General features: G+C 58.4%; 54 protein-coding genes and 1 tRNA gene. 20 read left to right on the top strand and 35 right to left on the bottom strand.

Annotated elements, in window-relative coordinates:
- Window positions 1-333: 333 nt before the first annotated feature.
- Complete coding sequence (gene folK / locus Q7L05_RS03665) at window positions 334-864, bottom strand: 2-amino-4-hydroxy-6-hydroxymethyldihydropteridine diphosphokinase (protein ID WP_303902101.1); 531 nt, start codon at window positions 862-864, stop codon at window positions 334-336.
- Window positions 865-1,161: 297 nt separating this feature from the next.
- Window positions 1,162-2,520, bottom strand: a complete 1,359-nt coding sequence (gene pcnB, locus Q7L05_RS03660; protein ID WP_411293311.1) for a polynucleotide adenylyltransferase PcnB — start codon at window positions 2,518-2,520, stop codon at window positions 1,162-1,164.
- A gap of 57 nt (window positions 2,521-2,577) precedes the next feature.
- Here pcnB and Q7L05_RS03655 point away from each other — a divergent pair.
- The 6 genes from Q7L05_RS03655 to folE2 all read left to right on the top strand — a co-directional run bounded on the left by Q7L05_RS03655 (window position 2,578) and on the right by folE2 (window position 7,115).
- A tRNA-Glu gene (locus Q7L05_RS03655) sits at window positions 2,578-2,653 on the top strand.
- Window positions 2,654-2,766: 113 nt separating this feature from the next.
- A complete protein-coding gene (locus Q7L05_RS03650) occupies window positions 2,767-3,009 on the top strand; it encodes an exodeoxyribonuclease VII small subunit (protein ID WP_303902095.1) in 243 nt (80 codons plus the stop codon).
- A gap of 6 nt (window positions 3,010-3,015) precedes the next feature.
- Entirely contained in the window at window positions 3,016-3,900 is an 885-nt protein-coding gene (ispA, locus tag Q7L05_RS03645) for a (2E,6E)-farnesyl diphosphate synthase (RefSeq protein ID WP_303902092.1), read from the top strand.
- A gap of 102 nt (window positions 3,901-4,002) precedes the next feature.
- Window positions 4,003-5,901 carry a 1-deoxy-D-xylulose-5-phosphate synthase gene (dxs, locus tag Q7L05_RS03640; protein WP_303902090.1) on the top strand — a complete coding sequence of 633 codons (1,899 nt, stop codon included), beginning with the start codon at window positions 4,003-4,005 and terminating at the stop codon, window positions 5,899-5,901.
- Window positions 5,902-5,925: 24 nt separating this feature from the next.
- Window positions 5,926-6,309 carry a 6-carboxytetrahydropterin synthase QueD gene (queD, locus tag Q7L05_RS03635; protein WP_303902087.1) on the top strand — a complete coding sequence of 128 codons (384 nt, stop codon included), beginning with the start codon at window positions 5,926-5,928 and terminating at the stop codon, window positions 6,307-6,309.
- Window positions 6,310-6,311: 2 nt separating this feature from the next.
- On the top strand, window positions 6,312-7,115 hold the full coding sequence (gene folE2, locus Q7L05_RS03630; protein WP_303902084.1) for a GTP cyclohydrolase FolE2: 804 nt from the start codon (window positions 6,312-6,314) through the stop codon (window positions 7,113-7,115).
- 94 nt (window positions 7,116-7,209) lie between these two features.
- Here the strand turns inward: folE2 and Q7L05_RS03625 are convergent, their stop codons facing one another.
- The 15 genes from Q7L05_RS03625 to Q7L05_RS03555 form a co-directional block, all read right to left on the bottom strand.
- Window positions 7,210-7,875: a TIGR02281 family clan AA aspartic protease gene (locus tag Q7L05_RS03625; protein ID WP_303902082.1), complete on the bottom strand. Its 666-nt coding sequence runs from the start codon at window positions 7,873-7,875 to the stop codon at window positions 7,210-7,212.
- Between the two features lie 659 nt (window positions 7,876-8,534).
- Window positions 8,535-9,041, bottom strand: coding sequence for a phosphatidylglycerophosphatase A family protein (locus tag Q7L05_RS03620; protein WP_303902079.1), 507 nt, complete (start codon window positions 9,039-9,041; stop codon window positions 8,535-8,537).
- A gap of 3 nt (window positions 9,042-9,044) precedes the next feature.
- Window positions 9,045-10,079: a thiamine-phosphate kinase gene (gene thiL, locus Q7L05_RS03615; RefSeq protein WP_303902076.1), complete on the bottom strand. Its 1,035-nt coding sequence runs from the start codon at window positions 10,077-10,079 to the stop codon at window positions 9,045-9,047.
- 117 nt (window positions 10,080-10,196) lie between these two features.
- Window positions 10,197-10,637 (bottom strand): transcription antitermination factor NusB, encoded by a 441-nt coding sequence (gene nusB / locus Q7L05_RS03610; protein WP_303902073.1) that lies wholly within the window; start codon window positions 10,635-10,637, stop codon window positions 10,197-10,199.
- Window positions 10,638-10,654: 17 nt separating this feature from the next.
- On the bottom strand, window positions 10,655-11,131 hold the full coding sequence (ribH, locus tag Q7L05_RS03605; RefSeq protein ID WP_303902070.1) for a 6,7-dimethyl-8-ribityllumazine synthase: 477 nt from the start codon (window positions 11,129-11,131) through the stop codon (window positions 10,655-10,657).
- Between the two features lie 160 nt (window positions 11,132-11,291).
- Window positions 11,292-12,401: a bifunctional 3,4-dihydroxy-2-butanone-4-phosphate synthase/GTP cyclohydrolase II gene (gene ribBA, locus Q7L05_RS03600; RefSeq protein ID WP_303902067.1), complete on the bottom strand. Its 1,110-nt coding sequence runs from the start codon at window positions 12,399-12,401 to the stop codon at window positions 11,292-11,294.
- 12 nt (window positions 12,402-12,413) lie between these two features.
- Window positions 12,414-13,076 (bottom strand): riboflavin synthase, encoded by a 663-nt coding sequence (locus tag Q7L05_RS03595; RefSeq protein ID WP_303902063.1) that lies wholly within the window; start codon window positions 13,074-13,076, stop codon window positions 12,414-12,416.
- Between the two features lie 254 nt (window positions 13,077-13,330).
- The gene (ribD, locus tag Q7L05_RS03590; RefSeq protein ID WP_303902060.1) at window positions 13,331-14,434 is read right to left on the bottom strand and encodes a bifunctional diaminohydroxyphosphoribosylaminopyrimidine deaminase/5-amino-6-(5-phosphoribosylamino)uracil reductase RibD; all 1,104 of its coding nucleotides are present in this window, start codon (window positions 14,432-14,434) and stop codon (window positions 13,331-13,333) included.
- A complete protein-coding gene (gene nrdR / locus Q7L05_RS03585; protein ID WP_303902057.1) occupies window positions 14,434-14,952 on the bottom strand; it encodes a transcriptional regulator NrdR in 519 nt (172 codons plus the stop codon). Before nrdR ends, ribD begins: the two co-directional genes overlap by 1 nt.
- Window positions 14,953-14,998: 46 nt before the next feature.
- Window positions 14,999-16,255 carry a serine hydroxymethyltransferase gene (gene glyA / locus Q7L05_RS03580; protein ID WP_303902053.1) on the bottom strand — a complete coding sequence of 419 codons (1,257 nt, stop codon included), beginning with the start codon at window positions 16,253-16,255 and terminating at the stop codon, window positions 14,999-15,001.
- Between the two features lie 790 nt (window positions 16,256-17,045).
- Window positions 17,046-17,963 carry a hypothetical protein gene (locus tag Q7L05_RS03575; RefSeq protein WP_303902050.1) on the bottom strand — a complete coding sequence of 306 codons (918 nt, stop codon included), beginning with the start codon at window positions 17,961-17,963 and terminating at the stop codon, window positions 17,046-17,048.
- 100 nt (window positions 17,964-18,063) lie between these two features.
- Entirely contained in the window at window positions 18,064-19,410 is a 1,347-nt protein-coding gene (locus Q7L05_RS03570) for an OmpP1/FadL family transporter (RefSeq protein ID WP_303902047.1), read from the bottom strand.
- Window positions 19,411-19,897: 487 nt separating this feature from the next.
- Complete coding sequence (gene dsrE2 / locus Q7L05_RS03565; protein ID WP_303902043.1) at window positions 19,898-20,368, bottom strand: sulfur carrier protein DsrE2; 471 nt, start codon at window positions 20,366-20,368, stop codon at window positions 19,898-19,900.
- 168 nt (window positions 20,369-20,536) lie between these two features.
- Window positions 20,537-20,767, bottom strand: a complete 231-nt coding sequence (locus tag Q7L05_RS03560; RefSeq protein WP_303902040.1) for a sulfurtransferase TusA family protein — start codon at window positions 20,765-20,767, stop codon at window positions 20,537-20,539.
- A 310-nt stretch (window positions 20,768-21,077) separates the two neighbouring features.
- Window positions 21,078-21,398: a rhodanese-like domain-containing protein gene (locus Q7L05_RS03555; RefSeq protein WP_303902038.1), complete on the bottom strand. Its 321-nt coding sequence runs from the start codon at window positions 21,396-21,398 to the stop codon at window positions 21,078-21,080.
- A gap of 383 nt (window positions 21,399-21,781) precedes the next feature.
- On the opposite strand from Q7L05_RS03555, the gene Q7L05_RS03550 reads away from it, so the two are divergent.
- From Q7L05_RS03550 to Q7L05_RS03500, 11 genes are all read left to right on the top strand, one after another.
- On the top strand, window positions 21,782-23,254 hold the full coding sequence (locus Q7L05_RS03550) for a M48 family metalloprotease (protein WP_303902034.1): 1,473 nt from the start codon (window positions 21,782-21,784) through the stop codon (window positions 23,252-23,254).
- A 315-nt stretch (window positions 23,255-23,569) separates the two neighbouring features.
- On the top strand, window positions 23,570-23,941 hold the full coding sequence (soxX, locus tag Q7L05_RS03545) for a sulfur oxidation c-type cytochrome SoxX (RefSeq protein WP_303902032.1): 372 nt from the start codon (window positions 23,570-23,572) through the stop codon (window positions 23,939-23,941).
- 36 nt (window positions 23,942-23,977) lie between these two features.
- Complete coding sequence (gene soxY / locus Q7L05_RS03540) at window positions 23,978-24,442, top strand: thiosulfate oxidation carrier protein SoxY (protein WP_303902029.1); 465 nt, start codon at window positions 23,978-23,980, stop codon at window positions 24,440-24,442.
- Window positions 24,443-24,480: 38 nt separating this feature from the next.
- Complete coding sequence (gene soxZ / locus Q7L05_RS03535) at window positions 24,481-24,795, top strand: thiosulfate oxidation carrier complex protein SoxZ (RefSeq protein ID WP_303902026.1); 315 nt, start codon at window positions 24,481-24,483, stop codon at window positions 24,793-24,795.
- Between the two features lie 71 nt (window positions 24,796-24,866).
- Window positions 24,867-25,730, top strand: a complete 864-nt coding sequence (gene soxA / locus Q7L05_RS03530; RefSeq protein ID WP_303902023.1) for a sulfur oxidation c-type cytochrome SoxA — start codon at window positions 24,867-24,869, stop codon at window positions 25,728-25,730.
- 237 nt (window positions 25,731-25,967) lie between these two features.
- On the top strand, window positions 25,968-27,758 hold the full coding sequence (locus Q7L05_RS03525; RefSeq protein WP_303902021.1) for a SulP family inorganic anion transporter: 1,791 nt from the start codon (window positions 25,968-25,970) through the stop codon (window positions 27,756-27,758).
- A 71-nt stretch (window positions 27,759-27,829) separates the two neighbouring features.
- A complete protein-coding gene (locus Q7L05_RS03520; RefSeq protein ID WP_303902018.1) occupies window positions 27,830-29,419 on the top strand; it encodes an adenylate/guanylate cyclase domain-containing protein in 1,590 nt (529 codons plus the stop codon).
- Window positions 29,416-30,549 (top strand): hypothetical protein, encoded by a 1,134-nt coding sequence (locus Q7L05_RS03515; protein ID WP_303902016.1) that lies wholly within the window; start codon window positions 29,416-29,418, stop codon window positions 30,547-30,549. Before Q7L05_RS03520 ends, Q7L05_RS03515 begins: the two co-directional genes overlap by 4 nt.
- Before the next feature lie 131 nt (window positions 30,550-30,680).
- Entirely contained in the window at window positions 30,681-32,054 is a 1,374-nt protein-coding gene (locus tag Q7L05_RS03510) for a glycoside hydrolase 100 family protein (RefSeq protein ID WP_303902013.1), read from the top strand.
- Window positions 32,055-32,563: 509 nt separating this feature from the next.
- Window positions 32,564-32,899, top strand: coding sequence for a S8 family serine peptidase (locus Q7L05_RS03505; RefSeq protein WP_303902010.1), 336 nt, complete (start codon window positions 32,564-32,566; stop codon window positions 32,897-32,899).
- A 17-nt stretch (window positions 32,900-32,916) separates the two neighbouring features.
- Complete coding sequence (locus tag Q7L05_RS03500) at window positions 32,917-35,016, top strand: S8 family serine peptidase (protein WP_303902008.1); 2,100 nt, start codon at window positions 32,917-32,919, stop codon at window positions 35,014-35,016.
- A gap of 14 nt (window positions 35,017-35,030) precedes the next feature.
- Here Q7L05_RS03500 and Q7L05_RS03495 read toward each other — a convergent pair whose 3' ends face one another.
- The 11 genes from Q7L05_RS03495 to Q7L05_RS03445 all read right to left on the bottom strand — a co-directional run bounded on the left by Q7L05_RS03495 (window position 35,031) and on the right by Q7L05_RS03445 (window position 45,298).
- Window positions 35,031-35,381, bottom strand: a complete 351-nt coding sequence (locus tag Q7L05_RS03495) for a hypothetical protein (RefSeq protein WP_303902005.1) — start codon at window positions 35,379-35,381, stop codon at window positions 35,031-35,033.
- Window positions 35,382-35,707: 326 nt separating this feature from the next.
- On the bottom strand, window positions 35,708-37,963 hold the full coding sequence (parC, locus tag Q7L05_RS03490; protein ID WP_303902002.1) for a DNA topoisomerase IV subunit A: 2,256 nt from the start codon (window positions 37,961-37,963) through the stop codon (window positions 35,708-35,710).
- 375 nt (window positions 37,964-38,338) lie between these two features.
- Window positions 38,339-39,235: a sulfur oxidation c-type cytochrome SoxA gene (gene soxA / locus Q7L05_RS03485; protein WP_303901999.1), complete on the bottom strand. Its 897-nt coding sequence runs from the start codon at window positions 39,233-39,235 to the stop codon at window positions 38,339-38,341.
- A 7-nt stretch (window positions 39,236-39,242) separates the two neighbouring features.
- Window positions 39,243-39,710 carry a sulfur oxidation c-type cytochrome SoxX gene (soxX, locus tag Q7L05_RS03480; protein WP_303901996.1) on the bottom strand — a complete coding sequence of 156 codons (468 nt, stop codon included), beginning with the start codon at window positions 39,708-39,710 and terminating at the stop codon, window positions 39,243-39,245.
- 391 nt (window positions 39,711-40,101) lie between these two features.
- A complete protein-coding gene (gene soxZ, locus Q7L05_RS03475; protein ID WP_303901993.1) occupies window positions 40,102-40,416 on the bottom strand; it encodes a thiosulfate oxidation carrier complex protein SoxZ in 315 nt (104 codons plus the stop codon).
- 41 nt (window positions 40,417-40,457) lie between these two features.
- Window positions 40,458-40,934: a thiosulfate oxidation carrier protein SoxY gene (gene soxY, locus Q7L05_RS03470; RefSeq protein ID WP_303901990.1), complete on the bottom strand. Its 477-nt coding sequence runs from the start codon at window positions 40,932-40,934 to the stop codon at window positions 40,458-40,460.
- A 65-nt stretch (window positions 40,935-40,999) separates the two neighbouring features.
- Window positions 41,000-41,491 carry a hypothetical protein gene (locus Q7L05_RS03465; protein ID WP_303901986.1) on the bottom strand — a complete coding sequence of 164 codons (492 nt, stop codon included), beginning with the start codon at window positions 41,489-41,491 and terminating at the stop codon, window positions 41,000-41,002.
- Window positions 41,492-41,859: 368 nt separating this feature from the next.
- Entirely contained in the window at window positions 41,860-43,302 is a 1,443-nt protein-coding gene (locus Q7L05_RS03460; protein ID WP_303901983.1) for a hypothetical protein, read from the bottom strand.
- 458 nt (window positions 43,303-43,760) lie between these two features.
- Window positions 43,761-44,243: a periplasmic heavy metal sensor gene (locus Q7L05_RS03455; RefSeq protein ID WP_303901980.1), complete on the bottom strand. Its 483-nt coding sequence runs from the start codon at window positions 44,241-44,243 to the stop codon at window positions 43,761-43,763.
- Complete coding sequence (locus tag Q7L05_RS03450) at window positions 44,240-44,683, bottom strand: anti-sigma factor family protein (protein ID WP_303901977.1); 444 nt, start codon at window positions 44,681-44,683, stop codon at window positions 44,240-44,242. The genes Q7L05_RS03455 and Q7L05_RS03450 overlap by 4 nt, the downstream gene beginning before the upstream one ends.
- 3 nt (window positions 44,684-44,686) lie before the next feature.
- Window positions 44,687-45,298: an RNA polymerase sigma factor gene (locus tag Q7L05_RS03445; protein ID WP_303901974.1), complete on the bottom strand. Its 612-nt coding sequence runs from the start codon at window positions 45,296-45,298 to the stop codon at window positions 44,687-44,689.
- Window positions 45,299-46,033: 735 nt separating this feature from the next.
- On the opposite strand from Q7L05_RS03445, the gene minC reads away from it, so the two are divergent.
- The 3 genes from minC (at window position 46,034) to minE (ending at window position 47,930) form a co-directional block, all read left to right on the top strand.
- Window positions 46,034-46,714 (top strand): septum site-determining protein MinC, encoded by a 681-nt coding sequence (gene minC / locus Q7L05_RS03440; RefSeq protein ID WP_303901971.1) that lies wholly within the window; start codon window positions 46,034-46,036, stop codon window positions 46,712-46,714.
- A 140-nt stretch (window positions 46,715-46,854) separates the two neighbouring features.
- Window positions 46,855-47,664 (top strand): septum site-determining protein MinD, encoded by an 810-nt coding sequence (gene minD, locus Q7L05_RS03435; RefSeq protein WP_303901968.1) that lies wholly within the window; start codon window positions 46,855-46,857, stop codon window positions 47,662-47,664.
- A gap of 8 nt (window positions 47,665-47,672) precedes the next feature.
- Complete coding sequence (gene minE / locus Q7L05_RS03430; protein ID WP_303901965.1) at window positions 47,673-47,930, top strand: cell division topological specificity factor MinE; 258 nt, start codon at window positions 47,673-47,675, stop codon at window positions 47,928-47,930.
- 49 nt (window positions 47,931-47,979) lie between these two features.
- Here minE and Q7L05_RS03425 read toward each other — a convergent pair whose 3' ends face one another.
- The 7 genes from Q7L05_RS03425 to dapA form a co-directional block, all read right to left on the bottom strand.
- The gene (locus Q7L05_RS03425; RefSeq protein WP_303901962.1) at window positions 47,980-49,809 is read right to left on the bottom strand and encodes an asparagine synthase-related protein; all 1,830 of its coding nucleotides are present in this window, start codon (window positions 49,807-49,809) and stop codon (window positions 47,980-47,982) included.
- Between the two features lie 192 nt (window positions 49,810-50,001).
- Window positions 50,002-50,133: a DUF3096 domain-containing protein gene (locus Q7L05_RS03420; protein ID WP_303901959.1), complete on the bottom strand. Its 132-nt coding sequence runs from the start codon at window positions 50,131-50,133 to the stop codon at window positions 50,002-50,004.
- A 389-nt stretch (window positions 50,134-50,522) separates the two neighbouring features.
- A complete protein-coding gene (gene parE, locus Q7L05_RS03415; protein WP_303901956.1) occupies window positions 50,523-52,415 on the bottom strand; it encodes a DNA topoisomerase IV subunit B in 1,893 nt (630 codons plus the stop codon).
- Between the two features lie 169 nt (window positions 52,416-52,584).
- Window positions 52,585-53,298 carry a phosphoribosylaminoimidazolesuccinocarboxamide synthase gene (purC, locus tag Q7L05_RS03410; RefSeq protein WP_303901954.1) on the bottom strand — a complete coding sequence of 238 codons (714 nt, stop codon included), beginning with the start codon at window positions 53,296-53,298 and terminating at the stop codon, window positions 52,585-52,587.
- Between the two features lie 68 nt (window positions 53,299-53,366).
- On the bottom strand, window positions 53,367-54,128 hold the full coding sequence (locus tag Q7L05_RS03405) for an MBL fold metallo-hydrolase (RefSeq protein WP_317623086.1): 762 nt from the start codon (window positions 54,126-54,128) through the stop codon (window positions 53,367-53,369).
- Between the two features lie 4 nt (window positions 54,129-54,132).
- Window positions 54,133-55,227, bottom strand: a complete 1,095-nt coding sequence (gene bamC, locus Q7L05_RS03400) for an outer membrane protein assembly factor BamC (protein ID WP_303901951.1) — start codon at window positions 55,225-55,227, stop codon at window positions 54,133-54,135.
- A gap of 43 nt (window positions 55,228-55,270) precedes the next feature.
- Window positions 55,271-56,146 carry a 4-hydroxy-tetrahydrodipicolinate synthase gene (dapA, locus tag Q7L05_RS03395; RefSeq protein ID WP_303901948.1) on the bottom strand — a complete coding sequence of 292 codons (876 nt, stop codon included), beginning with the start codon at window positions 56,144-56,146 and terminating at the stop codon, window positions 55,271-55,273.
- Between the last annotated feature and the right edge of the window lie 547 nt (window positions 56,147-56,693).

Here is a 56,693-nt window from a genome sequence, read left to right as displayed (position 1 = left end):
CATTTGGCCAGGGTGAACACCGACTTAGATTCCGAAAGGGGGAAAGCGATGCAAGTCCTTGAAAGCGGGTACAGCGTGAATACACCCCTGTAGGCCCGATTGCCGCTTCCATGCGGCAAACGACCCGCTTTCAAGGACTTACATTGCTCCAGAACCGTATGCGGTTGCCCCGGCCCTATCTGCAATGGGAAGCCGCTGCAGCGAAACAGCAGTACACCGTCAGAGAGAATGCCCGCACGGCAGTACCCATCGCGCCCGGGGGCGGACCGCCTACGCAGGCGGAGAGATATTGCCGTATGCGGCATCTGCTGCCAAACAGCAAAACGCGCCATCCTACTTACGGGTGTTGCTGCACGGGTCCGCCGTGTGTTTACGGCGGTCCAGCCGCTGGATGCCCTCCGATGGGCATTGCCGCAGCAGTTGCACGAGTGGCGTGCCGCCCGGAAGGCGCAGCTCGGGGGCGATATCGGTCAGCGGGTAGAGCACGAAGGCGCGCTCGGGCAGTCCCGGATGGGGAACGCTCAGGCGTTCGGTGGCGACTGTCTCATCGCCATAGAGCAGCAGATCCAAATCGAGCGTTCTCGGACCCCAACGGACGGTACGCACCCGTTGGTGTCGTTGTTCGATGGCCTGCAGGGCGTCGAGCAGCGCCTCGGGCTCCAGTCTCGTCTCCAGTGCGGCGACGGCATTGATATAGTCCGGTTGTCCGGTCGGCCCCATCGGGGCACTGCGGTAGAGCGGCGATACCGCTACCAGGCGTGCACCTTCGATACCATCGAGGCCGGCAAAAGCACGTTCAACCTGGTCCGCCGGCTCGCCGAGATTGCTGCCTAGCCCCACGTAGGCGATAACGGTTCGAGACATCGCTTCAAATCCGGATGATTCACCGATGCAGTAAACGGCAACAGCTGGCCGGGCCCGGGGCCATTTGCCGTACATTTGTTTAGCCCAGATTATTCACCGCAAAGACGCAAAGGACGCAAAGCTTTGAATACGATGCATCTTGCATTATTGCCGCGGTTCTGTCGTTTCCGTTGTTTTCGGTTATGTATGCCGATAAGCGATTGAATTCTTTGCGCTCTTCGCGTCTTTGCGGTGAATTCGTGAATTCTCCGGGCTAGATGAACCCGAAACCGTTCCATGAAGCGCCGTGGTGAACAATCAGGACTGTTGCTGCTGGGTCTGTTTTGGCTTGCCGCGCCGCCGACGACGCCGCTTGCCCTTGGTGCGGAACGCCCGGGTCATCTCCCCGCGCTCCTCTTCATCGGCTTCCTGAAAGCGGGTCCACCAATCGGCGAGCTCTTCCACATCCTCGCCGCTTTGGGCCCTCAGCAGCAGGAAGTCGTAGGCAGCCCGAAAACGGGGATGCCCGAGCAGGCGGAACGGCGCACCGCCCCCACGCTTGGTCAGGCGCTCCTGCATGGCCCAGATCTCTCGCGACTGGAGCGAAAAGCGCTTGGGAAACGCTACCCGCTCGACCTGATGGGCAACGGCCGCATCCCCGGCCATCTGTATCGCCTCGATAGGCGAACGTCCCTCTTCCCGCAGATGCGCCGCGCGTTCGCTGGCAGTATCCCAAAGCAGGGCGGCAAACAGAAAGGCGGGTGTCACCGGCCGGCCGGCAGCGATGCGCTCATCGGTATTGGTGAGGGCGCGCGCGATCAGGGTGTGTGGGAAGTATTCCTGCTCGTGGGCAAGTGCGCCTTCGGTGTCGGGAAACAATTCGCCAAACAGCCGGTAGTGGCGCAGAAGTTCGTAGGTCTCTACCCCGTAGCCGCTCATGAAGAGCTTCAGCACCTCATCGAACAGGCGCGCCGGCGGAACGTCCCGCAAGGCCGCACCGAGCGCGATGATCGCCGCTTCGCTCGCTTCGTCGATACGGAAGCCCAGCTTTGCGGCAAAGCGCACGGCCCGCAGCATGCGTACCGGGTCCTCCCGATAGCGCTCCATCGGGTCGCCGATGATCCGCAGGCGGCCGGCCCTCAGATCCGCCATGCCACCGGTGTAATCCACCACCGAGAAATCAGCGATATCATAATAAAGAGCATTTATCGTGAAGTCGCGCCGCCAGGCATCATCCTCGACACTCCCATAGACGTTGTCGCGGACGATCATGCCGCCCTCGCTCCGCCCCTCCTTGGCCGAGCCGTCATGGGAAGTACGGAAGGTGGCCACCTCGATGATTTCGCGCCCGAAATGGACGTGCGCCAGACGGAAACGGCGTCCAATAAGCCGGCAGTTTCGGAACAGGTCCTTCACTTCCTCCGGGTGGGCATCCGTGGCGATGTCGAAATCCTTGGGCTCCCGGCCCAACAGCAGATCGCGCACGCCCCCTCCTACCAGAAAGCTCTGATAGCCGGCCTTGCGCAGGCGGTAGAGCACCTTCAGAGCATTCTCGCTGATATTCGAGCGGGAGATGATGTGCCCGGAACGCGGAATGACTACCGGTTGCGGATCCTCGGTCACTGTTGCGGTAGGGACCGTGAGTTTTTGAATAGAACGCTTGAGCCAAGAAAACATGCGCGTATAATAGCACGCTCTTCGGGGACGACAGTAAGGGGTCGTCACGCGAAATTTGCTCCCATCGTCTAGCGGTCCAGGACGCCGGCCTCTCACGTCGGTAACAGGGGTTCGATTCCCCTTGGGAGCACCAAATCCGAGCCGCCGGCCCCGTCCGGCGGCTTTTTGTTGGTGCGGTTGGAACTGCCGGCCGCGCCCCGCCCGTGAGATAATCGACTGCACACGATTCCCACCAGGAGCAGCCCTGTGGCAAAGACCAACAGTGATCGGTTCGATTTCGAGAAGTCGCTCGAGGAGCTGGAGCAGCTGGTCGAGCGGATGGAGCACGGCGACCTCACCCTGGAGGATTCTCTAAGAGACTTCGAGCGAGGCATTGAACTGACCCGGGCCTGCCAGAAGGCGCTTCAGGACGCGGAACAGAAGGTGCAGCAACTGGTCGAGAAGAACGATGGTGAACCGCTGGAGCCTTTCGAAGGCAGTGACGAGTAGCCGCTGATGGTTATTGAACAGCTTCTTGGGGATTATCGGGAGCGGACCGAGGCAGTTCTGGAAAGGTCATTGCCGTCTCCGGATGACCTCCCGGGATATCTTCACGAAGCGATGCGTTATGCGGCCCTCGGCGGCGGCAAACGGGTACGAGCGGTACTCGTGTATGCCGCCGGACAGGTCGTGGGGACGCCGCCGTCGGAACTCGATGCCCCCGCGGCCGCTGTCGAACTGATCCACGCCTACTCTCTTGTTCACGATGACCTGCCGGCCATGGATGACGACGACCTTCGCCGGGGGAAGCCCACCTGTCACAAGGCGTTCGGCGAGGCCACGGCCATACTGGCGGGCGATGCTCTGCAGTCGCTGGCCTTTGAAGTTCTCGCGGAGTGCACCGCCGGGAATGCGGCCGTGCGTATGGCGATGGTTCGGGAACTGGCCTTCGCTGCCGGATCCCGCGGGATGTGCGGCGGGCAGGCCATCGATATGGAAGCGGTGGGTCAACAGCTCACGCTGGAGCAGCTGGAGACCATGCATGCCTATAAGACCGGAGCCCTGATCCGGGCCGGCGTCCGGCTGGGCGTTCTGAGCCAGTCGACGGTGGTGCCGAAAACCCTGGAGCGGCTTGACGATTACGCCCGGGCCATCGGGCTTGCGTTTCAGATCCGTGACGATATCCTCGATGTGGTGGCGGACACCGAGACGTTAGGCAAACCCCAGGGCTCCGACGCCGCACGCCGGAAACCGACCTACACGGCACTGTTGGGCCTGGAGGGTGCCAGGGAAAAGACCCGGGCCCTGCATCGGCGAGCCCTTGATGACCTGAAACCATTCGGGCCTTCGGCTGATCCATTGAGAGCTCTGGCCGACTATATTGTCAAACGGGCCAACTGAACCGATGTCTGGTTCCAACACGCCGGGCGTCTGGAGTATCCCGACTTGCAACCCCGCCCGGGCCGTACCATCATTAATGGTTTTCCGCACTAGTACCCTCTAATGCCCGATCACAATGCCGCTTCCCTTCTCGATCAGATTGACTACCCCGATCAGCTGAAGGAGTTATCTCCCCCGCAGCTCAAGCAGTTGGCGGAGGAGTTGCGTAACTTCATGATCGGCTCGATCGGCCGCACCGGCGGCCACTTGTCGGCAGGATTGGGGGCGGTTGAGCTCACGATTGCCCTGCACTACGTCTTCGATACTCCCGACGATCGCATCGTCTGGGATGTCGGCCACCAGAGCTACCCTCACAAGATCCTGACAGGACGCCGCAAGCAGATGTCGACTTTGCGACAGCTGAACGGTCTCGCCGGCTTCCCCAAGCGCGAAGAGAGCCCCTACGACACGTTTGGTGTGGGGCACTCCAGCACCTCTGTCAGTGCAGCCCTCGGGATGGCGCTCGCTGCGCGACAGCAGCATACCGACCGGCGGGTGGTTGCAGTTATTGGCGACGGGGCCATGACCGCCGGCATGGCTTTTGAGGCGCTGAACCATGCGGGTGACCTCGATGCCAATCTGCTGGTAGTACTCAACGACAACGAGATGTCGATTTCGCCCAATGTCGGCGGTCTCTCCAACTACCTGGCACGGATGCTCTCCGGCAAGTTCTACTCTACGATGCGCGAGGGTTCCAAAAAGGTCCTGCAGACCATGCCCTCACCCATGTGGGAGCTGGCCCGTCGCGTCGAGGAACACGCCAAGGGTATGGTGGTTCCGGGGACGCTGTTCGAGGAGCTCGGCTTCAACTATATCGGCCCGGTAGACGGGCACGATGTCGAGAACCTGGTGAAAACCCTCGGCAATCTGAAATCACTGACCGGACCTCAATTCCTTCACGTGGTCACCCGCAAGGGCAAAGGCTTCGCACCGGCCGAGGAGAACCCGTGTGCCTATCACGGGGTCTCAGCTTTTGATACGGAAACGGGCGAGATGCTGGGGAGCGGAAGAGGCCCCACCTACACCCGGGTGTTCGGCGACTGGCTGTGCGATATGGCCGCCAGAGACGACAGCCTGGTCGGCATCACGCCAGCCATGCGGGAAGGGTCGGGGCTGGTGAAGTTCTCCGAGGAATTTCCGGAGCGATATATCGATGTGGGCATCGCCGAGCAGCACGCGGTCACATTGGCGGCGGGTTTGGCCTGCGATGGCATCAAGCCGGTGGTGGCTATCTATTCGACATTCCTGCAACGCGCCTATGACCAGGTAATCCACGATGTCGCCCTGCAGAACCTGCCGGTGCTGTTCGCCATCGATCGGGGCGGCCTGGTGGGTGCGGACGGTCCGACGCACTCCGGGAATTATGATCTCAGCTTTCTGCGCTGTATCCCAAATCTGGTCATCATGGCAGCCAGCGACGAAAACGAATGCCGGCAGATGCTCTATACCGGGTTCATGCATAACGGCCCGGCAGCTGTGCGCTATCCGCGCGGCACCGGACCGGGCCTCGCCGTGAATAAGGTCATGGAAGCCCTTCCCCTCGGCAAGGCCGAACGGCGCCGGCAGGGCAAGCAGATCGCCATTTTGGCGTTCGGCAGCCTGGTTCAGGAAGCCATCGCCGCGGCAGAAGTGCTCGATGCCAGCGTCTACAACATGCGCTTCATCAAGCCCCTGGATGAGGAGGCGGTCCTGGAGGCCGCGGCCTCCCACGGCCTGCTGATTACGCTTGAGGACAATGCGGTCATGGGCGGAGCGGGTTCTGCGATTGGCGAATGCCTGGCCGCCCACGCGGTGGCGACTCCGTTGCTGCAACTCGGATTGCCGGATGTCTTTATCGAACAGGGCACACGGGAAGAGTTGCTCGCTGCCTGCGGTCTGGACCGCGATGGTATAATCCGCGCAATTCAGGCACGGCTTGCCACCAACGCTTGCCAAACGCCGGCGACCCGCGTAAATTCTTAGTGATTAAGTCAACTATTTAACAGCATGACGGCGCAATATACGCTCAAGGTGGTAACCGACTTCGCCGCAGCCCACTCGTTGAGGGAGTATCCGGGCGATTGTCGGCGCCTACATGGCCACAACTGGAAAGTCGAAGTGGAAGTGGCCGCGCCCTCGCTGGACCGTCTGGGTATGGTCGTCGATTTCAAGACCATCAAGCAGGCAGCCCGTGAGGTGACTGAAGAACTCGATCACCGTTATCTCAACGAGGTTCCACCGTTCGACGAACTCAATCCCACTGCCGAAAACATGGCGGCTTATATCTATCGGCAGGTCGGGGAGCGGTTAAACGATGAACGGGTAAAGGTCTGCGCCATTACGCTTTGGGAGACCGAGCGCGCCTGCGTCCGCTATACCGAGGAAGGATGAATATGAATAAACCCTGTCAGCCGATTGCCGACGTCCAGAGCAGCGAGGATACCCGGCGCATTCCGATCAACAAAGTGGGCATCAAAGATATTCGCCATCCGGTGCGGATCCGCGACCGTAGCGGCGGGGAACAGCACACAATTGCCAACTTCAACATGTACGTGAACCTGCCCCATAATTTCAAGGGCACGCACATGTCCCGCTTCGTAGAGATTATCAATCGGCATGAGCGGGAACTGTCGGTGGAGTCCTTCAAGGACATGCTGTCGGAGATGACCGGGTTGCTAGAGGCCGAAGCGGGCCATATCGAGATGGTCTTCCCCTACTTCGTGAACAAGAAGGCGCCGGTCTCGGGTGTTGAAAGCCTCATGGACTACGATGTCACCTTCATCGGCGAGGTCGCCAACGGTGAACCGAAGCTGAAGGTGAAGGTGATTGTCCCGGTCACCAGCCTGTGTCCCTGCTCCAAGAAAATCTCCGAACGGGGCGCCCATAACCAACGCTCCCACGTCACGGTTGCCGTCGAAACTCGCGGATTCGTGTGGATAGAGGACATCATCGACCTGGTCGAGTCCGAGGCCTCCTGCGAGCTCTACGGTCTGCTCAAGAGGCCGGATGAAAAGATGGTGACGGAGCGCGCCTACGACAATCCGAAATTCGTGGAAGACATCGTCCGCGATATCGCCGTGCGCCTGAATGCCGACGACCGCATCGCCCAGTATGTGGTGGAGTCGGAAAATTTCGAATCAATCCACAACCACTCCGCCTACGCCCTCATCGAGAAAGACAAGCGGCTCAAGGGGTAGACGTCCCGTCATCCTTCCCAGAGGGCGCGCCACCGGACGCAGGAGGCGCGCCCTCGCGGCGATTGGCTTCACGGATTGTCGCCGGGGTCTCGCTTCACCATTTCGAACGTAGTACCAGCGCCTTACCGTCTCGTTGCATATCCAGCTGATCAAGAAACGACATCCCGAGCAGCGTTCGGCTCGGCAGGTTACCCTCCAGCACGACCGCAGGCACATTGCGGACCTTGATCTCCCCTACCGATATCCTGTCCAGCGTCACCCGATAGGCCGTTTCACGGCCCGAAGCCGTCTCCAGCATGGCGGGACGACCATCCCGCAGGTAGTCGACCCCCAGCCGTTTGGCTTCCGATGAATTCATCGATACAAACGTGGCACCGGTATCGACCATGAAGTTGATGGAATAACCGTTGACGGACCCATCGATCGTGTACATGCCGCCGGCATCGGGCCAGACTCGGACCTCTCGCTGTCTGGCGACACTGAATGTCGAGCCGATATGGGTCCCGAGTGCCAGTCGTTGGCGCTGGCCTTCCACCTCAATCACTGCCCCCTCGCTATCTGCCTGAATCAATCGCACCCCTTCAGGACTGGTATCGCCCTCGGAGAGCACCTGGCGGTCGCCGTCGATGGTGAGCACCGCCTTGCCGTTGAACAATCCGAGCACGACGATATTCGGGCCGGCCCAAACGACAGTCGCAGCGAGGAAAAGAAGCGCCAAAACCGTACCTTCGAGCGGTGGGAAACCAGCCTTCCTGCCCATTGGGATCTCCTTACCTGATTGCAGGTGTATTCAGACTAACCAAAGCTACCCCCATGCCTGGACGATAACAAGGCGATCACTGAGCCAGGCCGGAAGAACCGCGCTTGAACCACCGGGGACACGGGGTGCACGGGGTCAAACAGGTAGTAGAAGTTGCTTGGGCGTGCTTATTCGTCCTGCCCCTGATTTAGACCGCCAGCGTACCCCTGCTACACAGGCCCGAATCAATAAAGAATGGTAACCACGCGGTAAGACAGTAATCCGATCTTTTTCTCCCTGTGCGCCCCGAGTTCCCCGTGGTTAGAAATTCAAGGAAGGTCAGTTCTTCAGAAGCCGTACCCCCCTGCTGCGCAGGCCCGAATCAATGAAAATCTTGGCCGTCATTGCGGAGCGTCGAACGAGGGTCCTTCTCCCTCAGGGAGAAGGACAGGATGAGGGGGAAAGAAAACGGTCACGGCCTATTAGATCACCCCCTCCCTGGCCCTCCCCCACAGGGGGAGGGAATGGCATCATCGGCCCTGTTCCGTACCTCTGGCTGCATGGAAAGGGGCAAGTTCATCAGGAGGCGCCCCAGCGACGCGGCAATCTCGAGATTGGGAGTAGAGACTACTTCGTCGCCGAGGCTCCTCGTAATAACAGGGGCCAGTTCTTCAGGAGGCTCAGCCCAGAATCCGCGCCGCGCCTTGCAAGAGAAACCACGCAGGAACTGCAGCCAGGATATCGTCAATCATGATTCCGAACCCGCCGCTCACGTGACGATCCACCCAGCCAATAGGCCAGGGTTTGACGATGTCGAAAAAACGGAACAGGATGAAACCGATAAGCGGCCACTGCCAGCCTGCAGGTGCTGCCGTCATCGTCAGTAGATAGCCGGCGAATTCATCCCAAACGATGGCCGGATGATCGTGTACCCTCAGCACCTTCGCCGCATGGTTACAGAGGCTTATGCCGATGACGAAAATCAGTGCAGTAACCAGTAGATAGGCACCCATTCCGAGCGGTTGCAGAACCAGGTAAAGCGGAATCGCTGCGAGAGTTCCCACTGTCCCCGGCGCCGCCGGTGCCAGTCCGCTGCCGAACCCGAAGGCGAGCAGGCAGCGCGGGTCTCTCCAGACCTCACGGGGGCTGCGCTCTTCCGGCTCGGTGATTGCCGTCACCTCGTCCATCAATCAGTGCCCCTTGAAGTGGTCATAACCTGAACCCTCATACGTCCTATAGACGCCTCCAGCGGGACCGAACAATCGCAGACCCGATTCGGGTTCAATCCGGCCGATACGAGTAATAGGACACTCCATGCCCTCAGCCAGGGCCTGAAGGCGCGGCTCGCGATCGGGAGATACGGTAAAGCAGAGTTCATAATCGTCACCGGCACTGAGCGCCAGATCGATGCCGGCCGGCTCCGGTAAACTTCGCAGCAGGACTTCCGAACGCGGAAGGGACCCGATTTCGATACGACCACCGACACCGCTTTGCGACAGGATATGCCCCAGGTCAGCCCGCACTCCGTCGGAAATATCGATGGCCGCACTGGCGACCTCGAGCAGAGCCCGCCCGGCCTTGAGTCGCGGTTCGGGATAATCCAGCCGACCGCGCAGGAAATCCCCATCCGAACCGCCAATTTCAAGGCGTTTCTGCACCAGGCCCAGGCCAGCACCCGCATCCCCGAGGCTGCCGGTGACGTAGATCCCGTCTCCTGGGCGGGCGCCACTGCGGCGCAGCGCCTTCCCCGCAGGGACAAAACCGTGCGCCTGAACCACCGCACACAGCGGTCCCCGAACCGTATCGCCACCTACCAGTGCCACTCCGAAGCGCTCGGCGAGGGTAAAAAATCCATTGGCGAACTCGCAGGCGAAGGCTTCGTCCGGATCCGGAAGGCTGAGGAACAATGTGGCCCAGGCCGGTTCGGCCCCCATGGCGGCCAGATCGCTCAGATTTACCGCCAGCGCCTTGTGACCGATAGCCCGCGGATCGGTGTCTTCCGGGAAATGGATGCCGGCGTGCAGCCCGTCGATAGCAACGGCCAATTCCACGTCGGCCGGAACACGCAACAGCGCCGCATCGTCACCGATCCCCAGCGGCACATCGGCCCGGGCGGACGCCCGGGCGGCGAAAACACGATCGATCAGCTGAAATTCCGAAAGCGCCATATTGATACGGGTACCCCCTGTAGGAGACGTGCTCGCGGCGATTTTCGTCACGGCCATTATCGCGTCAGGGGCGGCTCTCCTACCGACAGAGCGGAAGCAATCACCCGGGAGGAGGCTCGCCTCGCGGCAAAGCCCCTGCCGAAGCATCGCTATGCGCAGGCGAAGCCGACCGAATCAACTTCGGCGCTTGCCGGCCGCTTCCACTTCGGCTTTTCGCAGCGTCCGCGACACCTTGTCGAGTATGCCGTTCACATAGCGGTGCCCCTGTTCACCCCCGAAGATCTTGGCCAACTCCACCGCCTCGTTGATGACAACGCGATACGGAATGTCGATACGAAACTTCAGTTCGTAGACGCCGGTGCTGAGGATAGCGCGCTCCACGGGATCGATCTGACTGATCGGCCGGTCCAGGCACGGGTCAATCGCCTCGTTCAACTCGTCGAACCGAGCCGGAATTTGATGCAGCAACTCCGAGAAATAACCGAGATCGCAGCCCTCCATGTCCTGCTCAGCCAGAAAATGGGACTCAATGTCAGCAAGGTCCTGTCCCCCTACCTGCCACTGATAGAGGGCCTGAATAGCACGCTTTCGGGCGCAGCTGCGGGCGCGACTCATAATGGGTTGCGACCTCCTCAGGCGTCGAGTTTAGGGAGCAGATTGACCATCTCGATGGCGGACATGGCGGCCTCGGCTCCCTTGTTGCCGGCTTTGGTTCCGGCGCGTTCGATAGCTTGTTCAATACTGTCGACGGTCAACACACCGAACGCCATGGGGATTCCGCTATCCAGGGAGACCTGGGCGAGCCCCTTGGTGCATTCCGAAGCCACGTATTCAAAGTGAGGCGTACCACCGCGAATTACCGCCCCCAGAGCGATGATCGCATCATAGCGGCCTGCGGCCACCATGCGTTTGGCAGCCAGCGGCATCTCGAAGGCACCCGGCACCCGCACTACTTCGATGTGCTGTTCCGCACCACCATGGCGTTTGATGGTGTCCACCGCACCGTCGAGCAGGCTTTCCACCACAAAGCTGTTGAACCGGCTGACGACAATACCGAATTTGGCACCACTGACGGTCAGCTCCCCCTCAAAACTCTTAATCTCAGCCATGGCTGTTTTCCTGTAATTGATTATCGGCCTGATTGAAAACTCAATGAACTCGAATCACCTGTAGGAACCAAGCTCTCTGTGCGAACACAGCGTCAGCCGTCGAATTTCCCAATTTCCAACAGCGCTATCGCGCTGTTCGCCCGCGGGGCGGGCTCCTACGTCAGTCGTCGACGTACTCCACCACCTCCAGCCCGAAGCCGGAAAGCGCATGCATCCTTTTCGGTGCCGAGAGCACCCGCATTTCCTTCACCCTGAGGTCCAGCAGGATCTGTGCGCCGATTCCGTAGGTCCGCAAGTCTTCGGTCTTGTCTTGCTTGGGAAGCGTGACACCCTCGTCCTGCACCTGATAGTCGCGGATGTGGCGAATCAAGGTGTCGGCGTCCTCGTGCTGGCGGAGGATAATCACGACCCCGCTGCCCTCGTTGGCGATGCGACACAGGGCGTCACGAAGCGGCCAGCCGCAGTCGCCGCGCTGGTTGCCGAACATGTCGCACAGGGTGTGTTCCAGATGCACCCGTACCAGCGTCGGCTCACCCTCCGTCACTTCGCCTTTCACCAGGGCGAGGTGCAGTTCCCGTTCAATCAAATCCCGATAGGCGACGAGCCGAAATTCACCGCATTCGGTGGGCATAATGCACTCCGCCACGCGCTCGACACTGGGTTCGTTATGCAGCCGATAGTGGATCAGATCCGCGACCGTTCCGATCTTCAGGTCGTGCTCTTCGGCAAACTTTTCCAGATCCGGACGGCGCGCCATGGTGCCATCCTCGTTGAGGATCTCGACGATCACCGACGAGGGTTCGAGTCCCGCCAGCCGGGCCATGTCACAACCCGCTTCGGTATGGCCGGCACGGGTCAGTACGCCACCAGACTGGGCCATCAACGGAAAGATGTGTCCCGGCTGCACGATGTCGTCGGGCCCGGCATCGGGCGCCGCCGCGGTGCGAACCGTGTGCGCACGGTCATAAGCGGAGATGCCGGTGGTGACGCCTTTGGCCGCCTCGATAGAGAGTGTAAAGTTGGTGCCGTGCTTGTCGTTGGTGTTGCTCACCATCAGCGGCAGATGAAGCTGTTCACAGCGCTCTCGCGTCAGGGTCATGCAAATCAGGCCGCGACCATAGCGGGCCATGAAATTGATGTCATCGGGCCGGACCATCGTGGAGGCCATCATCAGGTCCCCCTCGTTCTCCCGATCCTCATCATCCATCAGGATAACCATCTTGCCCAGACGGATGTCCTCGATAATTTCTTCAATGGTATTCAGTGCCATAATTTGGTTTCGCTATCTCTTCAAAAAACCGTGTTCGGCGAGAAAGGCCTCCGAAATTCCCGCGCTATTCGGCTCGGCGGCCTTGTCGCCAAGGACCAGGCGCTCCAGGTAGCGGGCAATGATGTCGACTTCCAGGTTAACGCGACGCCCCGTCCGGAACTCACCCATGGTGGTCTCCTGCAGCGTGTGCGGAACGATGTTGAGCTCAAAAACCGTCCCGTTCACCTCATTGACGGTCAGACTGATGCCGTCGACACTAATGGACCCCTTCTTGGCGACATAGCGCGCCAGCTCGACCGGTGCGTCTATCCTGAACTGCTCCGAGCGCCCCGCCGAGTGACGCTCCAATATCTCACCGACCCCGTCCACATGGCCGGAGACCAGATGACCGCCCAGGCGGGTGGTGGGTGTAAGGGCCTTTTCCAGATTCACCCGACTGCCCGCCTTGAGATCGGCAAAGCCGGTTTTCGACAGCGTCTCTCCTGAAACGTCGGCCCAGAAGCCGTCCCCGGGCAACTCGACCGCCGTCAGGCAGACGCCGTTCACGGCGATACTGTCGCCCAGCTGCACATCTTTGAGGTCAAGCTTACCGGTACGGACATACGCCCGTACATCATCCTGTTTCGGTTCAAGCACAGCGATCTCGCCGATTGCCTCGATAATTCCGGTAAACATCGTTCTCTATCTCCCGCCGGGCCCTGCCGTCGAATCTCAGCTCGCCCGGATATCCACCGCAAAGGACGCAAAGGTTTAGATATATAAAGGTAACTGCTCACTCCCCCGTCATTCCCGCGGAGGCGGGAATCCAGAGAGCAGCGGCATGGCTCAAAATGGATCCCCGCCTGCGCGGGGATGACGGTTCGCCTGCGCGGGGATGACGAATCTCCTATGCCGCGCATGATCAACCGGGCGAACAGTTACCTATACAGTTAAGTTTTGGCGATAGGCCGGGCGGTGATCCGCCAGTCCCGACCCACCGCCCGAATATCGTCGATTTCGAGGTCGAGGGTGTCTGCCATCGCTTCCAGCCCCGGCAACCTAAACAGGCCACGGGCGCTGTCCCCCATCAGGCGGGGCGCCATATAAACGACCAACTCATCGATAAGTCCCGCCCTGAGCATCGCACCGCTCAGAATGGCTCCGGTCTCCAGCAGAATCTCATTGACCTCCCGTTCGGCAAGCAGGTGAAGCATGGCGTGGAGATCGATCCGATCGGGTCCGTCAGGGAGTGAGACCACTTCGGCCCCTTTGGACTCCAGGCGCTCCCACGCATCGTCGGGGCTGGCTGCGGTTGCTACCAGCGTTTTCCCGGGCAGAGTCAGCATCTTTGCCGTCTCCGGCATCGAGAGACGGGGGTCAAGTACGACCCGCAGCGGCTGCCGCTCCTGCCCTTCCAGGCGGACGTTCAGGGAAGGATCGTCGGAGAGCACCGTTCCGATGCCGGAAACAATGGCGGAACTGCGGGCGCGGAGCCGGTGAACATCCCTGCGGGCGGCCTCACCGGTGATCCAGAGGCTTTCGCCCGAGGCCATGGCGGTACGCCCGTCCAGGCTCATCGCCAGTTTACTACGCACGAAGGGGCGACCGCTGCGCATACGCATAACGAAACCGGGATTCAGCGCCTCGGCCTGTGACTTCATCAGACCGACAGCCACCTCGACATCTTGCTCGCGCAGTCTTGCAAGCCCTTCGCCGGCCACTTTCGGGTTCGGGTCCTGCATTGCAGCCACCAGGCGGGATACGCCCGCTTCGATGACCGCATCGCTGCAGGGAGCTGTCTTTCCATGGTGACTGCAGGGTTCCAGCGTCACATAGGCGGTGGCGCCCCGCGCGGCTTCGCCTGCGTTCCGGAGTGCCACGACTTCGGCATGGGGCCCTCCGGCAATCGCATGCCACCCTTCACCAACTACTTTGCCATCCCGCACCAGCACACAGCCGACCCGGGGGTTGGGGTCGGTGGTACAAAGCCCGCGTTCGGCAAGCTTTAGCGCCCGGGCCATGTAGCGGTAGTCGTCGATCGTAAATTCGGACATTACTTTTTCTTTTTGGGCGACTCGCCATCGAGCAGAGTGAGCTGACTACGGCGCGCTTCCGACGAAGGTTCGCTCTGCAAACGCTCAATCTCTTCCCTGAAGGCATTGACGTCCTGAAAACTGCGGTATACGGAAGCGAAACGGACATAAGCCACCTCATCCATTTCCCGCAGCTCGTTCATCACCCATTCTCCCACTTTGGGTGAGGCAACTTCGCGCTCGCCCGTGGCCCGGATGCGATGTTTGATCCGGTTCAGCGCCCCCTCGATGGCCTCGGTATCCACCGGCCGCTTCTCCAGGGAGCGCTGTAGGCCCAGCCGCAGTTTCCCTTCACTGAAAGGCTCGCGGGTACCATCCTGCTTGACAATGCGAGGCATTACCAACTCGGCGGTTTCAAAGGTGGTGAAGCGCTCTCCGCAGGTCATGCACTCGCGCCGTCGACGAACGGAATCCCCTTCATTCGCCAGTCGCGAATCGATCACCCTGGTGTCGGGTTCAGTACAGAACGGACAGCGCATGACGACAGTTTCCAGTGGCTAGTGGCTAGGATAGAGGCCCGGCTCTCTATCGCTCGTAGACAGGGAAGCGTTTGCAGAGGTCCAGGACCTTTTGCCTGGTCTCGGCAATGACGGCCTCACGGCCCCGACCTTCGATGACATCGCACATCCATCCGGCCAGCTCGCTGCATTCGGCTTCTTTAAAGCCGCGGGTGGTAGAGGCCGGTGTACCGAGCCGGATGCCGGAGGTGACAAAGGGCGACTGAGGGTCATTGGGGACGGCATTTTTGTTCACCGTGATATTGGCTGCCCCCAGCCAGGCATCCGCGTCCTTACCGGTCAACTCCTGCTTGACGAGGCTGACCAGAAACAGGTGATTGTCGGTGCCGCCCGAGACCACATCGAACCCGCGTTCCATGAAGACCTTGGCCATGGCGCGGGCGTTCTTGACCACCTGCTGCTGATAGGTCTTGAAGTCATCCTGGAGGGCTTCCTTGAACGCCACGGCCTTACCGGCAATGACGTGCATCAGCGGGCCACCCTGGGTGCCGGGGAAGACCAGCGAGTTCAGTTTTTTTTCGACTTCCGGATTGGACCTGGCGAGAATAATGCCGCCGCGTGGTCCGCGCAGGGTTTTGTGCGTCGTGGAGGTGGTTACATCGGCGAGCGATACCGGGCTCGGATAGACGCCGGCGGCGACCAGGCCCGCCACATGGGCCATGTCGACCATCAGCCAGGCACCGACTTCATCGGCGATGTCACGAAACCGCTGCCAATCGACCACGCGGGAGTAAGCCGAGAAGCCGGCGATAATCATCTTTGGCTTGTGCTCGAGGGCCAGGCGCTCCACCTGCTGGTAGTCGATCTCGCCGCTCTCTTCATTGAGACCATACTGAATGGCGTTGTAGATTTTCCCCGAGAAATTCGGCTTGGCGCCGTGGGTCAGGTGGCCCCCGGCATCCAGGCTCATGCCGAGTATGGTGTCGCCGGGCTGCAACAGGGCCATGTAAACAGCGGCATTGGCCTGCGAACCGGAGTGAGGCTGGACGTTGGCGTAGTCGGCTCCGAACAGCTGCTTGACCCGATCGATGGCCAATTGCTCCGCCACATCCACATACTCGCAACCGCCGTAGTAGCGCTTGCCGGGGTAGCCTTCCGCATACTTGTTGGTCAGGACCGACCCCTGGGCCTCCATTACACGCGGGCTGGTGTAGTTTTCGGAAGCAATCAGCTCGATATGCTCCTCCTGGCGCACCACTTCCTTCTCCATGGCGCTCCAAAGCTCATCGTCAAATCCCGCAATGCGCATGTCTCTGCTGAACATCGGCTACCCCTGAATCGGCAATATTGAGAACCGTTGACCGCCCCGAGCCGGGCCGGAAAAGCCGTACAGAATACCCGATCGGGGGATTTTTTTCACGAACGTAAAAAAGGGCTCGTCAGGGGAATTTGTGGGTGCAGAGCAAATTATAGGCTCTCGCCAAAACGCCAGGGACTCAATCAGCCTCGTCGCGGCGTGGGCAACCGCATATTTTGAAGCGAGTGGTCTAAGTCCTTGATAGCCGGTACGCTGCCATGGAAGGCGGTGGTAGACAATACATGGAGCTTATTGTCGAGGAGCCGTTGTCGAGGGATGCTGCCGTCGAGCGTGCACGGATGAAAGATGATAGCTCCTGCTTACTCTTCACTTCCTACATCCCTGTAGGTCGTATTCACTGCGTACCTGCCATCAAGGAGACCTATATCGCTCGCCGGCACCAAAAATGTGAGTATGCGTCTACCCTGCTCTTCGCCGATTGACGGTTCGGGTAATCCCATGCTTCATGAGCACCTCGCTGAAACTGAGCAGGTAGCCAAGCTTCTTCTCGAAGGCGCAAATAGGTGAGGATTCTGCGGAAGAGCCGAAAAGAAAAGCCCCGCAAGCGGGGCCTTAGTGTCGGACTTCCAGTCCGCGAGCCATTCTAATGACGTCCACGGCCCTTGGCGGGCTTCTGTTTGTTCTCCCCCCGGTAGTTATTCGTCGCACAGGTATGTATAGAAGACACCATCCTTGGGGCAACGGCGGATTACGCTGTCGTCAATCCACCCTGCGTACGCATCTTTGCCTGTGCGGTTTACCAGAAGCTTGCCGTTTCGACCTTGCCGCCCGCACCCAGGGTCAGGAGCTCCTGAACCGCGTCGGGGGTCTCCATGATGTTCATGAAGCTGTTGGAGCCCATCATTTTCAGGTCCGGAAAGTTGATGGCAATGCGGAACTCCGCCGGCAGGGTATACACCCGGTTGCCGGATACCAGGACTTCGTAGGGAAGGTGAGCCGTGGAACGCAGATCCTTGAAATCGATCTCGCTCATGATGTACGGGTCGTCCGCGTATTTGTTACCGTCTTTGCCTTTGACCATGCCCACGCCAAAGACCGTTTCCTCCTTACCGGGAACGTCCACCCGCCACGCCCGGGATGTACCTTTCGTTTCCTTCAGGCTCTTCTCCACCGCTGCCACGGCCGCTTCGTAACTGTCGTGTTTGGCCAGCTCAATCGCATCGTCAAAATAGGGCATGCCGAACATGTAGTGGTACTTACGCACTTTCTCCGGCGTCAGGCCTTCGTCCGGACCGAAAGCCCCGGCATTGCCCAAAGCCTGCTCCAGCGCTGCGGTGACTTCCGCCAAATCGCTGTTCATGCGGTACGCATGGGACATGTAGGTCGGATTGGTATAGGAGACCTGCACCTCGCCATTCAGCCTGGTCAGCGCTACCCGCTGAACCACAGCGTAACCGCCAAACTCCGACTGCGCAGCGGCACTGCGCAGTGCATCGGAGGTGACACCCAGAATCGTCGCACCCTCGTAGGGCGAATAACTGCCAACAATGTCAAAACCGGCCTCACTGAGCTTCTGCTCCACCGATGACAGCACCTGCGCCACATCACCGCTGGTTACCTCGGACAGCAGGAAGGGTTTGAGGCGGTCGCTGGCGGCCTGCGCAGTGGCGGCAAACGCCACCATAACAAAGGCGAGTAAAAGTCTTTTCATCATGTTCATCACAAGCCTGAGATTGTTTTCGTCCAAAACAGGGTAACAGGCCGGACGACCTGTTACCCGTTACGCCGTCTCTCTGTTGATTACTCGTTCCCGATCAGAAGTTCATCCGCAGCGAGACAGTAATACCCGTTTGAGAATGCTTTACTTCATGCTGTGTCGCTTCCGGATCAGCTTGTCCGCTAACGAAACCCGTATCGATTGTCTTGTCGACCTCCGGCGCATAGACGAACGCGCCCTCCAGCGTCGTGGTCTTGCTCAGGCTGTAACCGCCGCCGAAGGTGTAGTGGCTTTCGGTAATGGCCGGGAAGAAATGATTGTTGAACAGATTGATGGCCTGATTGGAGTAGCTCGAGTTATCGAGCACTTCAATCGGGTCTTCGCCGTGGTTGTAGCCGAAGCCGGCCCAGAAGCCGTTGCCGGAGTACTTGGCGCCCAGCCCGTAGACCATCTGGTCATCCCAGTTGAAGTCCTCGTAGCCCTTGGCGGAGCCCCACTGGATCTGCTTGGCATCGGCGGTCAGCATCCAGTTGGGGTTCACGTCATAGGCCACACCGAGCTTGATCTCCGCCGGCTGCTCCAGATTGTCAGAGGTAATAGTTTCAAAAGGGTCACCAGGGCCTACCTGGAAACCGTTTGCCGCATTTGTGAGCTGGTCTTCATACTCCATGTCGATGGCCGACTGATAGGCCAGCGCCAGGGTCAGGCCCGGATTAACGTCGAAGTGCGCACCCAGGTTGGCGCCGAAGCCGATGTCATCGGAGACACCGGTGCCAGCGAAAGGTGAGCCCACAGCTGAATAGTTGATATCCAGAGCGCCGTACTGGATGACCGGGGCGAAGCCGAAGCCGTAGCGGTCGTCGTTATAGGCCAGGGCCGGGACAAACTTCATCAGCGAAAGATTGGTCGTGGCGTTGAACAGGCCAGTACCATCCGGCGCACCACCGTTATCGCGGTAGTCGACACCCATACCGGCGGTGCCGTACATCCCCATACCGAAGGTCCAGTTGTTGTTGATGCGGTGGGACATGGAGACTTCGGGGATGATGTTGGTGTCGGCGTCGCTGGTCTGACTTGCACTTGTTCCAGGCGCGCTAGCAACATTCGTCTCGGCTTTAACATCCGGCATGAACAGGGTGCCGCCGATGGCGAACTCGCTGCCCTGGGCCTTGGCCAACAACGAGGGGTTGGACAATGCATTTTCCGAGCCGTAGTAAGCGGCGGTGCCGGTACCCCCCAGCGCACGAGACTGGGCACCCAGGCCGATCAGGTTATCGCCGTTGGTGGCAAAAGCAGGGGTTGAAATCATGCCGGCGGCAGCGACGGCCAAGGCAATCCTGGTTGGTTTCATGTAGCCACTCCCCACGGTGGGCTTGCAGTTAGACTTATTGACGGTCTTGGTGATGATGATCGATTTGCGGGACGCTGCGCAATGGAAGCTCATGTGCTCTCTCCTTGAAAAATTCTTTTTCACGGACGACTGGTACGTTTTTTTTATGGCAACTACTTATTGTTATAGACGAATCACCTTTAAAAGCAATCCGTCACTGGCCAGTAACATTATTTAGGCGACATAAAACTGTCAACCGTATTTGCATAATCCGAATCTACTAATATTTATATTAAAATATAAGCGATTGCGAGATTACTAATGTGGCACCCCTGCATTGACTCAGGGATGAAAGCCGGGAAAAGAGAAAACAAAAAGTAACTGTTCGCCCGGGTGATCGCGCACGCAGGAAATCCGTCATCCCCGCGTAGGCGGGGATCCATTTTGAGCCATGCTTCTGTTCTCTGGATTCCCGCCTACGCGGGAATGACGGAGGGGGTGAGTAGTTACGACGAAAACACAAAAAAACCCCGCCGGAGCGGGGTTTTTAGCAGCCGGTCGGACTTGGCCCGACAGGCTGCCTGCGAATGACATAACGATGTCAAACGTAGAGGCAGATATCCGATTCGCCGGCGAATTCGAAGAACGTCGCCGCGCCACCAAACTCAATGCCATCAATAAAGTTTTTCGGATCCATCTCGAACAGGTCCACGGTCATTTGGCAGGCGACCATTTTAACCTCGGCCTCCAGACATAAATCCCGCAGGTCCTCAACGCTGGCAACGCCCTTGGACTTCATTTTTTGCTTCATCATCGAAGTCATCATGCTCTGCATGCCTGGCAGTGCCTGTACCAACACCGGCATAGGCATGGGCATCGGCATGCCCGGGTTGCCTAACGAGGTAACCTGAAGATCCAGCTTCTTGTCCAGCAGTTTGAGGCCGTAGAACGTAAAGAAGATCTGGGTCTCGTAACCCAGTGCGGCTGCCGTGGAAGCCAGGATGAAGGGCGGATATGCCCAGTCCAGCGTTCCCTTGGTAGCGATGATGGCGAGTTTTTTCTGGTCCGACATAGAGACTGCCCCCCTGGTTGTCATTAACCCGGTGTGAGATTTTCCCGGGCATGGCACCCGGAATGATTCAAAAGATCACCGCGAAGGCGCCGATGAGACTCCCTGAAAGCCGAACCTGGTGCAGCGGCCTCCCATCCCCGTCCATCGGCTTTGCGGTAAGTGGCCGATTCAGGCCTTTTTGATCAGGAAGGTGAACTTGCCGCCCTCTTCACCGGACTCCATCAGCTCGTTACCGGTCTGCTTGGAAAAGGCTTCGAAATCTTTTACGGAACCCGGATCGGTGGCAACGATACGCAGGATCTGGCCGGTTTCCATGGAACCGAGCGTCTTTTTCGCACGCAGGATGGGCAGCGGGCAATTCAGTCCGGAAGCATCGAGTTCTTGGTCGAAGTTCGCCATTTTCTCTCTCCTTATATAGGTGACAACAAAAAAAAGAAAAAAGCCAAGTCTGCTCGGAAACAGAAGACTTGGCCGGGTAGTTAACCGGTTCCCGTCCATAAAGGCCCTGATTCAGCCCCACCTGGGATGCTTTCACTACGCACCCATCTACGGATGGAAACTAAGTTAGAATTCAATATTTCCCTTATATGATAAGCACGCAACGAAAGCAAGTACCCCTTTATGGTACATAACTAATCAATACCGGGGGACAGGGAGTTTTTACGTTTGAATTCGGTCACTTGCGATGCTCTTGAGCAATGGCTGGTGATTATGCCACCGCCAAGCCACCCTGCACCCAGGCCATGACACCGCCGCGTAGATTAAGAGTGTTTCCACGTCCCAACTGGGACAGATAGGCACAGGCTTGCCCTGAGCGGGCACCGGTACGACAATAAAATACCACAGGATGATCCTCAGGAATATGATCGATTTGGGCCGGCAGGAGATGCAAGGGGATGTGCTCCGCACCGGGGATAGCTCCCTGAGCAATCTCCATTGGGCTTCGGACATCAATCAGTTTGACCTGCAGGCCATCGTCATTCAGCATTTGGTCCAATTGGTGGGCGTCGATTTCCTTGAAGTTAAACATGCAGCCTCCGATTACGACTCTATTAGCGAATGCTAATAAATTTATAAACAATTTGCCAGGATTCAAAGTAGCCGACCTGCAAGAGCAGGGAGAACGCATACTCATAGGTTCCGTGTCGGCGAGCTGGTTACCCCTGCAGAATCTGTGCTGGACTAGTAGAAGTGGCCCTGACACCAAGTAGGCTGTAAACATCCCTGTGTGCTCGACGTCCACCGCGCCCTCGACAACTGCTCCTGCTTTGTTCTACCTTCTGCATGCATGCAGTCGTGCGGCCGCCGACCTGATATCAGGACCGACACCGCTCGCTCGAAAGTAGGCGGTTACCTGCCGAAGGGGGGGTGCCGTCAAATACCCAATAACCGAGTATTCAGACAACCGAGCCGATGCACCTACCCGGATTCGCCCGACACAAGAGACTTGCAGCTGTTGTTGCCCTGAGCACGGCACTTTCGCTCTCCCCCACCCTCCCGATGGTGGAGGCCTCCTCACTGCCGGATATGGGCGATGCCTCCGCCTCCGTTCTGACGCCGGAAAGAGAGCAGCGCATCGGAAAGGCGATGTGGCGGCAGCTGTACCAGGCGGGGAAAATTATCGACACTCCGGAGCTCGCCGGCTATGTGCGATCGCTCGGTTACCGACTATTGGCGGCCGGCGAATACGGACCCCGCGAGTTCACCTTTTTCCTGGTGGATGCACCCTCCATCAATGCCTTCGCCATGCCGGGCGGCTATATCGGGATCCATGCGGGTTTGATAACCGCTACTCGAAACGAGGATGAAGTGGCAGCGGTTCTGGCCCATGAAATTGCCCATGTCACACAGAACCATCTAGCGCGCGGCTTCGAAAAGGCCAATCGCATGAATCTGCCGATGACGGCCGCGGTGGTCGCGGCGATTTTGCTCGGCGCCCAGAATCCACAACTGGCGGAGGCGACCATCGCAGCCACCACCGCCGGTGCGGCCCAGATGCAGCTGGATTTTACCCGTGCCCACGAAAAAGAGGCGGATCGTCTCGGCATCGATACCCTTGCAGCCGCCGGTTACGACCCGCAGAGCATGGCCGGATTTTTCCGGAAGCTGGAGGAAAAGAGCCGATACTACGGCAGCGGTGCGCCGGAGTTTCTCCAAACCCACCCGGTCAACCAGGCCCGCATCGCGGATGCCGAAGGGCGTGCCCGTGCCTTTCCCGATACTTCGAGCCGGCCGCAATCCGACTACTGGACCACCAGGGCCAAACTTGAGGTCCGCTTATCGAAAGATCCGGCTGAACTCGCCCGTCGGTTGCGCTCTCGTCTGGATTCCGGGCGATCGACCAACCAAAAGGCCGACCGTTTCGCCCTCGCGCTGGCCCTCAGAGCGAGCGGCGATATCGAGGCTGCCAGAGGGATCCTGATGTCGTTCGTGGGAGAGGCACCCGAACGCATCGCCTATCGAACCGAACTGGCCCGGTTGGAAACAGAGGCGGAGCGCTACGAGGTGGCTTCGCAGCTTCTCGACGCCGGACTCGAACTCTATCCCGACAACCCCGAACTTCTCCTCGCATTGGGTGAGACACATCTTCGTGCCGACGCTCCCGAAAAAGCCCGGCACCGATTCGAGCGGGCGATTCGCATCGGCCTTGGTACGCCTCCCGAAACCTACAAGCATCTCAGCCGTGCCGAAGCGGCGCTTGGCCATGAAGCGGCCTCACGGCTGGCCCTCGGAGAATACTATTTCCGCATTGGCGAGACTCACAGCGCAATCGATCAGCTGACTGCTGCCCAGAACTACACGGAAAATAACTTCTATATCGCATCCCGTATCGGAGCGCGCCTGGAGCAGTTCAAACGGGAGGCTGAACTCGAAGCCCAGGATTGAGCTACTCGCTTATTTCCTTTCTAAGACAAGGTCTTCCGAGCCAATCCATCGATGGCAACGAAGTTCGCATTTCAGTATCGGCTAATATATTTTAGCAACAAAAATAATGAGTTAGACCACAATCAAGGCTTGCCATCTGAGTTGCTTCGTATATCCTAAGGAACATGCTGAGCTACATTTCGCCTATTAGCTCGTGCTATTTTAAGGATGAAAACCTACGTTGCTTGTTGCCAAACCGGCATGTAGTGATTTCAAGGATGTCAGTCGGACTGTCCCCCCACAGGACAGATAAAAAACCATTGGAGGAGGATAAAGATGCGGAAACCATTAAAAATCATCACTTCCGCAAGCGCCGTCGCGGTAATCCTCGGCACTTTTTCTATAGTGCCGCAGGTGACCGTTGCCGCCGAGCCGAGCGTTGCCACACAGGGAAAAGAGCTGTCCTTCAATAAAAAGAAGGGTAATTGTCTTGCTTGTCATCAGATCGACGACGGCGATATGCCCGGCAATATCGGTCCGCCGCTGTTCAATATGAAGGAGCGGTTTCCGGATAAAACCACGCTGCGCGCCCAGATCTGGGATTCCAACAAGAACAATCCGAACAGCATGATGCCACCGTTCGGCCGGCATGAAATTTTGTCTGAGCAGGAGATCGACAAAATAGTTGAATATATCTATATGCTTTAACCCGTAAATCCATTAATCAACGAGGTTGTTGTCAACATGAAACGTCGCATTTTCCTCAAGGGAACCCTTGCCAGCGGAGCCGTTGCAACCGCTGTGAGCGCCGGTCTTCTGAGCCCCCGACAGGTACTGGCCGATTGGCCAAAAAACGCGTTTGAAGCCGAAACCGTGCAGGACGCTCTCAAGGGCCTCTACGATTCCGACCTGACCGAGCCGAGCGATGCAGTGAACATTAAGGCACCGGACATCGCCGAAAACGGCGCAGTGGTACCGATCAGCGTATCGGCCGATCTGCCCAATGTCGAATCCGTCACCATCATCGCCGAGAAGAACGGTACGCCGCTGGCTGCCTCCTATCAGCTGGGCGCCTCCGCCAAGCCGTCTATCTCCACTCGCATCAAGATGGGTGAGACCTCCAATGTCATCGCTGTCGTCAAAGCCGATGGAAAGGCTTACAGCGCTCGCAAAGAGGTCAAGGTCACCATCGGCGGCTGCGGCGGCTAAACAGTCCTGCCAAATAAATCTGGAGGAATACAAAAGCAATGTCCAAGACCATCAAAATCCGGGCCCAACAGAAGGGCGATACCTGTCACGTAAAGGCACTCATCAAGCATCCGATGGAGACCGGCCTGCGCAAGGACAAGAAAACGGGCAAAAAGATCCCCGCCCATTTCATTCAGGAAGTGAACTGCGCGCATGAAGGCGAAAACGTCCTCACCGGCCTTTGGGGTGGTGCCGTGTCGACCAACCCCTACCTCGCTTTCGAGTTCGAAGGCGCCAAAAAGGGCGATAAAGTCACGCTGAGTTGGGCGGATAACAAGGGCGAGTCCGACTCTGTCGAGACCACGATCCGCTGATCGGGCCGAATAGCCCGTTCAATAAAACAAAAAATACCCCATGTCGTTTTCGGAGGATGGAGGATCCTGCTATGAAAAAGTTGATAGCCGCGGCCGCGGCGCTGGCCGTCGTTGCCGGTAGCCCGCTGGTCGCTCAGGCATCGCCGGAGGAAGACCTGAAAGACTTCCAGGCGCATTACATGAAACGCTTCCCGGGTGTATCGGTCGACGATTACACCAACGGGGTATATGCCGTCAACGCGGATGCCCGCTCATCCTGGGAGTCCATTGAGGACTTCCCGCCGTATGATGAAGCTCTCATCCAGGGCGAACAGTTCTTTAATGAAAAGTTCGCGAACGGCAAGACCTACGCCGATTGTTTTCCCAACGGCGGTATCGGTATTCGTCAAAACTACCCCTATTTCGACTCCGAATCCGGCGATATAAAAACGCTGGAAGGGGAGATCAATGAATGTCGGGAGGCCAATGGCGAAACACCGCTCAAATGGAAGGTAGGCAAGCTGGCGGCCATCTCTGCATATATGGCTTCGACCTCCGACGGGAAGAAACTCAACGTCGAAGTGCCGGACGATCCGCGGGCGCTGGAGTGGTATAACAAGGGCAAGGAGTTCTACTACTCCAAACGTGGTCAGTTGAACCTGTCCTGCGCCAACTGCCACGTCGACAATCCCGGCATGCGTATCCGTGCGGATACATTGAGCCCCGCGCTCGGTCACCCGAGCCACTTTCCAGTCTGGCGAATGAAATGGGCCGCGAAGGATAACAGCAACGATCTGGGCGGCCTCGGAACCATGCACAGACGTTTCGGCGGCTGCAACAAGCAGGTCCGGGCCAAACCCTTCCCGGCCCAGAGCGATGAGTACAAGGCGCTGGAGTACTTTCTTACTTACATGAGCAATGGGGTTCCCGTAAGCGCATCGAGAACCCGTAAGTAAGCCACTACCTCGGCCCGAACAAAAACCCGGCTACGGCCGGGTTTTTTTATGCTATCCCTGTCTCCTCCAATACTGCCGGACATCATTAATCGTGGAAACTTTCCATGCGCCACCGGGTTATCCAGAAGAACCGGCCTCAACTAACATAAACTATTTATTATCGACCCGGCGATTTGAATTGCTACATGCTTATTCCGTAAGATAGTGGATTATCCACTTCGAGCGTCGCAAGTTCTTATGAAATCAGGCGTAGCCCTCTCCGACAGGCAGTGCAGCCTCTACTGGTACGGGATTTTTCCGTTCCTTCGCTGGCTGCCGATGGTGAATCGACACACGCTCCGGGCTGATGGGATTGCCGGGCTGACCGGGGCGGTTCTCGTCCTCCCCCAAGGCGTTGCCTTCGCTGCAATCGCCGGGATGCCTCCCGAGTATGGTCTCTATGCCGCCATGGTACCGGCCATCATCGCTGCTCTGTTCGGATCCTCCTGGCATCTGGTGTCGGGGCCGACTACAGCCGCTTCGATCGTACTTTTCGCCTCCCTATCCACCTTCGCCGAACCGGCTTCACCGGAGTTTGTGCGCCTGGCGATAACGCTGACACTCATGGTCGGTATCATTCAGTTCGTCATGGGGATGGTGCGCCTGGGAACTTTGGTCAACTTCATCTCGCATTCCGTCGTGGTCGGCTTTACCGCCGGTGCCGCAATCCTGATCGGCACCAGTCAGATCAAGAATTTTTTCGGTCTCGAAATGGAGCGGGGGCTCCATTTCCACGAGATTTTCATCCAGCTTTTCCACCGTTTGGGTGAAGTTAACCCCTACGTCACCGGCATTGCCACCGCGACCTTGGTGACCGGCATCCTGGTGAAGCGTTTCGTTCCCAGGTTCCCCTACATGATCGCGGCGTTGACAGTTGGCAGTGTCGTGGCGGCCGTACTCAACAACCGCTATGGCCAGAACGTAACGGGTATCAGCAGCGTCGGAGCCCTGCCGGCCTCACTCCCGCCCCTCTCCACGCCGGATTTGAGCCTCGAAACCATCCGTCAGCTGGCACCCGTGGCGGTTGCCGCCACACTCCTGGCACTAACCGAAGCGGTCTCCATCGGTCGCTCTCTTGCTGTGCGCTCGGGACAGCGCCTGGACGGCAACCAGGAGTTCCTCGGCCAGGGCCTGTCCAACATCGTGGGCAGCTTCTTCTCCTCTTATGTGGCCACCGGCTCCTTCAACCGTTCCGGGGTCAACTATGATGCCGGCGCCCGTACCCCGCTGGCCGCCGCCTTCGCCGGCGTGATGCTGATGGGGATCGTGATCCTCGTCGCCCCCTACGCCTACCTGCTGCCCAACGCGGCGATGGCCGGCATTCTGTTCATGGTGGCCTGGGGCCTGATCGATTTTCACCATATCCGGCATATCCTGCGAGCAAGCGGCTCGGAAACGGGTGTTCTGGCGACTACCTTCTTCTCGACCCTGTTTCTGGAGTTGGAGCTGGCCATCATGCTTGGCGTGATGCTCTCGCTGATCATCTATCTGTCGCGTACCTCCCGGCCACAGGTGCTGCCGCGCGTGCCGGATCCGGCAAACCCCAAACGCGCCTTCACGACCGATAGCACCCTGGCGACGTGTCCCCAGTTCAAGATCATCCGCATCGATGGTTCCCTGTTCTTCGGGGCCGTCGATTATGTCGAACAGCGCTTTCAGGCCATCGACCCCGAGGAGCATCTGCTCTTGATCGCCAAAGGCATGAACTTCGTGGATATGGCGGGAGCCGAGCTGTTGGCGAAGGAGGCCGAACGGCGCCGGCAGGCGGGGGGCAGGCTCTACCTCTACGAAGTGAAGGACAAGGTCTGCAACATGCTTCGTCGTACCGGACTGATAACTTCCATCGGCGATGAAAACATTTTCAACTCCAAGACCAGAGCACTTGAGTCCATCGTAAACGAGCACCTGAATCACGACATCTGCCGCAATTGCCAGTACCGCATCTTCAGAGAATGTAAAAATCTGGCAGTCAGCGAAGCCGATGCCTGATCGGCGCGGCGTTCAGTACCAGCGCATGTCGTGGTAGTATCGGCCGGTGACAGAACACAACCGAGGAGCCCATGCACTGGCGCGAGTCCCTAAGCACCATTGCCAATAACCTGTCCCGGAACGGTCATGGACTGCTGGGTCGGTGCGCCGTGTTCTATCGCGATCAACGCGACGTCTGTGGAACGGCGGTTTACAACCGTCTCCCCGATCGTGTTCCCATTGCTTACAAGCTGGCCCTGGCGTTCACCCTCCTGGTGGCAAGTGGTATGACCTTGCTCGGGCTTCTGGTAGGGAGCAACCAGACTCGCCTTCTCGAGCAGCAAATCCAGACCTTCGGCAACACTCTTGTCGGCCAGGTGGCCGATTCCATTGAAGAGCCGCTGCTGGCAGGCGACACCCTGACGCTGCAGCTCGCCGCCAACAACCTCATCAAGGACAAAACCGTCCTTGGTGTCGGCATTTATTCTGACGAAGGATTGCGCATCACCTATACCGGAATCGTGCCGCTTTCAAACCGTCTTGAAGCAGCAGGGATCGGACTCACAACCGGAGACGAGCAGCGCATTGACTGGAGCATACCGGGTAAGAAGTCGCCGCAGGCCTTAACGGCGTTCGTGGCGCCGGTCCGCTACCGCGATGTCACAGCGGGCTACGCCCTGCTCGCCTTCGATCGCTCGCTGCTCGAACGGGCCAAGACCGATACCATCACCGCAGTCAGCGCCACCACCTTGCTGATCGTGCTTTTGGGCGTGGGAACTTCGTTCTATCTTGGTGGACGATTGACACGTCCCATCCACCAACTAATCAATGCCAGCCGCGCCATATCCGAAGGGAAGTATGACTTCCGTTTCACCGGTCGCCGCAATGACGAAATTGGTGTGTTGATGGATGCCATGAACAGCATGGGCGAGGGCCTGCTGCGCAAGGAGCAGGTGGAAAAGGTGTTTTCCCGTTATGTCTCCCCCAATGTGGCCAAACAGGTACTGTCAGAACTCGAAAATGTTGAGCAAGTCCAATTGGGGGGCAGGCATGTCGAGGCGAGCGTACTATTCGCCGACATCGTCGGCTTCACCAGCATGTCGGAAAAGATGACCCCTAAAGAAGTCAGCCACTTGCTGAATACCTATTTCACTCAAATCGCCCGCGCCGTGGACTTCTGCGGCGGCCATATTGACAAGTACATGGGCGATTGCGCCATGATAGTCTTTGGCGTCCCGGTCCACCATGAAGATCACGCCTTTCGGGCTACCGCCTGTGCATCCATGATCATCGCCCTGACCGACGATCTCAACCGCCGTCGAGAGCAAAAGGGTTTACCCGCCATACACTTCCGGGTGGGCATCAATAGCGGAAGAATGCTGGCCGGCAACATGGGATCGGCGGATCGAATGGATTACACTGTGGTCGGCGATGCAGTTAACATGGCCTCCCGGCTTTCTCACGCTGGCGAGCCGGGTGAAATCATCATTACCGGAGAGATGGTCGCGATGCAGGGCGTTGCCGGACGTATTCTCGCGGAAAAGAAAAGTACCATCAGCTTGCGCGGCAAGGAGCATCCCGTCGCCATCCTGCGCGTCACCGGCATCAATGATCCATTCCGTGAAGAAATGCTTGCCGAAAACCGTCGCATTCTCGAAGCTTTAGCATCCGAAGCCGCATGAATCGACTATCGCGAATACTGCTGCCCATGGGTATTGCCGCCCTGCTCGGCGGCTGCTCGGCACTAAGTACCCTGCAGGGGCTGACGGGCAACGATCTGAATACACAGTTGGATACTTGGATCGTTGAGCGCCAGTATGGCCGGGCGTTGAATGCCCTCTCCGCAATCGACCCGAAAGACCCGGAATACTCGCGGCTGGCGGACAAACGACGGAAAGTCGAGTCGCTGGCTAAGACGTATGAAAAGGAGATCGTGGCGCAAGCGGCCAAAGATATGGAAAAGGGCAACTGGGCCAGGGCGCTGAACGCCTATGACACGGCCCTGAGAGGAATGCCGGACAGCACCTATCTCAAAGATGGTCTTGCCGAATTACATCGCAAGCAATCCTCCCTGGTCGCCACACAGCGTCTGAACCTGATGGTGGCCCGAGCCCGCTTTCTGGAGCGTGCGCTCCCCATTTACGAACGGATAGCCCGTATTGACCCGCGCGACCACGATGCCAGCAATGCACTGAAGGAACACCGCCAGTCGATCCAAGAGACCGCCGAACATCTGGCCCGAACCGGCAGTGCAGCCCTGGAAGCCGCCGAATACGAGGTTGCCGAACGCACACTGCCACTGGCGGCCACCCTCTCCAACGATGAAATGGTCCAAGCCGCCTACACCCGACTCAAGGAGTGGCACGCTGCTCGTGAGCGCGAACATCAAAATGCCCGCGAGCGTCGACGGAAGCGCGCTGAAGCCCAAGAAGCAAACGCCCACCAGTACTTCGACAGCCTCATGAGCGAGTATCGGCGCACCTATGAAAATGGCCAGTATCAAAAGGCCGGTAAGATTCTCGCGCAACTGGAAGAAACCACCACCAATCAATCCGAGGTCGAGAGCGAGCGCAAGCAGTTAGAGGTCACAATCGATATCGAGGTCGAACGCCTCTTCGAAGAGGGCGTGACCTACTACAGCCGCGGCGAGTTCGAGCGGGCGGTTCAGCTCTGGAAGCGCATCCTCGAACTGCGTCCGGCCCACCGTCCCGCCTTGGACAACCTGGATCGTGCCGAACGCGTACTGGAACGTTTGCAGCAGCTGCGCGAAAAACAGGCACAGCGAAACGCAGGTGAAGACGCCGAAACCTGACGCTTTCGCACAGGTGCATTCTTAAGAACGCACACACTGCCGTAGGTAAACGGCACAATCTTCAGAAAGCGTCCCTGACGCTCACAAAAACATTGAATCAAGCCTCTACCTGCCGCTACTCTTTTCCGCCTATGGCTACGATACCCCACCTCTCCCCCATCGACGCAGCCTATGCAGTCCTCGAAGCATCCGAGATGCGCTATCGTGGCCGCGTTATCGGTACCATGGCAGCCCGGGACCCCAATGCACCGGCAGAGCACTATGCCGATTGCTTCGTACGCGATTTCGTGCCGTCTGCACTCGTCTACCTACTGGATGGCCGCGACACAGTCGTCCATGACTTTTTACAGACGGTGCTCGAGCTTCGCCATCAACAGGAGCGCTGGGCCGGGCATGAACCCGCACCCGGGGTCATGCCCGCCAGTTTCAAGGTCGTCAACGATAACCAGGGCGAACGGTTGATTGCCGACTTCGGGGACCATGCCATCGGCCGGGTGGCGCCAGTGGATTCGATGCTGTGGTGGATGATTCTGCTCAGGACCTATGTGACGGTCAGCGGTGACACCGATTTCGCTCACCAGCCGGATGTGCAGCGGGGAATGCGCCAGATCCTCGATCTTCTGCTCAGGGATCGCCTGGAGGTTGCCCCTACCCTCCTGGTCCCGGACGGCTCCTTCATGATCGACCGCCGCATGGGGGTTTACGGCCATCCGCTGGAGGTTCAGGCCCTCTTTTTCGGTGCACTCTGCGCCGCACGCCAACTCCTGGAAACCGCTGATGGAAACGAGGGGCTGGTGCGGCGTGTGGACCAGCGACTTCGGACACTGCGAACTTACATCCGCATCTACTACTGGCTGGACGTCCCCCGTCTCAACGAAATCCACCGCTACAAGACCGAACAGTTCGGACAGGACAGCGTCAACATCCTGAACATTCACCCGGAGAGCATCCCCGACTGGGTCCCCGACTGGCTTCCGGAAAGTGCGGGTTATCTGGTGGGCAATCTCGGACCCGGACGGATGGATTTCCGATTTTTCGCGCTGGGTAACCTGTTATCCATTCTGTTTGGCCTCTCAACCGACGAGGAAGCGCAACGTATCATGTTCCTCTATGAGGAGCGCTGGGCCGATTTAGTCGGCACCATGCCGGTCAAGATCAGTTATCCGGCCATGGATGGCGAAGAGTGGCGCCTGATGACCGGGAGTGATCCCAAAAACGCACCGTGGTCCTATCATAATGGTGGAAACTGGCCTGCGCTTCTGTGGACGTTTGTCGGGGCGGCGGTGAAAGCGGGGCGTCCCGATCTGGCGGAAAGGGCCTACGCTCAGGCAGCCGAGCGGCTCCCTGTCGACCTCTGGGCGGAGTATTACGACGGACGCCATGGGCGACTGGTCGGACGTCGCTCCAATTACTTTCAGACCTGGTCGGCCACCTCTCTCATCCTGGCGGAGAAATTCCTCAACGGATCGACGCAACTCAAGTCCCTGGGACTCTATAGCGACTGAACAAGCGTTTTTCATGGGGTGCCGGCTCTTACGGGAGACCGGCACCCCTATTTGTCACTCCAAAACCCTTCCCAAAAGCCCTTTGCACTATCGGCCCCCTGTTTGCCTGTCTCCTTGGCCTTGTCGATGCCCGTTTCGGCGAGACAGGCCGCGCGATCCGCAAGACAGCGCGTCTTACAGCCGACTTTCCGCGCTTCGGACCCCACATGGCGCGTGCTGCACCAGGCGCTGCACATCTCAAATTGCATCGAACAACCGGCGAGCGCCGGGGCTGAAACGCCGCCAGCCAGAGCGCCCACCACCAAAACCCATCTCCATCTCATATCCTGCCCGTACTTTTTAATTAGATGGCCAAGATAACATAGCCACCTTTGAGACTTGGCTACTAGCGATACAAAGTGGGATCAAATCGGTTTTTTGTTCACTCCGGGCAAATAGCTGGAGCGATCCATTGCGCCTTGGCGCCTACCCTGTTTGTAGGGGTTTCATGAAAGTGAGGAAAAAACCGTATGAAGTCACTGATAGCCCTGAGCCTCTTCATATCGTTCCTCACCTCCGGCTGTCTAGCCGACACTGCCCGCCCGTCGGAGCCCCCGGAGAAGGCTTCGGCCTCCGTCGTGGCTGGTGAGTTATTGGTCAGATTCACGGATGACATCGGTATCGCCGACGTCACGCGCATTGCCGAAGAGCTGGAGGCAAGCGTTATCGAACAACTGCCTCGCAACGTCTACCTCATACGCCTCCCGGAGGGTACGCCGATGGATGATGCCATGCGCCGGTTGACCGCGCAGCCCGAAGTGGTCTACGTCGAGCCCAACATCCGCCACCGTCCCTACTCGCGCTGACTTTCGGGAACACATAGATGACGACCCTTCTCACCCTTGCCGCCGGTCTGTTGTTTGCCCTCTCCGTCAGCATGGCCTCCGGGGCCCCGTCGAAGGCCGAACAACCGCCCCATTACCGTCCCGGCGAGCTGCTGATCAAGTTCAAGACGGGAACCGATGTGCGCGCCCGAGGCTTGACCATGGCGCAGGTCAGTGGACAGCGGGCCCGCACCTTCCAGCGCTTCGGCATCGAAAAGTGGACGCTCCCCGCCAAGGCTGACGTGAGCGCAGCCGTCCGCCGGCTAAGGGCCTCGAAACCGATCGAATACGCTGAGCCCAATTTCATACACCGGCCGCATGAGGTGTTTCCCAATGACCTGGACGCCAGGCAGTGGGGGCTTCTCAACGCCGGGAATTCATTGTCTTCGGGGAGTACCGACCCTACCGACGGCTTGCCGGGAGCCGATATGGACCTGCCGCGGGCGTGGGATCTGCAAACCCATGCGGACGCCGTCGTCATTGCTGTTATCGACGACGGCATCCTGCTCAACCATGAAGACCTGGAGGAAAACATCATCCCGGGATGGGATTTTGTCGCCGATGATGGAGATCCGACCGCCGGTCCCGATGAAGTGCACGGCACCCTGGTAGCCGGTGCCGCCGGGGCTAGGGGCGGTAACGGCACCGGTATCACCAGCCCGGCACAACGGGTGCAAATTATGCCACTGCGTACCAATTACAGCGTGGCTCAACTAATCGCTGCCTATCAATACGCGGCGGACAACGGCGCTCATATCATCAACGCCAGCTATGGCGGTGCCTATTCCCAGGCAGAGTTCGATGCCATTGAGCAACTGCAAAAAGAGGGGATCCTGTTCCTCGCCGCCGCCGGCAACGGCGGCTACAGCAATGACGACATTCCCAACGCCCCGTCGGGTTATGACCTGCCTAATGTTCTTTCAGTGGCATCCAGTCATCCCCAGGACGGCCTCTCCGTGTTCACCCAAATCGGGCCACGAAGCGTTGACCTCGCCGCGCCGGGCTCCAGCATCTACACCACGAGCTGGGCCAGGGACGAACAGGGCGATCCGGTGGCTACTTACCAGTTTGCGGAAGGAACCTCGTTTTCCGCCCCCTACACCGCCGCCGTGGCGGCTCTGGTCAAGGCCTACCGCGAGTCGGAGGGTGAAATCCCGCTGGACTACCGGGAGATGAAAGGTCGGCTTATGGCGGGGGTGGAGCGCATCACGGACGGGAGGCTGGCCACCGACGGGCGGGTGAACGCCTACGGGGCGATGACGGTTCTCCCCCAACCCGTGCTGGTGATCTCTTCCTGGCGCATCGACGATGCTGCCGGCAACGGCAATAGCCAACTGGACCCGGGGGAGAACGCTACGCTGCGGGTTGTAATTGCCAATCAGTGGCGCGATGCCGCCGGGGTTACCGGTGTTCTCCACAGCCTCGCTCCGGACCTGACGGTCGTCGAGGACAGCAACACTCTGGCTTCCACACTCGCGCAAGGGACAGGGGCCGAGCTGGCCTTCACCGTTCGTATGGCCAATGATGCAACTGCCCATCAGCACCTGCCGCTGGAGCTTTTGATTTCTGCCGGCGATTACGGAGTGACCCGCCGTTTCGCACTCGAGTTCGGTGCCCTCAAACCCGCGGCGGGTGAGCTGACCCTCGATGAACGGATCCGGGAGTCAAACCCTTGGGACCGGGTGCACACCTTTCACTTCGAAGTGCCGGATGGAGCAAAAAACCTGAAGGTCACCACCGCCAGCACGGCCTCCGGTGCGGAAATCGACCTCCTGGTGCGCTATGGCGCCCGTCCTGCGCCGCAGTTCTGCTACTGGTACACGCCCCTGCCGCCCAATTGCATGGACGAGGAGACTCTGAGAAGCGTGGGAAACACGAGTGACGAGAAAATCACCATCGCCGCACCTGCACCGGGGCTCTACCATGCCAGTGTCATTCTGTTCACTCCCACGAACCGGGTCGGCCAGACTCCCGTCGATATGCCTTATACCCTGAGCATCCGCTTCGATCCGCCTTCCGGGGGCGGCGGAGGTACTATGCTATGGCTCGTTTTCGCGCTGCTGCCCGGTCTGGCGATTCAACGGCGCCGGGCCACTTGAGCAGGAGCCTGAAATCACCCTGCGAGCAGGACCCACAGACTGACTCCCACTGCCACCAGCGCAAGGCCCAGACCGATATTCACCAGCCAGCCCAGTCGGGCGCGTTCGACTTCGGCGGCGCGTTCGGCCTTTTCCACCTGCAGGGCGACAGCCCGAAGCTGTTCTCCAAGCTGAGCGATAAGATTGGCATTTTCCGCGTTCAAGGCCTCCAGGCGAAGCAGACGCTCGGAGGCGGTACCCGGGGACGGTTCCGTGGCGCCCGGCGCTCCGGGCTCCCGCCCCTTTTGCCACTCCGCATAGAGACTACCGGCGGTGGTAATGACGGGCCCCAGCGCTTTCAGGATGGGGATCACCTGGATAGCCATGAATCGCTCCTCTGTTTTGCCGGGAAGGCTGAAAGTCGACCTGCACTCTTGTGCACCTTCGATTTTAGCGACGGACTCGACAGGCATACAGCCTAACCGGACAGTGCAACCCCATACTTTCAAGCGAGTGAAGCAAGCGCTTGATATCAGGTCGTCGGCAGCAGGGATGCTGCCGTCGAGCCTACAGGGATGTATTCACGGCGTACCTGATATGTCAAGCACTTGCATCGCTCGCCATGCACCAAGCTTGTGACGATGCATTTACCCTGCCTACCCCCAGGGTGTCCTGTGTGCCGGTCGACCCAAAGCCGATCAAGGCCACCCTTTTACTTCACCTCCACCTCCGCAGCATCGACTCGCTGCAGACCACGGGGCAGCTTGTTGCCGCGCCGGCCCCGTTCGCCGCGGTAGTGGTCCAGATCCGAAGATTTAAGGGTCATATGCCGTTTGCCGGCATGCAGCACCAGGTTAGCCCCTGTCGGCAGAACCACCAGGGCAACCACGTACTCTTCGCGGGTCGCCACCTTCGCCGCCGGAATACTGATGAACTTGTTGCCCTTGCCCTTGGCAAGCTGTGGCAATTCGGAGAGCGGAAACACCAGCAGTCTCCCCTCGATGGTAATCGCCGCAATCGAGTCGCTGTCGGGGTCAGAGACCGGCTGGGGCGGCAAGACCTTCGCCCCCATCGGCAGCTTGAGCAGCGCCTTGCCATTCTTGGTGCCCGCCATCATGTCGGCGTATCTGACCTGGAAACCGTAACCGGCGTCCGAGCCGACCAGGAACAGGTCATCCGGATTTCCCATGATGGCAGCACAGAATTCGGCACCGGCCAACGGATTCACCCGCCCGGTCAACGGTTCCCCCTGTCCACGCGCAGAAGGCAGACTGTGGGCCGGGATTGAAAAACTGCGTCCGGTGGAGTCAAGGAAGGTCACCTGCTGATTGCTCTTGCCCCGTGCGGCATCGCGGTAGCTGTCGCCGGCCTTGTAGCTGAGGCCGGCAGGATCGATTTCGTGTCCTTTGGCGGCACGCACCCAGCCCTTGGCCGAGAGCACCACCGTCACCGGCTCGGCCGGGATCAGCGCCGTCTCATCCATGGCCTGAGCCGCCTCGCGCTCGACAATGGGCGAGCGGCGGTCATCGCCGTACTCTTCGGCATCGGCCGTAAGCTCCTTGCGCACCAGCGTCCTCATCCGCTGACTGGAGCCCAGCGTCTTTTCGAGTTTCGCCTTCTCCGTGGCCAACTCCTCCTGCTCACCCCGGATCTTCACCTCCTCCAGGCGGGCAAGCTGACGCAGCTTGGTATCGAGAATGAAATCGGCTTGGACCTCGCTGAGGTCGAAACGCTTCATCAGCACCGGTTTGGGCTCTTCTTCGGTACGGATGATGTGAATCACTTCATCGATATTCAGAAACCCGATTAACAGCCCTTCCAGCAGGTGCAGCCGCTTTTCGACCTTTTCAAGCCGGTACTCCAGACGCCGCCGCACCGTACGCAGCCGGAACTCCAGCCACTCGGACAGCATGCTGTGCAGATCCTTGACCCGCGGGCGCCCATCCAGACCGATCACGTTCATATTGACCCGATAGGTGCGCTCCAGATCGGTAGTGGCGAACAAATGCCGCATCAAATCCTCCAGGTCCACCCGGTTGGATCGCGGCATGATGACCAGCCGAGTCGGGTTTTCGTGGTCCGACTCGTCACGCAGGTCTTCCACCATCGGCAGTTTTTTGTTCTGCATCTGCTGTGCGATCTGCTCCAGCACCTTGGCCCCGGAGACTTGGAAGGGCAACGCGGTAATCACCACCTCACTCTCCTCCCGCTCCCATTTGGCGCGCATGCGCAGTGAACCGCCGCCGGTCTGATAGAGCTTCAACAAGTCCTTGCGGGGGGTGATGATCTCCGCCTCGGTGGGATAATCGGGGCCCTGAATGTGCTCGCAAAGCTCCTCCACGGTCGTTTTCGGCGATTCGAGCAAGCGGATGCAGGCTGTGGTCACCTCCCGCAGGTTGTGAGGCGGAATATCCGTGGCCATGCCGACGGCAATACCCGTAGTCCCGTTCAGCAGCACGTGCGGCACCCGTGCCGGGAGCACCGACGGCTCCTCCATGGTGCCATCGAAATTGGGTGTCCAGTCCACCGTGCCCTGCCCCACCTCGGCCAGCAGCAACTGGGAGAACTTCGCCAGGCGCGCCTCGGTATAGCGCATGGCGGCAAACGACTTGGGATCGTCGGGCGCACCCCAGTTGCCCTGCCCATCTACCAGGGGGTATCGGTAGGAGAAAGGCTGCGCCATCAATACCATGGCTTCGTAGCAGGCCGAATCGCCGTGAGGGTGATATTTGCCCAGCACGTCACCGACCGTGCGCGCCGACTTCTTGTGCTTGGAGAGGGCGCTGAGCCCGAGTTCACTCATGGCATAGATAATGCGCCGCTGAACCGGTTTGAGGCCGTCGCCGATATTCGGCAGAGCCCGGTCCATGATGACGTACATGGAATAGTCCAGATACGCCTTTTCGGTAAAGGCCTTGAGCGGCAGCCGCTCTACTCCTTCATAATTCATCTCGGTCGATTCAGCCATGCGCAAACCCGCGGTTGGTTGTCAGTGAAAGAGAGCGCCGGAACGCCGGCTGCTAATCCTACCGGTACCGGCCTTGCCACGGCAATCCGAAGAAAGCCTACAGAACTGGGCCACGCTCCTCGCCGGAAAACCTCGGGAAGCGCAGGCGCGGATGGTGGTGCAGAGGAATATGCGGATTTCCAGTTCGGGCCGCTGGGAATACGGCGGCAGTCACTGGCTACTAATAGGGCAGTAGGGCGAAAAAACGGCGGCACACCGGCATTCGGACCGCCGGCTTGCGCATTGTGACACAACGTGAAGCCCATCCGGCGGCCGCTGCATTCAAAAACGGGAAGCTTCCCTGCCTCACCTAAATACTTCAGGATGGAAGCTCTTTCACCGCAATGAAGGAACCGAAATCGGGTAATCATTCGACAAGACGGACAAGAACACTTCGAGGTCCGTATAAGCCGGATCGCCCGGCGGCAGCGGCTTTGCGCGCATCTGTTTGTGGCAACGCACAAAGCGCAGGTGCAACGGCTCCAACTCCCCTACTGGCGTCCGATAGGTCGGATAGTGCGCCACATCACCGAATGGGGTCGTAGGGACTTCGCCGCGCAACTTGTGTCCCATCACACTTCCCGGAGTATGGCAGGATGCACAGGCGAAATTGAGCTGACCAATACGTTTGTAAAAGAGCTTTTCGCCACGCTGGTACGCCTGCTCTACAGGAGCCGACGAAAGGTCAACCTGAATCGGTTTACCTGCGCTTAGCGATTTCACGTAGAGGGCGCTAGTGGTATTGGCTGGCGAGCCCTGTTTGATCTGCTTCGGCAAATGGGTCTGCGAGCAGTGTTCGATGCGGGCCTCGACCGTCATTATCCGATCGAGCTTCTCATCATATTTCGGATAGTTTGCAGCAAGTCCTTGCAGTGATCCTTTACCCTCCGACAAACACTTGAGAAACTCCGGTTTCTTGCTGCTCCACGAGTCCACCATTTCGCGACCCTCTTCCACCCCGATGTGCCCCGGGTGCATATCGACCCGATCACCATCCTTGTGTTTATGGTTCAGTTTCCAGACATTGTCCGGGTCATCTTGCAGAGAAGCATTTTTATTCAAGGCCTCTTTGCTACCCCAATATTGAATCGTATTGGAGAACCCCTGATCTCCCCAAACTCCCTGCTCCGGGACGATTGGAGTACGCGGATACCTATCCTCGGTTTCAACGGCCCAGGCGGAGGCAGCAAAGATACCAGCGAGTGCAACGAACATGGCTTTCGGTTTCATCATGCACCTCTTAACGCGATGCCCGCAGGAAAGCAGCAACATCACGGATTTCGCGATCGGTCAGGACCTCATTCGTTCCAAATGGCGGCATAACGGTGTCCGGAAACTGCCAGCGGTTGTCATATACCATTGCGTATATTTCGGCAGCAGTTCGGCCCGACGAGCCGTAGCGGCTCAAATCGGGACCTCGCGTGCCTGACTGCGACCCGCCATTCATTCGGTGACACGCCAGGCAGTTGCCCTTTTTCCGTTTGAAGGCGATTTGTTTCCCCCTTTCCGGATCACCCAAAGAGAGGTCTTGCGGCATCTTTTTCACGACCGGCCGCACACCGATTTTTCCGCAAGGTGCCGTGTAACTCAAACATGGGAACTCCGAAGGCTTTGCCACCTTCTCCTTCTGTTCCGCCGTCACCTGTGCACTGACCGTCAGCATGACGCACACAGGCAACAAAAAACTCACAACGCGTCTGATTGACATATCCCCCATCCTCCTGGTTTTTTATGGCTATTATCGAAGAGTCAAGAATGACTGCATTCCTCGTGAATAATTTCGCGATTCACCCCTTGAATTTCGAACCACAGGGAACACGGGGCGCACGGGGAGAAAAAACTCGAACAACCTGTTTTACCCCGTGGTCCCCGTGTACCCCGTGGTTACAGCTCTTCACTGATTCGAGCCTGCGCAGCAGGGGGTACGGCTCGCAAGAAAAAAAACTCAGTCCCTGCCGATAGGGCGACGCGTCAACCAAAGACCTGAGACTTCGGCTTGCACTGACAGAAAGGATCAGCACCCGCGCCCTGCCCGGAAACGTGACTTGCAGGCAAGGTGAACTGCGCAGGCCTGCCCCGGCCCGCGCAGTGACTCACGATCAGGCGACCTCGGTTTCCTTGGACTCGCTGCCGCCCTGGTTATCAACCCAGGTCAGCGTTACGCGATCGCCCTTATCTGCGCCGCGGAAACGAAAGGTGAAGTACGGATTCTTCGATACGGAGGCGCCCCATTGTGCACTCATCACCTCTTTACCGGCATGCTTGCAACTGACTTCCTGGATAAAGTGGGCCGGGATTTTCTTCCCGCTCTTCTTGTCCTTGCGCAGGCCTGTCTCCATCGGGTGCTTGATCAAGGCCTTGACCGTAGTCAGCTCGCCTTTCTTATTGGCTCGAATCATGATGCTGCCAGCCATTTCTGTTTACTCCTGTTCTTGCGTTCTGATTGGCTGATCGTTCAGCCGCCACAACCACCGATCGTGACCTTGACCTCCTTGCGGGCAAAGAAGGTTTCATTTCCCACCTTCACCGTTGCCAGCACATCAGAAGTTCCGGCCATTTTCAGGCGCGTGGACACATAACCGTCTGCGTTGTCGGACATATGAAATACCGCCGCGAGCGGGTTCGTGTTGTTGACGACCGCAAGTCCAATGCTCTGTACATTCGCTATACCGGTAGTGACTGTCACCGGCACAACAGCGCCGTTTTCTGCAATCTCCGGCACCTGGATTTGAATGTCTTCACTAGCCTGAAGGCTGGTATTGCCATAGATGTCCTGCAGAAAACCCTCCACATTCTCTGCCTTGAAGACTTTTTCCGGCCAAACCGCCAATACCCGGCTTGGCTTCAACAATCCAGCACCAGCGGCAATCGCCATCGTAGCGCCCGCAAAAGAACCCTTGAGCAAGGTCCTGCGCTTTATGTTCATCGTCATATTTTTGCTCCTGTCATGATGCTAGTAACCAGTTCTGCCGATTCCTGGCCCATCTCCGGTGTTTGTTATTTTTCATCAGGAAACGGGATTTTTTCGATCTGATAGGTGGCGTGGCACGCCACACAATATCCGTATAAGTCCCCAAGCTGTTCCAGCGCCAACTGGGTATCGGCCATGCTTCCCGCATCCAACGCGATCGCATCGTAAGTAGTATGAACCTTGCCAGCGAGCTGCTTGAACGTTTCCGGAAGTTTGTTCACAACGCGAGGAGGTATCTCGTTGGCAGCACCACTTCCCATGGTGCGCGCCGCCGTCGCCACCTGTTCGAAATCATCACGGGCCAATCCATCGGCAATTTCCTGGATCGCCACGACAAAGTTCCGCATCTCCTCCAGCACCATATGACGCTCATCCGGCGGCAATTGCAGAACGATCCTCTGGTCGGGGTCTTTTAGTTGATTCGGTACTGGCTCTCCACCGGCTGCCCAGGCCGTAATGGCGCCAACCCCGACCGCACCCATCAAACAAATCCCGACCAGTTTTCCGTTTATACGCATTTCATACCTCTTCTCTTTTCATCATTTGAAAGCAATTACAATCCCTCCGAAACCGGACGCTCCCTGGCTACTGTTTTGTGAGCGCCCGGTGACCTATCGTGCAGTGCGATCGCTTGATGCACCTCTTCCATTTATTTGTACCGGGGTAACTGCTCACTCCCCCGTCATTCCCGCGGAGGCGGGAATCCAGAGAGCAGCGGCATGGCTCAAAATGGATCCCCGCCTGCGCGGGGATGACGGTTCGCCTGCGCGGGGATGACGAATCTCCTATGCCCCGCATGATCAACCGGGCGAGCAGTTACGTACCGGGAATCTAAAACCACCTGCTGTCGGAGAAGACATCCGAACTGTCCCTCCATGGTTATCTATCAAAAGAAGTGCATTATCCGGAGCCCAAGCACATCACCGACCGTCGATGTGGCGTTCTCGGCGTTCTGAGTCTTCACCGCAGCTATGTTCGGGTCGGGATGTTGCACGGCATTGGGTGCCTCCGAATCCCGAAACACATAGTTCAGGGTCACACGCGTCTTGGGGCTGATGTGATAATTGGTACCGATGGCAAACTCGGTAATGACGCGTTCATCCGAGGGACTCCATTTCGTGTTATCCGCAGTCTCATAAAGCAGATTATTACGTGACCAGCGTGCGTCGAACTGCCACTTCTTATTCAGGTAGAACCCGTAATCGATCGTGGTCCCACGCGCCTTGTTGCCCTCTTCCGCCGCAATCTGTATCTGGCCACCGTACGGACAGTCAGTGCAACTAGTCACGGCGGATTGTAGTACCATGCCGTCCGCATACATCAGATCAACCGCGAATCTCTGCTTGTATCCGCCGAGCTTTCCCAACGCTTTCATACCCACGCCGTACCTGATGCGATCAAAATTTTCGCTGTAAGTTCCGTCGTCCTTGATGAAGTTGCGTATGCCTTTTTGATGATAGCCATAGAACTTGACTCCATGCCTATACGGCCCTTTACCGCCAGGAAGGTCCTTTTCCGATGACCAGTATAGATTCAAATCCTTTTCACTATTGTTATCGTCATGATGAATTCCATTGCCGTTTCCGGCCATTACCGCATACGTGTGCTGCCAGTCGGCAATACGGAATGCATCAAAAAGCTGAACGCCCCAGTCCCGCCCGACGTCGGCATCGTAGGCTTCAGTAACAGGCGTCCCCTGATCCGGAATCGGTCGTGTGCCCTTAGCGTTACCGGTGACGAAGCGCTCGATCTGATCGCGTCTCGTGAAGTCGGTCAAGTAGATGAAATTGTGATTCTTGAGCGACTGCATAAGCTCTTCCGGCCCGGGCTTCTTGAAAAGCCCCGCTTTCAGCCGAGCCCGTGGGATGTGGTTAAACGTAACACTGGCATCGGTAAGAGTCCCGATTCTTTCACGATCGGTATTCATCGGTAAGTAGGTCGCCGCATTGGAACCGAACTGGGTAGTAATAAAGTAATTGGTTTTATCCGTGATCGGTCCCCGAGATCCCAAAACGAGGGCATTCAAATTGACCCCGCTATTCCTGTTTTCGAGCTCCGGACCGACACGACAGTTGTTTACGTAGTAGCCGTTATTCAGCCCGGGACCCGCGTTCAGGTTCCCATCCGCGGTACCGTCCGGCGCGGCCATACCGGACAATCGATCACACCCCAGGTAATTTGAATAGGTCAACGCAGCCGCACCAAAGAAGCGTGGTTCAGAATTTGGTGGCTCAGTTCCCTGTATCATTATCCAGTTCGCCGCATGGGCGTTTACTGAAAACATGGACAGCACTCCACCCGCCAAAGCGAGCACACTTTTATTCCACATCCGTCCTCCCCCCCTTTTGCAATAATCACGTCTTGTGTTAATCACAAAACGCGTGCTCGGTCATTATCAGACGCTAGATAAATGTCGCAATCTTTATGATAAACGAGCATGCAGGGCGAAGGTTCCTTTTATTTCATAAAAATCGTGATTGTCCAGCTAATAGAATACTACCCGGAAGTATCATAAAATAAAAAGATTAATTAGTTATATTTCAATATAATAAAATGATAAAAACATAAAAAAGAGTTTTAACGCGAAGGCAAGAACCGAGTTCCGCCATTTCTTGCCAGCTTTAAAAGATGAGGGAGTTTTTAATTCGAAATTCGCAGACGATAGAGTTTTTCAACGCGAGCCAATAGAAGCCCAGTATCAATATTACTTACCAAACGGTCACGGTCCGGGGCTTCGATTCAACACAGTACAAGGATGCGGCCGGGCCGGCACCCTACCGCACCGGTTCAGTGGTCGGGGTGATGGAGCTCGTCGGCGAGGACTTCTTCGAGGGAACCTATCGGGTTTTGCTGAATCAGAAGATCAGCCAATTTCTGACGCTGCTGCGCATCGAGTATTTCCCTCTCGGCCATCATCTGCGCAATCACGTAGTTTTGCTGCTGCTCCTGGACTTGAGATATGGCCGCGCGCTGGATTTCGATCAACTCCTGATCCGGCGAATCGGAAAATATCTCACGTATCATTTTTTCGCGATGACCATGGATCTGTTGCCAAGCACTGGTCAGGTCGTCCATAAAGCCTTTTTCCTTCTCCTGCCAGATCAGGCGCTGCTCTCCGTCCAACTCAAGATAGTGAACAAGCATGGTGTGCCCCTGGGCCGGCTTGGGACCGAGCCAGCTTTCGGCCAGATAGATACCACCCATGCCCAGAACACCAGCATTCAAGGCCAGCGAAAGGATCAGCAGAGTTGGCAGGCAATATCGTTTCATTTGGCGCGCACCCCGAAGCAAGCGTTGTTGTGAATGCACACTCCGCCAGGCGGAATCAGATCAAAGGCCCACATTCTGCCAACTAGTGGATCGGTCGAAGATGCCGAATGGTAAAAAACACCATGGCCGAGTAGTACCCCAATCGCCAGCATGATCCCGGCTGCCGCAGACAAGGAAATCGGGCTCCATCGACGCCAGCCCATCCCCATCACTTCAACAACATCTCGCTCGCATTTAATCCGTTCCATGATTTCCGGTACCAAATCCACCGGCGGCGCGCCATCCTCGTTAACTGCCGAACCAAGCAGGTGGATCGCGGAAACCGTCTCCCGACAGCGGGCGCAGTTGGCCACGTGTTCATCCAACGCGAACATTGCGGCTGAAGATAGCTCCCCGTCGACGTATGCGGAAAGCATCTCTATTTTTGGGCAAAAATCCATCTTTCAACAATATCCGCAGTTTCGGAATAGTTCACACAGCTTCGCACGTGCGCGGGCAATGCGAGATTTTACAGTACCTTCGGTCAAATCCAACAACTTGCCTATCTCCGAGTAGGTCATCCCCTCAAGCTCTCGCAAAAGCAGGGGCTGGCGGTAAATCTCTGATATTCGGATGAGTGCTTTCTCAAGAAACAGATAGCGTTCTTCAGCGTAGTGGATGTGTTCAACGGTCGGTTGTTGTGACACCGGTTCGTCGAGGCCATTGAGTGACAGCGGCCGATGGTCCTGGCGGCGGCGTAATTCATCGATCGCAGCATTGCTCGCGATTCGAAACAACCAGGATCGGAACAGGGCCTGTTCATTCCATTTCGGCAGCGCTTTGTAGACTCGCAAAAAGGTCTCCTGGGTAAGGTCACGGGCCTCCTCCTCGGAACCAACCATCCGTTTCAGGTAACGAAAGACGCGGTTCTGATAGCGTCGCACGAGTTCGGCGAAAGCGTCGTTATCCCCGGCCCCCGACCTTTCGGCGCACTCTTCGTCCCGAAGTTCGCGAAAATCCCTCCGTTTGGACCTGCCCAGGCCGCTCAGGATCGGGGCGATCGATAAAACAGACACCTTTAGCCGTACTCCGTAATCATTTATTGTCATAACGCACTACAGACATAAAAGTTCCAGGAATTTTTGATCGCTTTTAGCACAGGCAAACCTCTCTAGGAGCCTGTCCGAGAATAGGCTGACCTACTCGGCTCGGGCATCATCGAGAATAGGTTCCAGACACTCTCTACTACCGCCATCCATGGCGGCATGCGTCGCTCTAACGACTGCGTCCATGCAGTCGTATTCGTCTCCAATGACCGAAAAATCCCACTCAATCCGTCTTGCCCTCGTGACGGTCGCTATTCTCGGACAAGCTCCTAGTCGGGTTCTTCTGTTATGTGACTGTTTTCCATACAAATCGCAGCAGGGGACTTCCAGCTAGCACAGGCGGAAGATAGCTTGCCTGACGACGTTCGAGACATGCCGCACGCCTCTCATTATTCAGGGGATAAACGCCCGGGTATGTTATGGTGATCACTTCCCTATCGCTTACACGGCTCTTGCTGATATCCGGCTAAATCAGGTTGGCGAGATCGTACGGTATCCTCTGACCCCGGAAACCAGAGGCGTCACGTGTCCCGTCCTTCCGGTTTCTCTTCAGCTCGCCCCCCTCTTTCCCATGAGCAATCGGTACTCCGATTGTGGCTATTCTGCATGGTGCCCTCCGTCGATTGCGATACAATCGCTGTTCCCACATGGGTATCTCGGGCCGGTATAATGGTCGGATTGGTTTCGAAGCGACATTAGCGAACTATGAGTGAACCCCGCCCCTTTGAGCTCCGCGCCGGCATGCAGCTGATGCAGCGACTGCTGCTGTGCGACACCGATGTCGAAAGCTTCCGCCGGGCTTTGGAAGAGACCGTCACCCAGGCCCCGGGCATGTTTCAGGGAGCGCTGGTGGCGCTGGATCTGGCACCCCTGCAGGAGACAGAGGCGCTGCCCGACTTCGTGGCGCTGGATGCCGCGCTGCGCGAAGCCGGTATCATCCCGGCCGGAATCAGCAATGCCGGGCCGACGCAGGCAGAGGCGGCACAGACTGCCGGCTGGAAACTATTGGGCGGGCAGCGAGAAAGGGCGGTTGAAGAGGCTCCCAAACCGGAATCCGACCGCACTCCGGTGCGCGTCGTCAGCCAGCCGGTCCGCTCGGGACAGCAGATCCATACCCTCGGCGATCTGATTCTGCTGGCTCCGGTCAGTGCCGGCGCGGAGGTGTTGGCGGGCGGTTCTATCTACGTCCACGCGCCGCTCCGGGGCCGTGCGCTGGCGGGAATCCTGGGGGATGATACGGCCACCATCTCCTGCGCCGTACTTCATGCCGAACTGGTCTCCGTGGCAGGACATTACCGAACCTTGGAGGAGCCGGAGGCCGGCCAACGCGGTGGGCCGGCCTACATCCATCTTGATGGCGAGCAGTTGCGCATCGAGACCGTGTAAGATGCCTTGTACGCCCAGCGAAAGGTAGACGCCAGCAAAGGGAGGCCCAGGGGAGCGGGGAAGCATTCGTGTCGGCCGTCTTGTCAGGCGACAGGCCCGACCTAACTGACCACTATTGCGAGCAACACGGGGAGAGCGCATTGAACAGAGTAATCGTTATGACCTCCGGCAAGGGCGGTGTAGGCAAAACCACCACCAGTGCCGCGTTCGCTACCGGTTTGGCCCTGCGGGGTCACAAGACGGTCGTGATCGACTTCGACGTGGGCCTGCGCAACCTGGATCTGATCATGGGTTGCGAACGGCGCGTGGTATACGACTTCATCAACCTGGTCCAGGGCGAGGCCAACCTCAATCAAACACTGATTAAGGATCGGCGTGTTGAGGGGCTCTACATTCTGCCCGCCTCCCAGACACGGGACAAAGACGCCCTCACCCGTGAGGGCGTCGGCCAGGTCATCGACGAACTGAAGGCGGCCGATTTCGAGTACATCGTCTGCGACTCGCCGGCCGGCATCGAAAGTGGTGCCCAAATGGCCATGTACTATGCTGATGAGGCCGTCGTGGTCACCAACCCGGAAGTCTCCTCGGTACGTGACTCCGATCGGATGCTCGGCATCATTGCGAGCAAATCACGCCGGGCGGAGCAAGGGGATGAGCCGGTCAAGGAGCATCTTTTGATCACGCGCTATGCGCCGGCACGGGTTTCCGACGGCGACATGCTGAGCGTGGACGATATCGTCGAGTTGGTCGGGATCGGACTGCTGGGCGTGATTCCCGAATCGGAGAGTGTACTACAGGCCTCCAATGCCGGTCAGCCGGTGATCCTTGATGAAAAGGACCCGGCGGGACAGGCCTATTCCGACGTCGTCGCCCGTTTCCTCGGTGAACAGGTGCCGCTTCGCTTCGTTGAAGCGGTACCCAAGGGCCTGTTGAAACGGCTATTCGGGTGAGGTGAATAATGAGTCTAATCAGCTACTTTCGCGAAACGAAACCCAGCAGTGCCAAGCTGGCCAAAGAGCGGCTGCAGGTCGTGATCGCCCATCAGCGGGGCGAACGCAACAGTCGCTATGAGTTTCTCCCGGCCATGCAGCGGGAGGTATTGGAAGTGATCCGCAAGTACATCCCCGTCGACCAGGAACAAGTCCAGGTCCACCTCGAGCAGGAGGGGGACTATGAGGTGCTGGAGCTGAACGTTACCCTGCCGGACAAGCCTTAAGACTGTCGATTATTGGACAATGGTTAATGGCCTAGGGGCAGTAAAGCCGCTAGCGGGCCGCGGAATGGTCGCTTGGCAGAACCGCTTCTCCGGCGATATCAAAGTAGCGGCGGCACCACAATTCGAGACTGATCAGGGTAAAGATCTTGCGGGCTGCAGGTTGGGCCCGGTCGCCGCCATTCAGACAATCGGCAATCAGGGCGAGAAGCCCTTCCCGACGCCACAGACCGCGGTCGAGTGTCCGTGGCTCCAGCAGCAGTTTTGTCATCCAGTCGTGGAGATCCCGCCTCAACCAGGAGGCATAATCGGGTGCGGCACTGAGAGGCCGGCTGGCAGGCAGCAGGATGCCTCCGGATGCACGACTGAATCTCTTGGCCCATGCAGCAAGGCGATGATGGTATCGCAGCCTGCGCAGGCCGTAGGAGAGCGGCAGACCGCCTGTGGTCGTCACCGGCAGGCTGGCCAGTTCGGGAGCGATCTTTAACAGGGCGCGTCGATAGACGGATTTTTCGCCCCAGCGCAGCGACGGGGGCAGTGCACGGGCAAAGTCAACCACTTCGTTGTCCAGAAACAGGGGTCGTATCCGTGTCCCCTCAGGAAAGAGATGGGCCAACCGGCTATCGAGGCGGCGGGTCCACTGGCGCAGCGCCCAGTAGTCCAGCCGGTGGATCCCGTGGCGCGATGGGCAGCGTGCGAGGTCATCCCGAAACCGACGGAGTGCTGCACCCTCTATCTGTCGGTACCATCCCGGCTGAAGCAGTTGCGACAAATCCTCATCGCTGAAAACCCGCAAAGCCTCAAAATGGCGCTCGGCGGTAAACTCGCCTGCCCACTCTCGCGGGCGGGCGGGTTGCCCGAACACAGCGGCGCCACCACACCCGGTGACGATAACCTTGCAGTCGGCATCGACCGTTCCCCACGCACCGAGCCCGTCGAACTGGATGCAGCTCAGCGGCTCCGGACTGCGTTCGATACCCACGGGAGCGTCAGTTTTTAGCCGCTCCGGCCCCAGGGCATGAAAACGAAAGGGGATCCCGGCGGTTTCCGCAACCTGCCAGGCAAAGGCCGCCTCGGAACTGTTCGGGGCGCCGAAAGCCAATCCCACCAGGCGACCCCGATCAAGTGCCCCGAGGGCCACGCGGGAACTGGTCCCGCCGCTCAACAGGAAACCGCTGGTTTCTTCGTTCGCCTGCCTGCGGCCGGCACTGGCTCGAAGTACGTCAACAGCGCCTTCCACATAACTCCGGGAGGATCGGCCATTCTCCTCTTCGCTAAGAACGAAATCCCAATAGCGGAGCGTTCGCACACCGTGGGGCTCGCAGACATCGAAGGTTCCCGGGGTGATTTCAGACACGCCCTGAACCAGGGTGTCGTCGGCCTGGAACAGATTGAGCCCAAGAAAGTCAGCCAAGCCGACTGGGTTGAGATGGACCGTGAATGCAGGGTTGGCCAACATCGCCTTGGGGGAAGAGGCCCAGAGATGACGGCCATTCACGATGGCCGTGTAGAGGGGATGGAGTCCAAATCGGTCATTGCCCACCATCAGTCGCTTGCATTTTGCGTCCCAGACGACGGAGGCAAAAGTGCCATTCAGGGCCTCTATAAAACCCTCGCCCCGTTCCCGGTAGAGCTCCAGGATCCGGAGTTCAGGTGCATCGTGGCCATCACCAACCAGTTCGCCCTCGAACAGCACACAGCAGCTGTGTGAAGCATCCCAAAGTGGCGATTTTCCGCCACAGGACGCCAACACCACCTCGCCTTCGATAGCAATAGCGGGCTCACAATCAGGGCGACCAATTCCACGCAGCATTGCCGCAACGGTATGGACATTTTCTCCGTTACGGCCGCTGGGGTCGTAACTGATCACGATACCTGCCATAGGCCTCTGCTTTCCGGTCCGGGGTTGCGTGCTACCAGCCCTTCAGACAGAAAAGTATGGCAAGAAGCACCGGAGTTACCAGTGCCAATGAACAGTACCGAATGAAGAAGCCGTCCGAAAACATCGGAGAGAAACAGGCGATGTCAGGAGCCTACCGAGTAAACCCGGGCCGAGAGCCCTCTCGCCAGACGGCTACTGAATGAGACCAAGAATACCGACGATGATGAGGTATACAGCAACGATATAGTTCAACATCCGCGGTATCAGCAATATCAAACTACCGGCGAGCAGTGCCACGATGGGCTGCAACGTTACCATAGTCATGGAAGATTCCTTTCGCCAATCATTTAGTCCGTAGGGAACACATACTCACAAGCTTGGTGCTTGGCGAGCGGATGCAACTGCTGGATATCAGGCTTGCCGTGGATACGACCTACAGGGATGTAGGAAGTGAAGATGATGCAGGAGCCATCACTTCATCCCTGTAGGCTCGACGGCAGCATCTCTCGACAACGGGTCACCCGACCCTATGCTCCATGCATTGTCTACCACCGCCTTCCATGACGGCGTGCGTTGTTCTACCTCCTGCTTCCATGCAGTCGTGTTCCGTCGACCTGATATCAAGCACTTGCATCACTCGCTTCAAAACGCGGTTGCCCTGATTTACTCCGAGTATAGCTGGCGCGCTTCCCTCCAGGCTCGATTGCGAACCATTATGCCAGCACTTCCGCCAAATCCCCTTTCTGCTCCAGCCAAGACTTGCGCTCAGGTGAGCGCTTCTTGGCGAGAAGCATATCCATAAGCTGGTTGGTGTCGTCACCGGGTTCGACCGTCAGCTGCACCAGACGTCGGGTATCGGGGGCCAGGGTGGTCTCACGCAGCTGCATGGGATTCATCTCGCCCAGTCCCTTGAAGCGGGTAACCGCCACCTTGCCCTTTTTCTTTTCGGCGGCAATGCGATCCAGCACGCCCTGACGCTCGGCGTCATCCAGGGCGTAGAAAAGCTCCTTGCCCACATCGATCCGATAGAGCGGCGGCATGGCGATGTAGACGTTGCCGGCGGCCACCAGCGGACGAAAGTGGCGCAAAAAGAGCGCACACAGGAGCGTGGCAATATGGGCACCGTCGGAGTCGGCATCGGCGAGCACACAGATCTTGCCGTAGCGCAGCCCTGACAGGTTTTCAGAGCCGGGATCGACACCAATGGCAACGGCGATATCGTGTACTTCCTGGGACGCCAGCACTTCGGCCGGGTCCACCTCCCAGGTATTCAGGATCTTGCCGCGTAGCGGCATGATGGCCTGAAACTCCTTGTTGCGGGCCTGTTTGGCCGAACCACCGGCCGAATCACCCTCCACCAGAAACAGTTCTGTGCGATCCGGATCGGAGCTCGAACAGTCGGCTAGTTTGCCCGGCAGAGCCGGCCCCTGAGTGACTTTCTTGCGGGCGACCTTGCGCCCGGCCCGCAGCCGTGACTGGGCGCTGTTGATCACCTGGTCGGCGATGCGTTCTCCGAGATCGGTGTGCTGATTGAGCCAGAGGGAGAAGGCATCCTTCACCACACCCGAGACAAACGGGGCGCACTCCCGTGAAGAGAGGCGCTCCTTGGTCTGGCCGGAGAATTGCGGATCCGCCATTTTGACGGACAGGATATAGCTGAGCTTGTCCCAGACGTCCTCCGGGGCAATCTTTACACCACGCGGCAATAGATTCCGGAATTCGCAGAATTCGCGAATGGCTTCGGTGAGTCCGGTGCGGAGTCCGTTGACGTGGGTGCCACCCTGGGCCGTAGGCACCAGATTGACATAGCTTTCCGCAGTTGCTTCACCGCCCTCCGGCAGCCACACCACCGCCCACTCAGCCGCCTCGGTGGTCCCGCTGAAGCTACCAAGAAACGGCTCTTCCGGCAGGGTTTCCCAGCCCTGCAGGGCGTCCATCAGATAGTCCCGCAGCCCGTCTTCATAGAACCACTCGGTGACTTCGCCGCTGGCCTCCTCTTTGAAGCGAATGAGCAATCCCGGACAGAGCACCGCCTTGGCGCGCAACACATGCTTGAGACGAGGAACGGAGAACTTCGGCGAATCGAAAAATGTGGTATCGGGCCAGAAGCGCAGGGTGGTGCCGGTATTGCGCTTGCCCACCTCACCAATCACCTCCAGGTCCGACTTTTTCTTGCCGTCGCCGAAGGTGATTTTGTATTCCTTGCCGCCGCGCCGCACCCGAACATCCAGGTGCCTGGAGAGGGCATTGACTACCGAAATACCGACCCCGTGCAGACCACCGGAAAACTGATAACTCTTATTAGAGAATTTGCCGCCGGCGTGCAGTTTGCTGAGGATCACCTCGACGCCGGGCACCCCCTCTTTGGGATGGATGTCCACCGGCATGCCGCGGCCGTCATCCTTCACTTCCAGGGAACTATCGTTGTAGAGGGTCACCTCGATGCTCTTGGCGTACCCGGCAATCGCTTCATCGACACTGTTGTCGATGACCTCCTGGGCCAGGTGATTCGGCCTTTCGGTCTGGGTGTACATGCCGGGGCGCTTGCGCACCGGTTCCAGGCCCGAAAGGACCTCAATCGATTCAGCGGTGTAGTCAGCAGCCATAGGCCTGCACAATCTCCGTTCGCTTGAGCGGCCTGGATTGTAGCGCAATCCACCAGCGGACGCAGTGGGCGGTTCGGCAATCAAGGTTCAGGGGTTAGCAGCTAATGGTCTAACCACGGGAACACAGAGTAGCTTGGGGAAATCAGCGTAGCGACCGATAAGTGGAAACTCAGTCCAACGAGACCCCGAGGCGGCGTGCCACCTCTTCATAGGCTTCGACCACTCCGCCAATGCCCTGGCGGAAGCGATCCTTGTCCAGCTTGTTGCGGGTCTGCGCATCCCACAAACGGCAGCCGTCCGGTGTGAACTCATCACCCAGGATAATCCGACCTTCGAATCGGCCATACTCCAGCTTGTAGTCGACCAGCAGCAGCCCCGCGTCGCCAAACAGTGCTTTCAAGACGTCGTTCACCCGGAAGGTCAGCGCCTTCATCTGTTCAATCTCGGCCTCTGTAGCCCAGCCGAAGGTCCGGATGTGATATTCGTTGATCATCGGATCGTGCCGGGCATCATCCTTGAGAAAGAATTCGAACGTGGGCGGGTCAAGATCGATGCCCTCTTCCACGCCCAGTCGCCGGACGATGGAACCGGCTGCAATATTGCGCACCACGCACTCGACCGGGAGCATCTCCAGCCTCTTGACCACCGACTCGGTATCGGACAGCAAACGCTCGAAGTGGGTGGGTATGCCTGCTTCTTCGAGCTTCTGCATAATGAAGGCATTGAACTTGTTGGTCACCATGCCCTTGCGTGCCAACTGCTCGATTTTTTCGCCATCGAACGCCGAGGTGTCGTCGCGGAACTGCAAGATCAACTTGTCCGCTTCATCGGTGTTGTACACCGATTTCGCCTTGCCGGCGTAGAGTTCAGACTTCTTTTCCATATCGGCTTCCCGGATTTCGCCCCAACAGGGGCAATCGATAGTAATTCAGCGCGACTTCGATAATCTGTTCAGACAATCTCGCGCCAGCCAAAGCCCTCATCCTGCTCGGCCACCGTCACCCATTCCGGCTCACAACCCAGGGCATTGCTGATGGCGGCCCGCGCCAGATCCGGGTGATTATTCTTCTCGCTGAGGTGGGCGGCAACCACGTGCTGGAGCCCCGAGGTATTCAGCCGTTCCAGGACGCCCGCCGTCTGGGAGTTGCTGAGATGCCCATGTCCGCCGCCTACCCGCGCCTTGAGTGAGGGTGGATATGGCCCGTTGGCCAGCATCTCCGAGTCATGATTACACTCAATCATCAGCGCATCGCAGCCTTCCAACTGCGCTTCGATGTGCTGCGTCGAGCGGCCGGCGTCGGTCAATATCCCCAACCTGAAGGCGCCGTTGCCCATCACGAACTGACTCGGTTCACGGGCGTCGTGAGGGACCGGAAAAGGCCAAACTTCAAGGTCACCGATGGCAAACGGTTCATGACAGCTAAACAGCTCAATCCGGGGAAGCTCGCCAAGGTCCCGACGGCCCCAGGTACCCGGAGTCATCCAGACCTGTGTACCGTAACGCCGGGCCCAAACCCCTACGCCGCCGATGTGGTCGGCGTGCTCATGGGTCACCAGTACCGCATCGATCGAATCGGGTGACCGGCCCAAACGCGCCAGCCGCCGCACGGTTTCCCTGACGGAGAAGCCGCAGTCGATGAGAACGCAGGTACCGCCCTCTTCTACCAGCGCGGCGTTACCGCCGCTACCGCTGCCAAGAGATGCAAACCGCACCAGGCTAGCGCAACTGCTGCGTCAATCGCTCCAACACGATTTCGGCCCGGCGCGGATCAGCGGGATCGCCCTCGGCGCTATGCAGGGCAATACGAGTCTCGCGGTCATCGCCGCGAACCACCACACGTGCCTTTTCGCCGTCCTTCACCAATTCGCCGTCGCTATCGCTGGCGAACAGCTTGCTCAACCATCCCTTCTCGGCTTTCTGGCCGGCATCGGCCAGCTGGTCAACATAGCGAACGTAGTAGACACCTTGGGAGCGATCGCGATCCTCCACCACAAATCCAATGCGATCCAGCGCAATGCCGGTGCGTCGCCAGGCACGGTCAAAGCCATCGCGCACAACGACTTGCAGTTCACCTCCGGCCTTCACCAACTCGGCTTGCGGCCGCTCCGATTCAACATCGGCGAGCATGCGATTCGACTGTTCCGCATCAACCCCCAGATAGACCATCACGCGATTGAGCATCTCCTGAATCAGTTCGGGGTCGCTCGGACGCGGCTGCCAGACCAGCTCCCCGTCGCCCCTCATCTGCTGCTCCATTACCACCTGCTCGACGCCGTAATGAGTCAGATAGAGTTCGGTTTTATCATCATCAGTGCGCTCGAGGCGCACACGGAACTTGTCGCGTGAGGAAGCGGAATAGAGCTGATCGAGCAATTTGCGGAGGAACCCTTCCGGCTTGTCAGTCGGGTCTGCGGTCCAGCGGGTCTCCATGATGCCGATATCCGGTTCATCGATGGCGAGTTCGAAGCCATTCTCCAACCAGTAATCACGAACCTGCTGCCATACGTCTTCGGGCGCAGCATCAATCCGCAGCCATCGCTGATCGCCCCGGCCCTTCACCTCGACATTGCTCTTTTCGGAAAGCACCGACGAAGGTTGACCGCCGGCAGCCACGTGCTGACCGGATGAGATTTCCGGCAAGGAAGTATCGTCCCGGGCCACCGGACTGGTCAGGTCCGGCGGAATCTCCAGTGGTGGCAGCGTCTCAGCCTGCTGATACTCGGCATTGCGGGTGGATTTTGCGCCGCTGCTGCAGCCGGCCACCAGCGACAACAGAGTCAATGTCGCCACAATCAAAGTCAGTCTTTGCACCGAAAATTCCTCAACACTCAAAAATAGAGAACGCGCTCGCCTTCTACAGAACGCCCGCTTGGCGCAGTGCGTCCCGCACGGTTTCGTGGTGTGCATCCGAAAGTATGGTCAGAGGCAGACGGATTCCCGGCGGGATGCGCCCCATTTCATACAGCGCCCATTTCACCGGGATGGGGTTCGCCTCGACGAACAGTTTGATATGCAGCGGCATCAGCTTGCGGTTGATGGCCTCCGCCTTTTCACGATCGCCGGCAATGGCGGCTGCGCACATCTCGTGCATCTGCCTGGGAGCAACATTGGCAGTCACGGAGACATTTCCCTTACCACCCATCAGCATCAGCTCCATCGCGGTGGCGTCATCACCGCTGAAGATATCCATCCGCTCTCCGCAGCACTCGATCAGTTCCCGCGCACGCTCCATGTCGCCGGTCGCCTCCTTGATGCCGACGATATTGGAAATATGGGAGAGCCGCTCAACGGTATCCGGAAGGAGATCACAGGCCGTACGGCCCGGCACGTTATACAAGAGCTGAGGCACCGGAACCGCCTCGGCTATGGCGGCAAAGTGCAGGTACATGCCTTCCTGAGTCGGCTTGTTGTAATAAGGTACTACCAACAGGCAGGCGTCCACACCCGCTTCCATGGCGCAACGGGTCAGCTCGATCGCCTCCCGAGTGGAGTTGGCGCCAGTACCGCCTATCACCGGTATCCGGCCACCGGCCACATCAACCACCCGTTCTATCACCCAGCAGTGCTCGTCATGATCGAGCGTTGGGGACTCTCCGGTGGTGCCAACGGCCACAATGCCGTCCGTGCCGTTTTCAATATGAAACTCGACCAGCTGTTCCAGGCTCTGCTCGTCGATGGAACCATCGGCCCGCATCGGCGTTGCCAGGGCCACCAGACTGCCATGAAACATGCCCGTTCTCCAGCCGAAAAATAGAGAATGCATGGTACTTTGGCGCCTGTTTGAAGACAAGCGAACTGTTCCACAGGCGGGCGCTGCCAGAGGTGAGCGGAGCCTGCGCGCGACAGAACCACGGTGGGGTCCGGTCCCTGCAAATCCGGCCTCCACACCGGAGCCGTACCGGGCGAAAAAGCGGCGCCTCTCGGTTAGCTCTCCTGAAGAACTTGCCCTCCCCTGCTGTGATTCCGAGCAGCCTTGGCGACAAAGTAATCTCCTGCTCCCAAAACCCCAGATTGCCGTGTCGCTTGGGCTCCTCCTGATGAACTTGTCCTCGCTGTCATTACGAGGAGCCTGAGCGACAAAGTAATCTCCTGCTCCCAAAACCGCAGATTGCCGCGTCGCTGGGGCTCCTCCTGATGAACTTGCCCTCCCCTGCTGTCATTACGAGGAGCCCCGGCGACGAAGTAATCTCCTGCTCCCAAGACACAGATTGCCGCGTCGCTGGGGCTCCTCCTGAAGAACTTGCCCCCGCTGTCATTACGAGGAGCCCCGGCGACGA

Origin of the sequence: Thiohalomonas denitrificans, from assembly GCF_016841685.1 — a bacterium.
GTDB lineage: Bacteria > Pseudomonadota > Gammaproteobacteria > Thiohalomonadales > Thiohalomonadaceae > Thiohalomonas > Thiohalomonas denitrificans_A.
The sequence above is the reverse complement of the archived record's forward strand: the minus strand, read 5'-3'. Positions and strand labels throughout refer to the sequence as shown.

Excerpts from the sequence above, each read along its gene's own strand:
- folK (WP_303902101.1), bottom strand. The coding sequence starts at position 864 with ATGTCTCGAACCGTTATCGCCTACGTGGGGCTAGGCAGCAATCTCGGC.
- pcnB (WP_411293311.1), bottom strand. The coding sequence starts at position 2,520 with ATGTTTTCTTGGCTCAAGCGTTCTATTCAAAAACTCACGGTCCCTACC.
- ispA (WP_303902092.1), top strand. The coding sequence starts at position 3,016 with ATGGTTATTGAACAGCTTCTTGGGGATTATCGGGAGCGGACCGAGGCA.
- dxs (WP_303902090.1), top strand. The coding sequence starts at position 4,003 with ATGCCCGATCACAATGCCGCTTCCCTTCTCGATCAGATTGACTACCCC.
- queD (WP_303902087.1), top strand. The coding sequence starts at position 5,926 with ATGACGGCGCAATATACGCTCAAGGTGGTAACCGACTTCGCCGCAGCC.
- folE2 (WP_303902084.1), top strand. The coding sequence starts at position 6,312 with ATGAATAAACCCTGTCAGCCGATTGCCGACGTCCAGAGCAGCGAGGAT.
- Q7L05_RS03625 (WP_303902082.1), bottom strand. The coding sequence starts at position 7,875 with ATGGGCAGGAAGGCTGGTTTCCCACCGCTCGAAGGTACGGTTTTGGCG.
- Q7L05_RS03620 (WP_303902079.1), bottom strand. The coding sequence starts at position 9,041 with ATGGACGAGGTGACGGCAATCACCGAGCCGGAAGAGCGCAGCCCCCGT.
- thiL (WP_303902076.1), bottom strand. The coding sequence starts at position 10,079 with ATGGCCGTGACGAAAATCGCCGCGAGCACGTCTCCTACAGGGGGTACC.
- nusB (WP_303902073.1), bottom strand. The coding sequence starts at position 10,637 with ATGAGTCGCGCCCGCAGCTGCGCCCGAAAGCGTGCTATTCAGGCCCTC.
- ribH (WP_303902070.1), bottom strand. The coding sequence starts at position 11,131 with ATGGCTGAGATTAAGAGTTTTGAGGGGGAGCTGACCGTCAGTGGTGCC.
- ribBA (WP_303902067.1), bottom strand. The coding sequence starts at position 12,401 with ATGGCACTGAATACCATTGAAGAAATTATCGAGGACATCCGTCTGGGC.
- Q7L05_RS03595 (WP_303902063.1), bottom strand. The coding sequence starts at position 13,076 with ATGTTTACCGGAATTATCGAGGCAATCGGCGAGATCGCTGTGCTTGAA.
- ribD (WP_303902060.1), bottom strand. The coding sequence starts at position 14,434 with ATGTCCGAATTTACGATCGACGACTACCGCTACATGGCCCGGGCGCTA.
- nrdR (WP_303902057.1), bottom strand. The coding sequence starts at position 14,952 with ATGCGCTGTCCGTTCTGTACTGAACCCGACACCAGGGTGATCGATTCG.
- glyA (WP_303902053.1), bottom strand. The coding sequence starts at position 16,255 with ATGTTCAGCAGAGACATGCGCATTGCGGGATTTGACGATGAGCTTTGG.
- Q7L05_RS03575 (WP_303902050.1), bottom strand. The coding sequence starts at position 17,963 with ATGATGAAAAGACTTTTACTCGCCTTTGTTATGGTGGCGTTTGCCGCC.
- Q7L05_RS03570 (WP_303902047.1), bottom strand. The coding sequence starts at position 19,410 with ATGAGCTTCCATTGCGCAGCGTCCCGCAAATCGATCATCATCACCAAG.
- dsrE2 (WP_303902043.1), bottom strand. The coding sequence starts at position 20,368 with ATGTCGGACCAGAAAAAACTCGCCATCATCGCTACCAAGGGAACGCTG.
- Q7L05_RS03560 (WP_303902040.1), bottom strand. The coding sequence starts at position 20,767 with ATGGCGAACTTCGACCAAGAACTCGATGCTTCCGGACTGAATTGCCCG.
- Q7L05_RS03555 (WP_303902038.1), bottom strand. The coding sequence starts at position 21,398 with ATGTTTAACTTCAAGGAAATCGACGCCCACCAATTGGACCAAATGCTG.
- Q7L05_RS03550 (WP_303902034.1), top strand. The coding sequence starts at position 21,782 with ATGCACCTACCCGGATTCGCCCGACACAAGAGACTTGCAGCTGTTGTT.
- soxX (WP_303902032.1), top strand. The coding sequence starts at position 23,570 with ATGCGGAAACCATTAAAAATCATCACTTCCGCAAGCGCCGTCGCGGTA.
- soxY (WP_303902029.1), top strand. The coding sequence starts at position 23,978 with ATGAAACGTCGCATTTTCCTCAAGGGAACCCTTGCCAGCGGAGCCGTT.
- soxZ (WP_303902026.1), top strand. The coding sequence starts at position 24,481 with ATGTCCAAGACCATCAAAATCCGGGCCCAACAGAAGGGCGATACCTGT.
- soxA (WP_303902023.1), top strand. The coding sequence starts at position 24,867 with ATGAAAAAGTTGATAGCCGCGGCCGCGGCGCTGGCCGTCGTTGCCGGT.
- Q7L05_RS03525 (WP_303902021.1), top strand. The coding sequence starts at position 25,968 with ATGAAATCAGGCGTAGCCCTCTCCGACAGGCAGTGCAGCCTCTACTGG.
- Q7L05_RS03520 (WP_303902018.1), top strand. The coding sequence starts at position 27,830 with ATGCACTGGCGCGAGTCCCTAAGCACCATTGCCAATAACCTGTCCCGG.
- Q7L05_RS03515 (WP_303902016.1), top strand. The coding sequence starts at position 29,416 with ATGAATCGACTATCGCGAATACTGCTGCCCATGGGTATTGCCGCCCTG.
- Q7L05_RS03510 (WP_303902013.1), top strand. The coding sequence starts at position 30,681 with ATGGCTACGATACCCCACCTCTCCCCCATCGACGCAGCCTATGCAGTC.
- Q7L05_RS03505 (WP_303902010.1), top strand. The coding sequence starts at position 32,564 with ATGAAGTCACTGATAGCCCTGAGCCTCTTCATATCGTTCCTCACCTCC.
- Q7L05_RS03500 (WP_303902008.1), top strand. The coding sequence starts at position 32,917 with ATGACGACCCTTCTCACCCTTGCCGCCGGTCTGTTGTTTGCCCTCTCC.
- Q7L05_RS03495 (WP_303902005.1), bottom strand. The coding sequence starts at position 35,381 with ATGGCTATCCAGGTGATCCCCATCCTGAAAGCGCTGGGGCCCGTCATT.
- parC (WP_303902002.1), bottom strand. The coding sequence starts at position 37,963 with ATGGCTGAATCGACCGAGATGAATTATGAAGGAGTAGAGCGGCTGCCG.
- soxA (WP_303901999.1), bottom strand. The coding sequence starts at position 39,235 with ATGATGAAACCGAAAGCCATGTTCGTTGCACTCGCTGGTATCTTTGCT.
- soxX (WP_303901996.1), bottom strand. The coding sequence starts at position 39,710 with ATGTCAATCAGACGCGTTGTGAGTTTTTTGTTGCCTGTGTGCGTCATG.
- soxZ (WP_303901993.1), bottom strand. The coding sequence starts at position 40,416 with ATGGCTGGCAGCATCATGATTCGAGCCAATAAGAAAGGCGAGCTGACT.
- soxY (WP_303901990.1), bottom strand. The coding sequence starts at position 40,934 with ATGACGATGAACATAAAGCGCAGGACCTTGCTCAAGGGTTCTTTTGCG.
- Q7L05_RS03465 (WP_303901986.1), bottom strand. The coding sequence starts at position 41,491 with ATGCGTATAAACGGAAAACTGGTCGGGATTTGTTTGATGGGTGCGGTC.
- Q7L05_RS03460 (WP_303901983.1), bottom strand. The coding sequence starts at position 43,302 with ATGTGGAATAAAAGTGTGCTCGCTTTGGCGGGTGGAGTGCTGTCCATG.
- Q7L05_RS03455 (WP_303901980.1), bottom strand. The coding sequence starts at position 44,243 with ATGAAACGATATTGCCTGCCAACTCTGCTGATCCTTTCGCTGGCCTTG.
- Q7L05_RS03450 (WP_303901977.1), bottom strand. The coding sequence starts at position 44,683 with ATGGATTTTTGCCCAAAAATAGAGATGCTTTCCGCATACGTCGACGGG.
- minC (WP_303901971.1), top strand. The coding sequence starts at position 46,034 with ATGAGTGAACCCCGCCCCTTTGAGCTCCGCGCCGGCATGCAGCTGATG.
- minE (WP_303901965.1), top strand. The coding sequence starts at position 47,673 with ATGAGTCTAATCAGCTACTTTCGCGAAACGAAACCCAGCAGTGCCAAG.
- Q7L05_RS03425 (WP_303901962.1), bottom strand. The coding sequence starts at position 49,809 with ATGGCAGGTATCGTGATCAGTTACGACCCCAGCGGCCGTAACGGAGAA.
- Q7L05_RS03420 (WP_303901959.1), bottom strand. The coding sequence starts at position 50,133 with ATGACTATGGTAACGTTGCAGCCCATCGTGGCACTGCTCGCCGGTAGT.
- parE (WP_303901956.1), bottom strand. The coding sequence starts at position 52,415 with ATGGCTGCTGACTACACCGCTGAATCGATTGAGGTCCTTTCGGGCCTG.
- purC (WP_303901954.1), bottom strand. The coding sequence starts at position 53,298 with ATGGAAAAGAAGTCTGAACTCTACGCCGGCAAGGCGAAATCGGTGTAC.
- dapA (WP_303901948.1), bottom strand. The coding sequence starts at position 56,146 with ATGTTTCATGGCAGTCTGGTGGCCCTGGCAACGCCGATGCGGGCCGAT.